Genomic DNA, 56144 nt, shown 5'->3' with positions numbered 1-56144 from the left:
GACCGGGTTGGCATGAGCCAGCCTTATTGAGGCTTGAGCCGTATGCGGGGAAACTCGCACGTACGGTTCTTAGGGGAGGACGCGACGGCAACGTCGCGTCCTTACCCGACTACTTTTCGTCTGAGCAATGCGTCTTCCTCCCTTCGACCCTCCCACGCTCGCCGAACTGCGCGCCTGGTGGCGCACGCGCGACGAGCAAGCCGTTCAACGGCTCATCCTCGAGGTCCAGCGCCAACGGCTCACGCTGCTGGAATTGCGCAACCTGATTGACAGCGGCGTCCAGCAGGCGCGCGCCATCGACCGCACGCTGATCGAGCGCGGCGAACCCTTAATGACGCTACGCATACGGATCGCGCAGGAAGTGCTGCGCGTTGGCGATATCGACGATTCGCGGCAGATCAGCCGCGCCGAACAGGAAAAGCTCGCCGTGCGCACCCAGGGCCAGCTGGAATACGCACGTGAAGGTCGCCTCAGGCGGCAGCGCCGGAATATGTAGCTCGAGCGTGCCGGCGTATTTCCGCGCGCCCGAACGCAACAACGGCGCGCGGCTCCTTTTGAGCGTAGCGCGTTAACGCCTTAACGCGTTTGCGTGGCGACGCGCAAGCCGAGAGAAATGAACAGCACGCCAATGATCCTGTTTTGCCAGCGGCTGAGCCATGTCATGCGCTTGACGAGTTTGCCCAGCGGACGAATGGTCAGCACGATCAACGTTGTATAAAGCGCGCTCATCCCGACGAAAATCAGCCCGAGCGTCGTGAACTGCAGGAATGAGGAGCCGTGCTCAGGGCGAACGAACTGCGGCAGAAACGCGAGGAAAAACAGTGCGGTCTTGGGGTTCAACACTTCGGCGGGAATGGCCTGAAAAAAGGCTTTAGAAGCGGATACCGGCGCAACCGCCGGCAAATGCGTGCTCGCCTGCTTTTCGCGCAAGGCGCGAATGCCCAGATAGACGAGGTATGCGGCGCCGACGAATTTCACGGCATTGAAGGCGAGTGCCGACGTCATCAGCAAGGCCGAGAGGCCGACCGCCGCGCCCAACATGTGGATGAAATCGCCAACAGCGATACCGAGACCGGTGAGTATGCCGGCCTTGCGCCCACCATGCACCGTGCGAGTCAAAACCAGCAGCACAGCCGGGCCGGGAATCAGAAAGAGCCCTAATACAACGGCAACGAACGTTCCCAGCGTGGAAAAATCAAGCATGTCGTCTCCTTGGTAGCACGCCCGATTCAGCAGACAGGCATGCTTTAGCGGACGATTATAGACATTCGCCGATTACCCCTCGGCGATCCGTTACCATGGCGGACACAGGGCCGCATGAGACTCATGCATTTGACCCACATAAGGCCCGCATTTTTTCATCCACCGACGTCTTTGCCTTGCCCACCTATACCTTGCCCGCGCCGCTCTGCGCGGAACTCGAGATTCGCAAAAGCCGTTTCATCGCGCACGCGATACCGGTCGCCGACCGCGACGCCGCGATGGCCGAATTGCGGCGTCTGCGCGACGCGCATCCTGGCGCAACGCATGTGTGCTGGGCGCTGCTGGCAGGTGGCCAGTCAGGCATGTCCGACGACGGCGAGCCGTCCGGCACCGCGGGCCGGCCCATTCTCGAAGTGCTGCGGCACCATGATCTGGACGGCGTGCTGGCGGCCGTCGTGCGGTATTACGGTGGCGTGAAGCTGGGCGCCGGCGGGTTGGTGCGAGCCTATACCGACGCGATTGCCTCGGCCCTACTCGATGCGCCGCGGGTAGAAAGGATTGCTCTGGTTACGCTGACCGTCGAAGTGAGTTACGCCGATGAAGCGAAAGTGCGCAGATGGATCGAGGCCGAAAGTTATGGACTCGTGGACAGCGCCTACGGGATGCTGGTGAAGATGACTGTCCGGCTGCCCGTTAACGCGGTCGACGATGCCCGGCTAGCCCTGGTGGATATGACTCAGGGCAAAGCCGGTTTCTTTTGATTTTGATCGTGTTGCCCGCCCTGCGAGACTGTTTCAATCGTTCGAGAATTCCGGACCGCGATCCTGTTTAGAAGATGCACGGGATCGGCTCGCTGGTACCATGCTGCTCTGTACCGCGATGACTCAACTTAAAAGGCCACTCCCCTGACCTCGACCGCCGCTTTTTCCAGCACAGCGCCCGAGTCGCCGCAACAGAGTCAGTCTCTGCGGCAACCGCTCGGCCCCCTGCGTCCGGCCCTGAGATCCGCTGTGCTCAAAGGTTGCGGCGTCGTCGCACTGCCGTTGATGCTGTCTGCCTGCTCCTGGTCGTGGTTCGGCCTGAATAGCCCACCGCGCGCGGCCGTGCATTCAACCGGCTGGCTCAGCGTCGCCCCTGCCCGCGATTTCGTCTACGTGCCGGCTCGCGACGGCCAGGTTTCGCCAAACCGGATTGAAAATACGGCGATGACGGGCATCGTGCTAAAAAACGATATCAACGAGGCCGTGCGCAATGGCATTGCAAGCAGTTTGCAGATCGCCGGCTTTCATCTCACGGAAGGCAGGAAGGTTCTGAGCGGCAGCATCGAGAAGTTCACGGTAGACGACTCGCGATCGCCGGCATTCTGGACATTGAAAATGCGCTACATCGTGATTGATGCCGCGACCCAGGAAGTTGTGTTTGCAACCACCAAGACGGTCCGGCAGAAGTCGCCTAAATTCACCAGTAACACCATCGCTATTGAAGATACGGTCAGGCTCAGCGTCGATGCCTTGATCAGCGACCCGGGCTTCATTAAATCGGTGAACTGAGCGCACGGATCGAATCGGCACGGTCCGCCGATTCGTTACAATCGGGAAATATCGGGCAATATCGGGAAGAGGCTGAATCTCGCAGAATAGCGTCGTTAGCGCCCGCTGTCTCGCGCGCCCGATTCGTTGCAATCGCGTCCCCTTCTCCTTGCGAGCCGTCATGTCTATTACTGCCTGGCTGTTCTTCCTACCCGCCTGCTTCGCGATCAACCTCGCGCCCGGCCCAAACAATCTTCTATCGATCAACGTCGCCGCGCGTCACGGGTTCATGACGGCCTTCGTCGGCGGCACCGGCCGGCTTGTCGCGTTCGCGCTGATGCTGGTGTTGGCCGCGACCGGCCTCGCCGTCGTGCTGCACGCATCGGAGTGGTTCTTTCTGGCGATCAAACTCGCCGGCGCCGCGTATCTGATCTGGCTCGCCATCCAGTTGTGGCGCAGCGACGCGCCAGCCATCGATACGACCCAGCAGGACGACGCGTCGCTCTGGCGCATCGCGCGGCAGGAGTGTCTTGTGGCGGCAGGCAATCCGAAGGCGATTCTCGTTTTCACCGCATTTTTGCCGCAGTTCGTGGATATCGCCAAGCCGATGTTGCCGCAATTCGCGGTGCTCGGCGCGAGCTTTCTGGTACTCGAATGGGTGGCGATCGCGCTCTATTCCTGGGCCGGCATGCACCTTGGCAAGTGGCTGGTTCGCGCCAAGGTTCGCCGGTGGTTCAATCGCTGCTGCGGGACGTTTCTGGCAGCAATCGGCGTGAGCTTTCTGCTGGTTCGGCGGACATAACACGCCCAATCCAACGTGCAATAGTAAGTACTAAGCTTACCGAACGATCTCGCCGATGACGCTCGGGTTGCGCAGTGCTCTCCAGCACCGCCGAAGACGGCATGCGAGACGGCCCATTGGCAGAACCATAAACGATAGCTAATAGACGACCGCAGAAACTTTAACTATCTGCAATTGTCCTGCCCCCCTATGCTCGAATAATGACCCGCCGCCTCGGCAAGACCGGATGCGGCATCGGGCAAGCGACTTCTCATCGTCACAGGGGCGGCATCATGAAGATCTGCATCTTCGGAGCAGGAGCGATTGGCGGGTTGATGGGCGTGCAGTTGGCCCGTGCCGGCGCGGATGTAAGTTTCGTCGCGCGCGGCGCGCATCTTGCGGCAATGCGCGAACACGGCGCGCGCCTGATCATGGACGGCGAAACCTATAGCGTGCCGGTACGCTGTACGTCCGACCCGCGCGAACTCGGCGTGCAGGACGTCGTAGTCGTCACGCTGAAGGCGCACTCGCTGCCCGGCGTGGTCGACACCATGCAGCCGCTCCTCGGCAAGCACACGGCCATCGTTACCGGCGTCAACGGCATTCCCTATTGGTACTTTTACCAGCACGGCGGAAAATTCGCCGGCACGCGCCTCGCCAGCATCGACCCGGACGGCAGCCAGTGGTCCCGGCTCGGCCCCGAACGCGCGATCGGCTGTGTGCTGTATCCCGCCGCGGAGATCGTCGAACCGGGCGTCATCAAGCACGTGTACGGCAAGAAATTCCCGATCGGCGAGCCGAGCGGTGAACGCACGCCGCGCATCCAGCAGTTGCACGAGATCATGCAGGCAGCGGGATTCGACGCGCCGATCCGCGACAATATCCGCGATGAAATCTGGCTCAAGTTGTGGGGGAATCTGTGCTTCAACCCGATCAGCGCTTTGACCCACGCGACGCTCGATGTCCTCACCAGCGACCCCGGCACACGTGCGGTATCGCGCACGATGATGCTGGAGGCCAAGCGCATTGCGGATCAGTTCGGCGTGCATTTTCGGGTCGATGTGGAAAAACGTATCGACGGTGCGGGCGCGGTCGGCGCACATAAGACCTCGACGCTGGTCGATCTCGAGAATCGCCGCCCGATGGAGATCGATCCGCTATTGACGGTGGTGCAGGAAATGGGCCGTCTCGTCGGCGAGCCCACACCGACTATCGACGTCGTGCTTGCTCTCGTCAAACTGCGCGAACGGATGGCATTGCAGGGCGATTGAGTGCGGGTTTTCGCTTCGAACGAAGTCTCAATCTTCAGGAAAGGATCGAACGCCACGCGTTCGATCCTTTTTTCATGGCTATTGATCTTCTATTGATCGGCTATTGATCCGCTATTGATCAATAGCCAGCCACACCGCCTTCGGCTCGGTGAAGTTTTCAATCGCCACGTCGCCGTGCTCGCGGCCAAAACCGGAATCGCCGGAACCGCCCCACGGCAAGCGCACGTCGGTATAACCGTAGGTATTGATCCACACGGTGCCCGCTCTCAGGTCACGCGCCACCCGATGCACGCGGCCGATATCCGCGCTCCATACGCCCGCCGCGAGGCTATACAGCGTGCCATTGGCGATACGGATCGCGTCGGCTTCGTCGTTGAAGCGAATCACGGATGCCACCGGCCCGAAGATCTCCTCCTGCGAAATACGCATTTCATGCTCGACGTTGGCGAACACCGTCGGCTCGACGAAGAAGCCACGCTCGCCCACTCGCGCGCCGCCAGCCACGAGCGACGCGCCTTCGGCGCGCCCGGTCTCGACATAGCCGAGCACCGTTTTCATCTGCGCCGCGGAGATGAGCGGTCCCATCGACGTTTCGCGCGCCGCCGGATCGCCGACTTTGATCGCCTTTGCACGCGCCGCGAGGCGCTCGACAACTTCGTCGTAGACATCGCGATGAGCCAGAATGCGCGAACCGGCCGAACATACCTGGCCGGTGTTGAAGAAAATACCTGACGCCGCTGCTCGCACCGCATTGTCGAGATTTGCATCCGGGAAAATCAGGTTCGCCGACTTGCCGCCGAGCTCCAGCGTGACGCGTTTGAAGTTGCCGGCCGCGCCCTGCAAAATGCCGCGCCCTACGGAAGGCGAACCCGTGAACGTCACTTTATCGATGCCGGGATGCGCCACCAGCGCATCGCCAACCACCCGTCCCTTCCCGGTGACGATATTCAGGACTCCCGGAGGTAAGCCCGCGTCGAGTGCGAGTTCGCCGATGCGCAACGCGGTCAGCGGCGTAATCTCCGCGGGTTTGACGATCAGCGTGCAGCCGCATGCCAGCGCGGGGGCGATCTTCCACATGCCGATCATCAACGGGAAATTCCACGGCACGATCGCGGCAACCACGCCGACCGGCTCACGCAGCGTGTACGTCAACGCGTCGGGGCGCACCGGCACGACCTGGCCGTTGATCTTGTCGCACCAGCCTGCGTAGTATTCGAGCGTATCGATCGCCGCGGGAATATCCTGGCGCATCACCGCCGAGATCGGCTTGCCCGCGTCGAGGCTTTCGAGCGCGGCGAGTTCGTCCAGATTCGCGCGCATCAGGCCGGCGAGACGCATCAGGATGCGGCCTCGTTCGGCCGCCCGAATCGCGTTCCACACTTTCAACGCGGCACGCGCCGCGAGTACCGCGGTATCGACATCGGCGGCACTGCCTTGTGCAACCAGCGCAATCGGCTCTTCGGTCGCCGGGTTGATGTCGACGGAATATTCACCCGTGCCGGGCGGCAAACGCTTGCCGTCGATCAGCAGATCATGGTGCCTGAGGTCGGTTTCAGTTTCCATCATGAAGCTCCTTGTGTGGAATGTCGCTTGGGCTGACTGGCAGCGGATCGGCGAGCGCAGCGAACTGTGCCCACGCCGCCGCCGCATTGGGTCTGAGGGAACGATTGCGGCGATGCACGAGCAGCGTCGTCAGATTCATCTCGGGAATCAGCGGCCGGCTCACCAGTGGCGCGGCGGGCGCAGGCCAATGTCCACCGACGGGTAGAACGCCGATGCCGATACCCAGTTCGACCATGCGCGACACCGCCGCGACGTGTCCGAGCTCCTGCACAGGCCGTCCCTTCATGCCGTGCGCGCCGAAGGCGAGTTCGAGCGCCGCGCGCATGCCCGCATCGGCGTTCAGCGTAACGAGCGCCCATTCCTGCAACGCGCTCCATGCGACGCCGGCGTGCCGCGCCAACGGATGCGCGGGCGGCATCACCACGTGCAGCGGCGTCGTGAAAACCACTTGCGCGTGCAACTGATCGGCATGTAGCGGCTCCGCCACCGAGACCACGCCGAAATCCACTTCGCCCTGCTCGACGCTCGCGAGCACGTTGCTTTGCGCCTGATCCTTGACGGACACGATCAGCTCGGGAAACGCCGATGCGCAACGGGCAAGCCCCTGCGCTACCCAACTCGACGACAGCACGGGATTGCTCGCCAGCACAACCACGCCGGTGTGTCCGTCGTAAGCGGCACGCTCCTCGCGCAGCGTCAGTTCGATTTCGTCGAGCAGGCGGCCGATCCGGCGCTCGAGACTGGCGCCCGCATGAGTCAGTTCTACCTGGCGTGTGGTGCGGTCGAATAATTTCAATTCGACCGCGTCTTCGAGTTCGCGCACACAACGGCTCACCGCCGACTGCGTCAGATCGAACTCGCGCGCCGCGCGCGTAAAGCTCCGTTCACGCGCAACGGCGACGAACACCTTGAGTTGCTGCAGCGAGACATTCATAACGTCACTGCAGGGCGCGGGCAGCTCACTCTATTCCCCTGACTGTTCGGGCCATTGACTCAGCCGCGAGGACTGGCTGCCGGCAACGGCCAGCACGCCCTGGGGCTCGTTGTGCGATTCGATCCAGCGCGAACGCATGGGCGCAAGAATGAACTTCGCCGAGATGCCCGCGGCGATCGTAACGATGGCGGATACGATAAAGACGAGACTCCAGCCGCCTGTGGCCGACAACACCGAAGCAATCGGCACCAGCAGCGACGCCGTGCCTTTTGCTGTGTACAGCGTGCCCGCATTTGCCGCTGCGTATTTGCTGCCAAAGGTGTCGGCACAAATCGCCGGAAAGATCGAGAAAATTTCGCCCCAGAACAGGAAGATCAACGCGGCGAACGTCATGAACGCATACGGGTTGCTGCCGTATTGCATGAGGCCGAGCAACGCGAGGCCTTCGCCGATGAAAATCACGAACATCGTGTTTTCACGGCCGAGTTTGTCGGAGATGAAACCGCACAGCGGACGGGTAAAGCCGTTGCAAATGTTGTCGATAGAAAGCGTGGCGGTCAGCAGCGGTAGAGTCATGCCGAAGATCGTCATCGGGATGCGTGCGAGTCCCCAGTCTTTCGCGATCGGACCGATTTGCGCTGTCGCCATCAGGCCGCCCGCCGCCACCGCGACAAACGACACGTAGATCACCCAGAACACCGGCGTCTTGATCATCTGGCCCGGCGTGTAATCGACCTTGGTGACCGCGAATTTCTTCTTCGGTGCGGGTTGCAGGCGCAAATTCGGTTTCTTCAACAGCAACGCGAGTGCGAGGATGCAAACACCCTGCAGGATGCCGAAGAAAAAGAAGGTATGTTCATAGCCCGAGCGCGTGATCATGCTGGCAATCGGAATCACGGTGACAGCCGCACCGGCGCCAAAACCTGCTGCCGTCAGGCCGGCCGCGAGACCTCGGCGATCCGGAAACCACTTCAACGCGTTGCCGACGCACGTACCGTACACGCCACCCGCGCCGATCCCGGCAATGACCGCCGACACATACAGCATCGGCAAGGTCGTCGCATACGAATTCATGACCCACGCGAGACCCGCGCATACCGCGCCGCCGGCGACCACCGGGCGCGGACCGAACTTGTCGACCAGCCAACCCTCTACCGGCACGAGCCATGTTTCGGTGAGAATGAAGATGGCGAAGGCGAGTTGAATGGACGCTTCACCCCAGTGATGCCGCGCATTCATCGGCGTCACGAACAGCGTCCATGCGTACTGCAGATTGGCCACCAATGCCATGCACATCATGCCGATGACGAGCTGCCACCAGCGGTTCGCCCAGAAAAAGCGAGCCGTGGTTTGCTGATTGTTGTCGTCCATGAGCCTTGTCTCCGCTATTTATATGGTGCGACCCAACTTCGCGCCGCACTGTATACGTCTCACCTTATGGTTATGACCCGAATAGCCTCGCCATTCGGCAATATTTAATATATTCGTCTTTAATTCGCATTATTTAAAAACTGTCCTGCTTGAATCATCGCTTTACAGGCCAATTCTCTATTCCGATCAATTAAGCATCGGCGCGGCCTGAAACGCTTCGCTGCCACCCGCGCCACGCCTTGAATCCAGGCGTTAACCCGAGTATTGCGCCAACAATTCCGCCTCTTATAAGACCCATGCTAGGGTCATTGCTGAATTACTAATAATTAAAGTTTGTTATTATGTTGATTCACATTTGCTTATACATTGGCCATGACGATGCGCAATGCCACGCTGCGGCAATTGAAGGTCTTTGAAACGGTGGCGCGCCACCTGAGCTTCTCGCGCGCCGCGGAAGAATTGCACCTCACGCAGCCCGCCGTCTCGACCCAGGTGCGGCAACTCGAGGAGCATGCAGGGCTGCCGCTGTTCGAGCAGCTCGGCAAGAAAATCTATCTGACGCCGGCCGGCACCGAGATGCTTCACTACAGCCGCGCGATCATTCAGCAGTTCCACGAAGTCGACGAAGCAATGGGACAGCTCAAGGGCGTCTCCGGCGGCAAGCTGAACGTCGCGGTGATCAGTGCCGGCGACTACTTCTTTCCGCGCCTGCTGGCTGAATTCACGCGGCGCTATTCGGGTGTCGTGCTTAATCTCGCGGTGCACAATCGCGCGGAACTGTTGCACCAACTCGCGACCAACCAGACCGATCTCGCGGTCATGGTGCGCCCGCCGCATGAAACCGACGCGACCAACGAGCCGTTCGCGCCGCACCCTTACGTGATCGTGGCGGCGCCCACGCATCCGCTCGCGCACAAGCGCAACATCAAGATGGGCCAGTTGGCGAACGAGGCCTTTATCGTGCGCGAACGTGGTTCGGACACATGGAATTCGATGGAGGAAGGCTTTGCCGGCCGTCTCTCCAATCTCAAGATCGCCATGGAGATCAAGAGCACCGAGACGATCAAGCAGGCCGTGATCGCCGGCATGGGCATCGCATTTCTCTCGGCGCATACGATCAGTCTCGAGTTGCAGCTCGGCCATCTGGTCGTACTCGACGTCGAAAGCTTTCCAGTCATGCTCAACTGGTACGTCGTGCATCGGAAGAACAAGCGCCTGCCGCCGGTCGCCGTCGCCTTCAAACGCTTTCTGATGGAAGAAGGCGCGAGTCTCATCGAGAAGATCACTCGCGTGAAGGAGTTGAGCGTCTATAAGCAGTAGTTTATGGATAGCCATTGAAACTTTAACTATTGCACGTTGATCAGTATCCCTATGCTGCAGGTGAGTTCCCTTACTTGTCAGCCTAGGAGGCCGATCATGAATCACGCTTCGGTTGAGTCTCATGCCGGCACGCGTACTGCACGCGCTACGGTGCAAAGTCCCGACGACGCCCATTTGAGCGCGTACAACGCTGCCTTCAGCGATCTCGGCCTGCGGTTCCGCTGGGATCAGGCCACCCTCGACGTGCTGAAGGAATTCAACAGTGAAGCCGCGCGCATTACGGCCTACATCGAGCGATTTCACGCGCATCTTCACAAGGCCTACGACGCCGAGTTTCTTGCCCAGATGATTCTGAGCACGAAGGCCAGGTATTACAGCGAGTTCGCGGCAACAGGCGAGTAAGGGCGTCGGCGAGGCGGTTCGGCCAATCGCGCTGCTTGCCGCTCGACGCGCCTGCGTGTTCATCTTTGACGGAATATCGCGCGCTGAGTGAAACGTAGGCGGACAGTTCCGCGCTTTTGTGCGCCCATGTTTCCGGTGTCATGCCAACCGCGACGGTGCCGGTATGCCGCCGCGCGCACCATGTCCGGCGCTATCTCGCGCAGGGCCCAGGTTTGCTCTTCATCACCGTGCCATTCGATACGAGCCAATAATCCGTGCCGCTCGAGCGCAAATCCGTGGCAACGCCCGCCGAACGCATGAGTGTGTGACTCGCGCTCGTTCGAGTACCCGCGATTCGCCATCAGGTGCGTGCCTAGCGCAGCGGCTAGCACGCTCATCGCCAGCAGCGCAGCGAGTCCAAACGGCTGCGCCTGTTCAGTGACGAAACCGTAGCCAAGCCATCCACACAACAGCAGCGCCGACACGTTGACGATGCCGTGGCCCGGACGCGCCGCCGCGCTGCTCAGGTCCAACACGCCGCGCAACCTGAAGAATGCGATGGCGGATGTAGCGAAGACCAACGTACCGATGAAGACCGCGGCATAGAGTTCGATACGCTCGACATTTGCCTGCGCCGGTGCCGAAAAAGAGCAGGCGAACCCGCCCAACATGACAGCGAGCCCCGTGGCGCTGCCAAGCAACGCAACGAGCCCAGGCCGTCGCGTCATATCGCTACCTCGCAGGCAACGGCCAGCGTATTGCTCAGCGTGCCGATCCCGTCGACCGTGATCGTTACCGTCGCGCCGTCCTTGATCGATCCGACGCCGACCGACGTGCCGCATGCGATCACATCGCCCGGCTCGAGCGTGAGGTCCTGCGAAATCAGACGCACCTGCTCGGCAGGCGAAAACACCATATCGGCGAGCGGATAGTTCTGCCGCTCCACATCGTCGAGCGTCGTCACGAGACGTGCTGCACGCCAGTCGAAACCGGAAACAATCGAGGGTCCGATACAGCAGAACGTATCGAAGCCCTTTGCCCGGCACCATTGCGGGAAGTGAGGATTCTCGTTCAGCAGGTCGGCCGCGGTCACGTCATTGACCAGCGTATAGCCGAAGATCGAATCCGCGGCCTCTTCGGCACTTGCATCGCGGCAGCGCCGCCCGATCACAATGCCGAGCTCACCTTCGTAGACGATCTTGCCCGCGTAACTGAGCGGCCGCTGGATCGCATGACCCGAACCGATCACCGATTCCGCCGGCTTCAGCAGAAATAGTGGATGGGCCGGCACAGGCTTGTCGAGCTTCGCCGCTAACGCGTGATAGTTATTCCACAACGCGACCACCTTGCCGGGCGCACAAGGCGCGAGCGGCGTGAGTGCACGGGTCGACAACACAGCGCCGGTCGGCACCGGTTGATCGAGACTTTTGTACTCGTGCAGATAGCCGCCTTCCACCCGGCCGAACACGACGCTACCGTCGTTCGACATGAAACGCATCCACGTATCCATATGTCGCTCCTTGAACGTTCAAATCGCGCCGGCGGTGCGCAATGCGCTGATCTGTTCGGGCGAGTAGCCGAGTTCGGTCATCACCTCGTCGGTATGTTCGCCCAGCAGCGGCGAGCGCTTGACTTCGGTCGGGCTGTCCGACAGTTTGATAGGATTGCCAACCGTCAAATACTTGCCGCGGGTCGGATGATCCACTTCGACAATCGTGCCGGTTTTGCGCAACGACGGCTCTTCGGCGATTTCCTTCATCGACAGGATCGGCCCGCAAGGAATGTCGTATTTATTGAGGATCTGCATGGCCTCGAACTTGGTCTTGGTCATGGTCCAGCGCTCGATCTCGGCAAAGATGTCCTTCAGATGCGGCAAGCGCGCGGCAGGTGTCGCGTAATTCGGATCGGTGGCCCATTCTTCCTTGCCGATCACGTTGCAGATCTTCGCCCACACCGGCGCCTGCGTGATGAAGTAGATATACGCATTCGGATCCGTCTCCCAGCCCTTGCACTTCAGAATCCAGCCTGGCTGACCGCCGCCCGAAGCATTCCCCGCGCGCGGCACCGCTTCACCGAACGTTCCGTTCGGATATTGCGGATACTCTTTCATCGTGCCAGTGCGGTCGAGCCGCTGCTGGTCGCGCAGTTTCACGCGGCACAGGTTGAGCACGCCGTCCTGCATCGCGGCGAGCACCTTCTGACCGCGCCCGGTTTGCGTGCGCTGATACAGCGCCGTGACAATGCCGAGTGCCAGATGCAAACCCGTGCCGCTGTCGCCGATCTGCGCGCCGCTCACCACCGGCGGACCATCGTCGAAACCAGTGGTCGAGGCCGCACCGCCCGCGCATTGCGCGACGTTCTCGTAGACCTTGCAGTCCTCGTAGGGACCCGGGCCGAAACCCTTCACCGAAGCCACGACCATGCGCGGATTCAATTCCTGGATCCGCTCCCACGTGAAGCCCATCCGGTCGAGTGCGCCCGGCGCGAAATTCTCCACCAGCACGTCGCACTTCTGGATCAGCGCCTCGAGCACCAGTTTGCCTTCCGGGTTCTTGGTATCGATCGTGACGGAGCGCTTGTTGTGATTGAGCATCGTGAAGTACAAGCTGTCCACTTCGGGGATGTCCCGTAGCTGCTCACGCGTGATGTCGCCGGCACCGGCCCGCTCCACCTTGATCACGTCCGCGCCGAACCACGCGAGCAACTGCGTGCAGGTCGGCCCCGATTGCACATGCGTGAAATCGAGAATGCGCACGCCGTCGAGTGCTTTACTCATGTCATGTCTCCTGATCAGTCAGTTTTGTGCAGCGGTTATTGACCGACGCGCCCGCTTCGATAACGTCCACTCGCGTGGATGCCTGGGTAGCCTCGATACATACGGTATGTGATATATCACATTCAATCAAGATCGATTTCAAGATACGGCTGTTCCGGGGTTTTCGTGTTGAATGCTTGCCTGGCCTACATTGCAGCGAAATAACACCACGCACGTGCTCTTGATCCGAGGGAAAACACTGAGTCGCTGTGCATTTCCGCCTCTTTGATATATCACATACCATATTTCACGGAGCGTCAAGCAGGGCTTAACCCGTACTGCAAGTTGACGGCGTCCAAACGGGGAGACGATGAACACGGACAGGGACAGAAGACGCCGGCTAAACGCGGCATTGGGGAGACGATTCTGGTGGCGCGGCGTGGCGGCGCCATGTGCTGGCTGACCTCCCCTGCCGCATGCAGGTCAGAGAAACAAAAAGGCCTGCGGTGATGTCCTCACCGCAGGCCTCTTCGATCCATAGCGCCAATCCGGCGCCTAACCCGCCGTCAATCCAGAAAATCGCAATTCGCCTCGACAAACGCCGCCAGGTCGAGCGAATGCTGACGCGTCAGCCGCTCAGCCAGTTCGGTATCGCGCTGCTCCAACGCCTCGATAATGCGCAGGTGGTCGACAATCGAACGCGACGCGCGGTCGCTTTGCGAAATGGTCATGCGGCGAATCGCCCGCACGTGGATAAAGATGTTCTTGATCGTGTCGAGAATGATCTGCGACTTCGACAACTCAACGATCGCCTGATGAAACGCGATGTTGGCGTCCGAATACTCGGCGATGTGCTCCGCCGGCGTGGCGTCGCGGAAATGGTCAAACATGTGGCGCAGGCGGGCGATTTCCTCGTCCGTGGCGTGCAGCGTGGCAAGACGCGCCGCCATGCTTTCGAGCGCGGCCCACATCTGGATCATTTCGACGATTTCACGCTTGCTCTTGCGCACGATGTAAATGCCGCGCCGCGGCACCATGCGCAGAAAACCTTCCTGCTCCAGCAGCGTCATCGCCTCCCGCACCGGCGTGCGGCTCACGCCCAGCGATTCGCTCAGTACGCGCTCGTCCAGGCGGATTTCTTCACGGGTCCGATAGATATCCGCGTCGGCAATGGCCTGGCGAAGCATGGCGTAGGCCTGATCGCGCAAGCTCGCGCTCACGCTGATCGGCTGCAACGACAGCGTCAGGGGTGTGGCCACTGCTTCAGTTTGAAGTTCTGACGACATGCATCGCCTCTGGTTGAACATGCGCACGATACGGCGCCGCCGCAGCCATTCCGCCGTCTTGCTCGCCCAGGCCGACGAACCGGCCGTGTTGCGCTGCAAACTGCGCAACCGGTTGCGAGATCCAGCGGGTCAACAGGATGGTGGCGGCTGAGCCTAAACCCACAACAGCAACGGCAAGCAGCGCGAGAGGAACAAATTCCATTTGCAACTCCGAATGATTGAGTGAACAGATGACTCAATCATATGCTGCAACGCCGCAAAAATCAATATTCCGTATGTAGTATATCAGTCGATGTTGTTTTTAGGATTGCATGCTCAAGGTAGCACGAGCAGCCTGCGGACGGTTCCTCTGCTCGCTCAAACCGATGAAGCTCGGTGTAAACGCGCAAAACGCGCGCTATGCGCGCGGCGGCGTTCGATGATCGCGCAATTTCACCTGAATGCGGATTGTGGGAACGGCGTCCCATCATTAACCTTCGGGAATCCTGTCATGGACCCGCAGCGGCCACTGCCCGCATCTGCCCCGCCGCTGCCGCGCGCCTCCAGACAGTACCCCGAGAATTTGAAGGAGACATCGTGATGAGTACCACCGTCCCAAATGCGCCGAAAACGACCTTGGCCGACAACCGCACGGCGCGCAGCCGGGCACGTAAAGCGGCGCTTGGCAGCTTCGTCGGCGCCGTGGTCGACTGGTACGACTTTCTGCTGTACGGCATTGTCGCCGCGCTCGTCTTCAACGCCGAATTCTTCCCGAAGGTCAGCCCGGCGATGGGCACGCTCGCCGCCTTCGCGACGTTCGGCGTCGGCTTTCTGTTCCGGCCGCTCGGCGGTTTCGTGTTCGGCCACTACGGCGACCGGCTCGGACGCAAGCGCATGCTGGTCCTCACGGTGATGATGATGGGCCTCTCCACTGCGGCGATCGGCCTGCTGCCGGCCTTCTCCAGCATCGGCTGGTGGGCGCCGGTGCTGCTCGTGACGTTGCGCGCGATCCAGGGCTTCGCGGTCGGCGGCGAATGGGGTGGTGCGGCGCTGATGGCGGTGGAAAGCGCGCCGGAGAAGAAAAAGGCGTTCTACAGCAGTGGCGTGCAGGTCGGCTATGGGGTGGGTCTCGTGCTCTCGACCGGGCTGGTCGCGATCATCAGCCGCTCGATGGACAACGCGTCGTTCCTGAGTTGGGGCTGGCGTCTGCCCTTCCTGTTCAGTGTGGTGCTGGTGCTGATTGCGCTGTGGATCCGCTCGAGCATGGAAGAATCGAAGGAGTTCGTCGAGAAGGTCGGCGAGCACGGCGAACGCAGCGTACGGTTGCCGATCGTCGAGGCATTGCTGAAGCACCCCAAGGCGTTCCTGCTGATCATCGCGCTGCGGCTTGCCGAGCTGTTCACGATGTATATCGTGACGGCGTTCGCCCTGAACTACTCGACGGCCAATCTGCACATGCCGCGCGAGTTCTTCCTCTCGATCGGCCTGCTGGTGGGCGCGGTGAGCTGCGTGACAATTCCCTGCTTTGCCTGGCTTGCGGACCGTTTCGGCCGTCGGCGCGTGTATATCATCGGTGCGCTGATCGGTATGTTCAGCGCAGTGCCGTTCTTTCTCGCGCTCGAAGCCCGCTCGACGGTGTGGATCGTGATCTTCGCCGTCATGCTCGCCAACGTTGCCCACGACATGGTCGTGAGCGTGCAGCAACCGATGTTCACCGAACTGTTCGGCACCGAGTACCGCTATAGCGGCGCGGGCGTCGGTTATCAGGTGGCGAGCGTGGTCGGCGGCGGCTTCACGCCGTTTATCGCGGTGGCGCTGGTCAGCTTTGCCGGCGGCTCCTGGCATCCGGTGGCGGCGTATCTGGCGATCGGCTGCCTGATCTCGGTGCTGGTGGCAGCGAAGATGAAGACCGGGCGCACGGTCGCCTGATTTTCGCTGAGGATTGTTGCGACGGGCCGGCTTGGCGAAGGTGCCAATGCCGGCCCGTTTGTTTTCGGGCGATGGATTTCCCGTTGGTCGTTCTGTCATTCAAGCCGCGTTCGTCAGCCTGCTACTGCTCGTGCTGGCCCGCGGCGTTCCCGGCGTTCTCATTTCCCGCCGCCCCAACTCCCGCGCTCCTCTCAACGCGCGCCTTTTTGCCGATTCCGGCGTCCAACGTTCCCAGAATTCGGTAGTCCATTCCGGGTCTTCATGTCGCGCTGCCGCATTTCTAAAAATTACGGCCCCATTTCATACGGATAATGACTTATGTATTTACATCTCATATTGCAAAGACCCAATTCGCATCCTATCGTTCGGCGAAGCCGCTTCCACATCGAATCGGCGCACTTTATATGCAATTGAAATACATATATTGACGGCGCGTGGACGTGCAATTTTTACGCCGCGACACTAAAGCATTGTGTATGAAACGCCGATAACAAAGCATTCGTCACCGGAGACCGACCATGAGTAGCATCACCGAGCCGAGCGGGAATTCAGGCTCTGCCCCATTCTTTTCCAAACAGGCCACCATTGCGAAACCGGGGTTCTCGCGCTGGATGGTTCCGCCCGCGGCCCTCGCGGTTCACCTCTGTATCGGCCAGGCGTACGCCTTCTCCGTATTCAACGGTCCGCTGACCAAGGTCATCGGCATTACGCAATCCACCGCTGACGACTGGTCGCTGACCTCGCTCGGCTGGATCTTTTCGCTGGCGATCGTGTTCCTGGGTTTGTCGGCGGCATTTGCCGGCAAGTGGCTCGAACATGTCGGCCCGCGCCGCACGATGTTCACCGCCGCGTGCTGCTTCGGCGGCGGTTTCCTCGTCTCCGCGCTCGGCGTGCATCTGCATCAGATCGCGCTGCTCTATCTCGGCTATGGCGTGATCGGCGGGATCGGACTCGGCCTCGGTTACGTGTCGCCGGTGTCGACGTTGATCCGCTGGTTCCCGGACCGTCGCGGCATGGCAACCGGCATGGCGATCATGGGCTTCGGCGGCGGCGCGATGATTGCCGCACCTTTGTCGGTGGCGTTGATGAACCACTTCCGCAGCGCCACCAGCATCGGCGTGGCCGAGACCTTCGTCGTGCTCGGCATTGCGTACTTCATCTCGATGTCGATCGGCGCGCTCGCGATTCGCGTACCGCCGGCAGACTGGAAGCCGGCCGGCTGGACGCCGCCCGCGACCAATCAGAAGAAAATGATTTCGCGTAACCACGTGCATATCGATCAGGCGTTGAAGACACCGCAGTTCTATCTGATCTGGCTGGTGCTGTTTCTGAACGTGACGGCCGGCATCGGCATTCTCGGCCAGGCTTCGGTGATGATTCAGGAGAGCTTCAAGGACACCGTGACGGCTGCCGCGGCCGCCGGTTTCGTCGGCCTGCTGTCGCTGTTCAATATGGGCGGCCGCTTCGTGTGGGCCTCGGCTTCGGATTGGATCGGCCGCAAGAACACCTACTTCATCTTCTTCGCGCTCGGTGCCGTGCTGTACTACCTCGTGCCCGGCTTCGCGGCTTCCGGCCAGATCGCCCTGTTCGTGCTCGCGTACTGCGTGATTCTGTCGATGTACGGCGGTGGCTTCTCGACGGTGCCCGCGTATCTCGCGGACATGTTCGGCACGGCGTTCGTCGGCGGCATTCACGGCCGCCTGCTGACCGCCTGGGCCGCGGCTGGCGTTGCGGGTCCCGTGCTGGTGAATTACATCCGCGCGTATGAAGTGGCGCACGGCGTGGCAAAGGCGGATGCCTACACGATGACGATCCACATTATGGTTGTGCTGCTGGTGATCGGCTTCGTCTGCAACCTGCTGGTCAAGCGTGTCGACGACAAGCACCACATGACTGACGCACAACTCGCTAAAGGCGCCTAAGGAGACTCGCATGTCGACCATTCAAGCCGTTCATCCGACCAACAAGGTCAAGCTCGCTGTCTTCTGGCTGTATGTGACGCTACCGCTGGCATGGGGCGTAATCAATACGCTCGCGCAAGCGATGAAGCTGTTCAAGTAAGTGTTGAACGACACCCCGCACGATCGAACGTGCAGGGTGTCAGACAAGCGGGAGAACACGTGCGCGCAAGCCGCGCGTGTTCTCCTTGCCGTCTTTTCCTAGCCTCCCTCTCCGGCTACCACTGGTACGCCGCACCGGCGCCGACTGTCGTCGTGGCAGAACTGATGCCCGCACCGAGCTTCACCTTGATGCTCTGAGTGACACGGGCCGACAGACCCACTGCCACCGCCTGATAGCCCTTATAGCCGGCCGTTCCGACACCGATCGCGAGATTCTTGTTCGCATCGACCTCGGGAATCATCGTCAACGCAATAGCCGACGCTGTGCCCGAATACGCATTGCGCGCCATCTCGTTCATGCCGCCCTGGAATTGCTGCATGTTCACGGCGTCGCCAGGCGCCTGTCCCGCTGCTACGTTGGTGATGCGGCGCTCGTTACCGCTCGAACCGACCGACACCGTGTTCGACAGATCGGCAACCGAGCCTTCGCCGATCGCCACCGAGTTCGGCGCACTCGCTGTTGCGCCGCCGCCGATCGCCACCGTACCGTTGCCGATCGCCTGCGCCGCATTGCCTGAGCTGTTGACGGCGACGTATGAACTGCCGGTGACCTGGCTGTTCTTCACGGATTGAGTGAGGTTGCCAATCTGCTGATTGGTATCCCAGAGTTGCGCACCGGTGACCGCATCGGAACTGGTGGCCGATATGTCGCCCGCCTGCAGGTTGGTGAGCGTGACCTTCGGCGCATTGGCTGCCGTGCCGCCGAGCGTGACCTTGTTGTGCGCGGAACTGTCGTACTGGACAGCGTTCGCCACGGTGCCGCTCATGGTGCCGATCGTGGTTTGCAAGCCCGCGATGTCGCTGGTGTTCTGCGTCACGCGACCATCCAGATTGGTAATCGCGCTGCCGACGTTGTTCACGACCGTGCCGCCTACGCTGTACGACGGCGCCGTCACAGAACCGTCCTGGTTGACCGTCGAGCCGCCACCGAGCGCCACCGCGGTGCTTGCCGCATGCGAATAGAGTTGCGAACCGTTGATCGCATCCGTGCTCGCGGCGTTGACCGCGCCGGATGCTACGCCGGTGATCACTCGATTGCCCGCCGTGCCGGCTACGTTGATCAGACTGCCGTCCGTGGTCGCGCCGATGTTGATGATGCGCGACACCGGATCTTGCGTGACGATGCCGATGCCGCCGATCTCCATGCTCTGCTGCAACGTGGTAAGCCCGCTGTCGAGCGAGCCGAGCGCATCGCCGACTGTGGTTTGCGTGGCCCCCTGCACATGGTAAGTGGGACTGGTTACCGTGCCGTCGGCGTTGATCTGCGCGCCGCCGCCGAGCGCCGACACCACCGGCTTGAGCTGGCCGAGATTGACAGCGGACGTATCCGTCGTGCCCGCCGCGATCCCAGTCAGTTCGCGCGCGCCGCCGGTGCCGGTGAAATCGACGCTGGCGCCGTCGGTGTCTTTGGCGACGGTGAGATTGCGCGTTACCTGATCTTGCTGGACAAGGCCGATCTCGCCATTCGTGATCTGATTCGTGATGTTGGTCACGTCTCCTTCGATGGTGGTGGTGCGCCGATCGAGGTTGGTGATCTGGGTCGTGTTATTCGTGACGCGCTGATCGAGGTTCGTGATGCCGGTCGTATTGGCGGCGATATCGCTGGTGTTCTGCGCCACCGCCTGGTTGGTCGCGAACAGTTGCGAGCCGTTCACGGCGTCCGAGCTGTCTGCGGCGAGCGCCGCAGCGCGCACGTTGGTGAGCTGAACGGCGGTGCCGGCGTTGCCCAATGTCACCGTGTCGTGCGAGGTCGAATCGTACTGAACCGAGTCGGCGGTCGCGGCTTCGCCGGTAACCGCCAAAGCGTACAGCGCCGAGCCGACGTCGTTATAAGTCGCACCACCTATCCTGTATGCCGGTCTCGTGATCGCCCCGTCTGAGGCAACGGACGCACCGCCACCGATCGCGGCTATCGCGCCTTTCAGTTGCGAGACATTCACGACGTCATTGTTCTGGGTACCGGCGGCGACATTGATGATCCGGCGCTGCAAGCTGCCGCTGCCCACGGAGACCACATTAGCCTGATCAGCGGTGGAATCAGCCCCCAACGCCACGGAACCCGCGGCGCTGACGCTCGCGCCGGAACCGAACGCAATCGCTTTTGCTGCCTCCTTCCCTATAAACGCGCCGCTACCGGCGGCGATCGAGTCTTCCGCATTAGTCTGGACGTTCGTACCAATGGCCAAGGCATTGGCATTCTGTGCCTTCGCGAGATAGCCAATCGCTACGCCGTTCTCGGCGATACTATTGGTAGTCGCGCCGGCCCCGACCACCGTTGAATTCAATGCCAGCGCCGCCGCCCCTGAGCCTACCGCTGTGGCGGCATTCCGCGATGCTCCCGAGCCCGCGCCGACCGCCAGCGAACCGTCGCCCAACGCTGTCGCGCCAACGCCGACCGCCATTGCGTTCTCTCCATACAAGGCGGTTGTCGTCAGGCCGGGCGTGATGACCGGACTGACGGCAATGTACTGCGTGACCGGCACCTCGTCGGCTTGAACCTCAGCGCCAGCACCCAATAGTCCGGAACGGGTCACCGTGGCGGCAAGTGGCCGCTGGAGCGCCGTCAGCAAACCCGAATCGGACCCGGCAGTCGCGTTCATGATCGCATTGAGAGATTTATCCGAGGTGTTGCTGTTTAGCGCGGAAACGAGGTGCAACGTTCCATCCACCGCAACGCAATCGCCGTTGCTTGTCCCGCACTCCGCCGCTTCAGCCGGCAGCGAAACCGCCAACACACCCAACAACCCCGCGCCGGCAGCCACCAGCGCACTGCATGCCGACGCACCCTTAGCGCCACGGCTCTTCGCCACCTCCGACGCAGCAACATACGTACGGGTCGTTCTATTCCAAACAGTCTTATAGGTCTTGTTCAACATTCCTCCCAATCATTTTTATCGACATTCAGACACCAGGATTTTTCTTAAGACATCCTAAAGAATTAACCTAAAAACAGAAAAACTTAAGAATGCCCTCCACGTTCACTGACCAAACGCGCCGCCTCTAGTTTGTCGCCGGATCAGGAAGCATCGGATATACCTAAGTAACGCAAACGCCAAAAAACTTAGGAATGCGCCGCACTATCTGACTGACAAACGCGAGTCCCCTAGTTTGCCGTCCGCTTACACGATGGCGAATACGACAACTCCTAAAAGCAATGTTTTAGCTTGAATAAGGAAAAACGACATACCGCGTTTAGGACGAAAAGTGCCAAACGTCCTAGATAAACCAGGATATTTTTAGGCGGCGTTAAGACACGCTCTTAACGTTTCTTAAGCCAGGAGGAGGAGTATTGAACCAAGGACGTGACGTGACGTGACGTGACGTGACGTGACGTGACGTGACGTGACATGACGCAGCGCCGTGCGAGCCACGGGCATTGAACGAGACAAGTCAGCAAGCGGTCTGATGCCGCTCGCCGAGGTAGACACAACTATTTGCCGAGGCGCCGCCCATTCGCTTCGATCGCGGGCCGGCACGACGCCATCAGTTCATCGAAGAACTTCAGATCTTCTCGAACAGCACGTCTTGCGCGCCTTCCCACAGCACCTTGGTGCCGAGTTCGCGCAGCTTTTCCTTGCCTTCGACGATGGTCAGGAAGTGATTACCCGCCAGCTGGCCCATCTTGCTCGCGAAGCAGCACGAACCGTACGCAAGAATGATCTCGGTCTCGCTGTAGCCACCCGGGTAAAACAGGATGTCGCCAACCGACGGATGGCTCGTGTGATTCTCGAAGCCGACCGTCACACCATCGTTTTCAAGTTTGAAGTCGCCAAGCGGAACCCAGCAGCCCTCGCCGCTCCAGCGCACGTGGATGATCTTCTGACGGTACGGCAGGAGTTTCAGAAAGGCGGCCACCGTTTGCGGCGCGTCAGGATGAGTTTCGGCGGTAAAGACGTGGCCGCAGGAGGTGATTCGGAGTCGGGTCATCGCTAGGTATCCGGTGTGACGGGTTGAATGGAAAGGTCGGTCAGACGCCGGCTGGGGCGAGGCTGCAGGCGCATCATTCTGTCGGCCGATGCAATGCTTCGACAGATACAGTTGCGGTACATCTGGTCAGGCCAGTTGAACCAGTGGCGGCGACCACTGCACAACGTGCAGGGCGCCGCCAGCTCATGGCGCCCCGGCGCGAATCGCTGCCACCCATCGCAACCCAGCAGGCACAACGGTTGCAGGCGGCTTCACGCGTACCACATATTGAACCCGAAGGGTCCAGGACTGGACGGAACAGCATCAAGGCACGCCCATGCCAGATCCATCTCCAGCAACGCCACGAAAGTTCGTAGTTTGCAAGCCGCGCAATGCGCAGCAAACTGCGAAAAGTGCGTGATTGCCGTTTTGGCGATTCATTGACCCTTGCCCTCGATGATCCACCGCAGCGGGTCACGCTGCGCTGTGCCATGCGGCGACCGGACATCCCCGTGCAGCACAGCAACAGCAGCACAACGTATCACGACAGGCGAGCCGCCCGCGTGCCGTCAATCGTCGGCCTGCTGCTCGGGTGTCGGACGCCGACGAGCCGCTCACACGATCCCGCCCGCGCAACCCGACTCTCAGCCGCGCAGCCGGTAGGCAAGCGGCGTCACGCCGTAGCCACGCTTGAACTGCACGGAGAAATGACTGGCGTTCTCGAAACCAACCGCGATCGCGATTTGCAGCACCGGCTGATCGGTGGCCCGCAACAGCCTCGCAGCCTCCTCGAGCCGCAAGCGCGTAACAAACTGATGAGGTGTTTCACCGGTCTCGCGGCGAAACACACGAGCAAAATGAAAGCTGCTTAACCCGGCCTGCGCGGCCAGTTCGCCAATGGCCAGATCGGCGGCAAGATTGGCGCGAATGTAATCGGTTACACGGCGGATGCGGCGCGGCACCAGGCGCTCCGGCTGCGGCGGCAGGCCGGCCTCGGCGTGAGCGTCGCGCGAGTAATGTTGCAACAGATGAGCGGCGAGCGCGTGAGCCAGCGCGTCGACATACAGCCGCGAGTCGGCAGGGTCGCCCGCGGCGCGATGCAAGGCGCCGAGCATCGCGGCGATCAGTGGATCATGAAACTGCATCGCGTCGCCAAGCGACAGTTCGCGTGAGCCGCCCAGCTCCATCTGGTCGGCTACGCTGTCGATCAGGCTGCGCTCCAGGTGCAAATGGACGGTCGACAGCGGCTCATCGCTGATCGAACGCCAGCGCCACGCGATCGGCACGGGCGGCACGAACCAGACGTCGCCCACGCGCAGGTCGGCGCTTTCCCAGCGTCCGTTCAGGTTGCGCTCGAGGTGCTCGGCGCCGCTGCCGAGCGTCATCAGCGTGACGTCCTGCAGGCCAGGTGCCTCCAGCAGTTCCTGCTCGTCCGGTTCGAGGTACGAGCGCAGCACCAGGTGCCGCCACGGGCGATCCACGCTCGACACCAGTTTCTGGCCCGCCATATAGCGGTCGTACGCAAGCGTCGTTGTCAGCCTTGGAATTTTTGCCATCACGTCTCTTCCTGGGAGGTCCCGTATGCACATGAGCAAACCCTGCCACACCCGTATCGCCGGTTTGGTCGACTAGAGGTCAGCGCAAGATCTCAAAAATGATAGCAAGGAACCGGCTACCGTAATATTTGGAAATAGTTAATCATCCAGGTTGTCGTCTTTCACGCGTTTCGAACGCTGGAGCTACCGTTTCATGGAACACGAATGCGATACGCTGCCGCATTGGCTGACCGGCTCGCCGCAAGGCGAAGCCAGCCACGTGTCGGCGGCTTACAACTCAGCGGTTACCGCACAACCGGTTTACCCGGCCGGCACGCGGCAACCCGAGAAATCAGCCCACGCGGCTGAAGCATCCAGGGCATCCGCCCGCCCCGCATCAGGCGTGGCGCCCGCAGGTTTCCTCACGCTCTTCACCGAGGAGGAGATTGGCACGCCTTCGCCCGCCGCGCGGCGAGCCGCACCGATAATCAGTCCGCTGGTGCGATTTGGCAGCGCGCAGGACCGCATCGAATTCGTGCGGCGGCGCATCAGGCAACTCGGCTTCGACTCGTTCAGCTATTCGGCCACGCGCACCACCGCGCATCACAAAACGATGTTCGTGCTGACCAGCTACGAGTCGCAGACATGGCTCACGCGCTATTTCCGCGAGCGTTATTTCGAGCTCGATCCGCGCGTTGCGCTGGCGTCGCCGACTGGTATGCCGTTCCTCTGGAATACCGCCGACATGCGAGCGGACCAGCCGCGCGCGCAGATGCGCAGCGAGCGGCTCGGTGGGCTGATCGACTTGCTGGAGGCCACCGGCCGTAAAAGCGGGATCCTCACGCAGATGCCGCTGCCCGAGCCGGAACTGAGCGCGAGCCTGTGCTTCAACTCGGAGATCGGCAACCCGCGCTGGATGACGGAGTCGATCGTGGCCGAAACGCTGATGTTCGCGCACACGATCCACGAATTCATCTGGACGCACGCGAAAAGCGTGATCGGAATCGCGCCCGCGCAGCAGCAACGCGTCCCGCTGAGCGATTTGCAGCATGCGGTGCTGAAAGCAGTCGTGCAAGGGCAGCGCGACAAGGAAATTGCCTACTTCCTCGGGCTGTCGCCGCATAACGTCGACTACCACTTGCGGCGCCTGCGGCAGTTGTTCAACGTGCGCAATCGCGTGCAGCTGATCAATGTGGCGCAGGGGTATGTGACGTAGCAAAGGTAGGAAAGAGCGCTGCGGCCGGCACGCTTGTCGAACCGGCCGCAGCGTTTGAACCTTGGCGCCGCACTAATGCCACCCAATGCGCGGCGTCAACCCTCAACGCTGCGCATGGTGCGCAGGCAATCCGCCGCGAGTTGCTGGTAAAGCCGGGTTCCGGACGATTTCGCCGCGATCTCTTCTTCGCTCAGGGTACGCACCACGCGCCCCGGCACCCCGGCCACCAGTACGCCCGCGGGCACCCGCCAGTCTTTCTTGACGAACGCGCAAGCGGCCACGATGCTCGCCACGCCGAGCACGACGCCGTCCATCACGACGGCATGCATGCCGACCATCGTGTTCGGTTCCAGGGTCGCGCCGTGAATGATCGCGCTGTGCCCGACATGACTGTCGACACCAAGCCGGCACGCGTTCGCCACGCCGGTGTGCAATACGCAACTATCCTGCACGTTGCTGCCGCGCTCCACCACCACCGAGCCGAAATCCCCGCGCAGGCTCGCATGCGGCCCGATGTAACAGCAGGCGCCCACCGTCACGTCGCCGATCAGCACAGCGCTCGGATGAACGTACGCTGACGGATCGACGCGCGGCCGCTTGCCGTTGAACTAGTAGAGCGCCATCGCCCCGCCGTCCCGGTTCAGCTCGCGTCCGCGAGCACGTGATAGTCGTCCGCGCCCCAGTACGCACGCATGCGCAGAATCTTGCCGGCAGCGTCGAAGTCCATGACGTCGGTCACGTCGATGTGCGCGGGCCGGCCGTCCTGCCCCGTGATATGCACGCGAAAGCTGATCGACGCGCTGTTGCCGTGCGAGCCGCGCGGCGGCGCCATCAGTTCGAGCCGGGCGCCCACCGTCGTCGCATACGTATAGAACGTTTCGATCTCGCTTTTGCCTTCTTTCAAGGGCGTGCCGACCGGGTCCTCCACGCTCGCGTTATCGGCGAACAATGCGACGACGCGTGAAGCGTCGGCCGCGTTGAACGCCTCGATATAGTCGACGAGGCGGGCCTTCATGTTTTCGCTGGTATTCATCTGCTCTCCTAACGTGCGGTGTAGCCGCCGTCGATCACCAGCTCCGTGCCGGTCACATAACGGCCGGCCGGCGACACCAGATACAGAATGCCTGCTGCGATATCCTGCGGATCGCCGATTTTCGCGAGCGGCACGAGCGTTTTCATATGCTCGAAAATCTGCTCCGGATCACCGAGCTTGGCGAATGCCTCTTCCAGCAGCGGCGTGCGGATAAAACCGGGGTGCACGGAATTCGCGCGGATGTTCTGCGTGGCGTACAGCATCGCCTCGGTCTTCGCCATCAATCGCACCGCGCCCTTCGATGCGTGATACGCCGGCACGTCCGGCCCACCGACCAGCCCGTACATCGAAGACAGATTCACGATCGAACCGCCTCCCGCCGCCAACATGTGCGGAATCGCATACTTGGTGCAGAGAAACACGCCTGTCACATTCACATCGATGACTTTCTGCCATTGCTGCAGCGTCATTTCGTGCGTGGGCAGATTCGCGCCTTCGATACCGGCGTTGTTCACCAGGGCGTCGAGCCGTCCAAAGCGCGTGGCGATTTCGCCGAACACGCGCTGCACGTTGTCCTCCTGCGTGACGTCCATCTTCCAGAACGCCGCGCGGCCGCCCGACTCGTTGATCTCGGCGACCAGTTGCTCGCCCGGCTCCGTCAGTACGTCGAGCACCGCGATCGCCGAACCGGCCGCCGCCAGCGTGCGGGCCGTCTGCGCACCGATGCCGCGCGCGCCGCCTGTGATGGCGGTCACCTTGCCGCTCATGTCGAACAGTTGATGGGGAAATGTCATAGCGTCTCCGTCATGTTGTAGTTGGGGTTTCTGCGGCGCCAGGCTCTTAGCCGGTCACACGGGGCGCACGAGTCACACGAGTCACACGAGTCACACCGATCATGCCAATCACGCCCGCGAGGCCGCATCCAAAGCATGCCTCAAGCGGCGCGCCGTTCCGCGAGAAATTCCAGACATTCGCGATTGAAATACCGCCGATGCTCGACCATGACCCAGTGTCCGCAGCGATTCATCAGAACAAAGCGCGCATCGGCGCAATGTTCGAGAAAACGCATCGCGCCGCTGGCCGGATTGAAGCGGTCGTCCGTGCCCCAGAATCCCAGCACCGGACATTTGAGTTCACCGAGCCGTTCTGTCAGGTTGGGCACGCGCATGGTCGACAGCACTTCCGGCGGCTGCTGTTCGCACACGGCGAGACGCTCATCGACCAGCGCATCCGTGACGAGGCTGCGATCGAACACCAGCAGTTCGAGCAATTGCCGCATCGTCAGGCGGTTCATCTGGCGGTTCGTGAAGAGCGACACCATCTTCTGGATGCCCTCCATCCTGAAGTAGGTCTCGCGCTCCTCGACACCGCCCGGGGCCATCATGATCAGGCTGTCCACGTCGTCGGGATAGTCGAGCGCGTATTGCAACGCGATCGCGCCGCCGAGCGAATTGCCGAGCAGGGTCGCCCGGCCGATGCCGTTCGCGGTGAGTTGCGCACGCAACGCGTCGACGAAGAAGTCGAGCGTGTAGTTCACGTCCGCGGGCTTCGACGATGCGCCGTAGCCCGGCAGATCGACCACGATCGCGCGATGACCGGCGGCGGCGAACTGCGGGTAGTTGTGCTTGAAGTTGCTGAAGCCGCTCGCGCCGGGCCCGCTGCCGTGAATGAACACAACGGGCGCGCCGCTGCCGGCTTCGAAGTGATGCAGGGTCAGGCCGCCAGGGACTTCCGTGAAAATCCCCTTGGGTGCATGCAGAGCGGCAGGCGCGTTGCCGGACCTGGCGTGCGCATCGGCGTGTTGGGACTCGGTGGGTGTTGCATTCATGCGCGCTTGTCTCCGGTGTCGGCAGGAGTTAGCGCTTCAGCGCTTACTCCTGCCCCATGCAAATTGCGAGTCGGCAGGAGTTAGCGCTTCAGCGCTTACTCCTGCCCCATGCAAGTTGGTCACTGCCTCGCGCCGCGCTCTTCGGCGCGGCAGATTGTGCGAGGGTCGCCAGCGAAAACATCATCCCTTCGAATCCACCGCGGAACATCGTCTTTTCAGACTACGAGGCAGCGCCGCATTTCTCCTACCATCGGCCCCACATGAACGAACGGAGAAAACGGCAATGAACGGGTTCGATTTCAGCGGCAAGGTGGTGCTGGTGACCGGCGGCACCAAAGGGATCGGTGCGGCCATCGCACAAGCGTTCGGCGACGCGGGCGCAACGGTGTACGTCTGCGGCCGCACGCCGCCCGCGAGCGCAGCGGCGGACTCGCAGACAAATCCGCAAGAGGGTCTGAAGGCGGTTTTTCCTGAGAACGCCCCACGTTTCATCGCCGCGGACGTACGCGACATCGACACAATCGACGCCATGCTCGCGCGGATCGAACGCGAAACCGGCCGGCTTGACGTGCTCGTCAACAACGCGGGCGGTGCGCCCTTCGCGCTCGCCGCGCAGGCCTCGCCGCGCTTCACCGAAGCCGTCATCCGCCTGAACCTGCTGGCGCCGCTCCAACTCGCGCAACGTGCGAATGCGCTGATGCAACAGCAGGCGGAAGGCGGCGTTCTGCTGTTCATCGGCAGCGTGAGCGGTTTGCGGGCGTCACCGGGAACAGCGGCCTATGGGGCGGCAAAAGCCGGCCTGCTGAATGCGGTGCGCTCGCTCGCCGTGGAATGGGCTCCCAAGGTTCGCGTGTGCGCAGTGAGCCCGAGTCTCGTCGAAACCGAAGCCGCCACCAGCGGCCATATGGGGTCCTCATCGGCGGACGGCGCGGCCGCGCTCGACAACATCACCGCGACGATTCCCGCCGGCCGGCTCGCGAAACCCGGCGACATTGCGTCCGCGTGCCTGTTCCTCGCCTCGCCGCACGCCGCTTATGCATCGGGCAGCAATCTGATTCTCGAAGGCGGCGGCGAAGTGCCCGCCTTCCTCGCGGCCACCGACATGCACAAGGCGTTCGCCACCAAGCCGTAGACGCATTCACACACGCACGCCTCGCATCCCTGGGGCAAGCGACTAGTCCGTTTTGACGATTCTCGCGCCGCACGTGCCCCCTAACCTCTGATCACAACAAATTTCAGAAGTGACCACAGAGGAGACGGAATGCAGATCAACGGAACACAAGAGCGCGCACCGGCGATGCGCGCGGTGTGCGCGGCATGCAGACTCGCCGTGCTGGCAGCGGCGTCGGCAGCAACGATGACGACGTTCGCCACATCGGCTTACGCGGGCGACACGGTCAATCTCGGCGCGGACACCACGCTCGATTACACCTTCACGCTCGGCTACGGCCTTGGAATGCGCACGCGCGCGCCGAGCGGCAATCTGCTGACGCCCGAAAACATCAACGGCGACGACGGCGACCGCAACTTCGCGAAGAACAAGCTGATCGAGAATCAGGTCAGCCTGCTCGGCGAAGTGAACCTCAAGCACGACGACTGGGGTGTCTTCGTGCGAGCCAACGTGTTCTACGATCAGGCATACCAGCACCCGAACAACAACGACGCGCCCTTCACCGTCAACCATAGCGGCGCGTATAACCAGTTCACCAGCGACGCGAGCTACTTTGCCGGCGGATATCCGCAGTTGCTCGCAGCCTATGCGTACGACACGATTCATCTGGGCGGCACGAGTCTGAACGTCAAGGTGGGCGAGCAAGTGGTCGCGTGGGGCGAAAGCGTGTTCTTTCCGAACATCTCGGGCGCCCAGGGGCCGGCCAATGCGACCGCGAGCTATGTGGCCGGAGCGGAGGTCAAGGACATCCTGCTGCCCGTGCCGCAGATTTCGACGCAGTGGCAAATCGCGCCTAACTTCAGCCTGCTCGGCTATTACCAGTTTGCGTTCCAGCCTAACCGACTCGTGCCGCCCGGCGCCTTCTGGAGCTACTCGGACGTCGTCGGCCCCGGCGCGCAATACATCATCGGGCCGGGCGGCATCCAGATTCCGCGTGGCAACGACATCCGGCCGAACGGCGACGACCAGTGGGGTGTGGGCGCACGCTGGCGCGTGTTCGGCGACACCGAAATCGGTGCGTACTACCTGCACTACAACGACATGAACCCGAGTGTCGTCACGACGTTCTTCCCGACGCTCCAGTACCAGCAAAAGTACTTCGACCACATCAAACTCTCCGGCCTGAGCTTCTCGACCGATCTGAACGGCGTGAACGTCGCTGGTGAAACGTCGTACCGTCAAGGCGCCGCGGTGCTCGTGAACACACCCGCGGGTGCACAGTCCACGCGCGGCGACGTATGGCAATCGAATCTCTCCGCAATCTATTCGATCGGACCGACCTTCCTTGCCGCATCGCAAACGCTGGTAGGTGAAGTCTCGTATGTGCACGCCGGCAACCTCACGCCGATCATGGGCTCGACGACGCTCAGCAACACGCGCAATTCCGCCGCCTTCGAGGTGGCATGGACCCTCAGCTACAAGAACGTCTTCAACGGCTGGGACGTCGACGTGCCGATCACCTATGCCGACGACTTCACCGGCAAATCCGCACTATCCGGTGCGCTGGGTTCATTGACCGGCGTGGGCGACCACCGCGTGACGGTCGGTGTGAACTTCACGCGCCTGAGCAACCTGAAGCTCGGGATTGTCTACGCGAAATTCCTCGGCACGCCGGACCCGAACAATCGCCCGCTCGCCGATCGCGATTATGTGCTCGCGACAGCGACCTACTCGTTCTGATGCCGCACGCCGAGCTTGATGAGCGCCCTGTGTTTCAGGCGCTTTGCAGCAAGCATCACCCTTTGAATCAGCCGTATTTTTACTGCAAGAGGATTTGGTCATGAGTCGAATTTTCAATCCCACACTGCGTGTCGGCGTTTTCGCGGCAGGCGCGGTGCTCGCAGCCGCACTGGGCGCCCCATCGTTCGCCAAAACCAGCCCCGAAGATATCGCCAAACTCGAAGGTCCGCTCACGCCGATGGGTGCCGAACGCGCGGGCAACGCCGACGGCACGATTCCCGCGTGGAGCGGCAAATGGTTCGGCACGCCGTCGGGCGTCGACTACAAGCCGGGCCAGCGCTTTCCCGATCCGTATGCGAACGAGAAACCGCTCTTCGTGATCACCGCGCAGAACATGCAGCAGTACGAAGCGCGTCTCACCGACGGCGAGAAAGCGCTGCTCAAGAAGTATCCGGATACCTTCAAGATTCCGGTCTATCCGAGCCACCGCGATTTCAGCTATGGCGACGCCGTGTACAAGGACATCCGTCTGTACGCGCCGACCACCACGATGACGAAAGACCAGAACGGCCTCAAGGATTTCCCGCCGGTCACGCCGTTCCCGGTGCCGAAACACGGTGTCGAGGCGATGTGGAATCTGCGTTTCGCATCGGCGATCGAAGGCGAAACCGCGACCTACGATCAGGCCGTGGTCTACCCCGACGGCAATATTGCATGGGGTAAGGTGCAGTACGCGATTTACGGGCCGCGCAGCGCCGACCACTTCGATCCGAAGAACGCGCTGAACGCAAAGAGCTTCTTCCGTCAGACCACCATGCTGCCCTTGTCCGATCGCGGCACGATCATCACCGGCTTTGAGATGTGGGACCAGGAAGGCTCCGATACACGCCGCACGTGGTCCTATAACCCGGGCACACGGCGCGTGCGTCAGGCGCCTGAGTTCGGCTTCGATCAACCCGAAGGCCCGGGCGGCTTTCGCACCGTCGACGACGATCGCCTCTTCAACGGTTCAGGCGAACGTTACGACTGGAAGATCCTCGGCAAGCGCGAAGTGTATGTGCCGTACGACAACTACAAACTGATGGACCCGTCGATCAAATACACCGATATTCTGACCAAGGGCCATGAGAACACGCAGTACATGCGCTTCGAACTGCATCGCGTGTGGGTGTTGCAGGCGACGCTCAAATCCGGTTATCGCCATCAATATGCGAAACGAGTGCTGTATCTCGACGAAGACACCTGGAACGCAGTTACCGCCGATAACTACGACGCCCGCGGCACGCTGTGGCGCACCAACCTCGCCCCGACGCTCTATGCGTTCGACGCCAAAACGTTCTACTCGACCTCCGTGTTCTATCACGATCTGATCTCGGGCGCCTACTACGCGGACCGTCTGTCGAATCAGGAACCGATGCCCGTGCTCACGCGCGGCTCGCAACTGACCGAAGCGTACTTCTCACCCGACGCGATTCGCGGCGCGGGTAATTGATCTCGTTGCACCTCGTTTGAGGCCACGACCGGGGACGGATTCAGGTCCGCCCCGGCGCTTTTCCCTTTCTATTGGCGCTCGCCATGACTTCGACACTTCACGCCACACTCGGCGACGAGCTTTACCACGCATGGCGCGAGCGCGCGCCGATCGCACCGTTCTCGGCACGCGCCGGCGGGTTGTCGCTCGCCGACGCTTACCGCGTGCAGCAGCATTTCGTCGCACGCCGCATCGAAGCGGGTGAAACCATTGTCGGCAAGAAAATCGGCGTAACGAGCCAGGCCGTGCAGGACATGCTCGACGTGCGCCAGCCGGATTTCGGCGTGCTCCTGTCCGGTATGCACTACGTCGCAGGCGAGGACATCCCGATCGCGAAGCTGATCGCACCGCGCGCGGAAGGCGAAATTGCGTTCTATCTGAAAGACGATTTGCGCGGCCCGGGCATCACGCGAGACGCGGTGCTGGCCGCAACCGAAGCCGTCGGCGCCTGCTTCGAGATCGTCGATTCGCGCGTCCGCGACTGGGCGATCCGCATCGGCGACACGGTGGCCGATAACGCCTCTTGTGGCGTCTACGTGCTCGGCGATGAGCGCGTCTCACCGCACGCGCTCGATCTCGCCGCTTGCCGCATGACGCTCGATAAGAACGGCGCGCGTGTAGCGGAGGGAATCGGCGCTGCCGCGCTGGGTCACCCGGCCGATGCGGTGGCATGGCTTGCGAACACGCTAGGCGAACTCGGCATGCCATTGCTCGCCGGAGAAGTCGTGCTGTCGGGTTCGCTGGCGGCATTGATACCTGTCGCTTGCGGCGACCAGCTGCACATGCGGATTGAAGGCATCGGCAGTTGCGCTGTGCGCTTCATCTGACCGTTTGAGTGTCTTTTCCTTGAGGATCCATTGAATGAGCAAGATCAAATGCGCGTTGATCGGGCCCGGCAACATCGGCACCGATCTGCTGTACAAACTGCGCCGCAGCGCGGTGCTCGAACCCGTGTGGATGGTGGGCGTCGACCCTGACTCCGACGGCCTCGCGCGGGCCCGCGAAATGGGACTGAAAACGACTGCCGACGGTATTGACGGCTTGCTGCCCCATCTGGCCGCCGACGATATCCGCATCGCCTTCGACGCCACTTCCGCATACGTGCACCGCGAGCACTCTGACAAACTGACCGCGCGCGGCGTGCGCGTGATCGACCTGACACCCGCTGCGATCGGCCCGTTCTGCGTGCCGCCGGTCAACCTCGCTGCGCAGATCGACCAGCAGGCCATGAACGTCAACATGGTCACGTGCGGTGGCCAGGCGACCATTCCGATGGTGTATGCGGTTTCGCGCGTGCAGCGCGTGGTGTACGGCGAAATTGTCGCGACCGTGTCGTCGCGTTCGGTCGGCCCCGGTACGCGTAAGAACATCGACGAGTTCACCCGCACCACTTCGCTCGCGATCGAGCAGATCGGCGGCGCTGCGGTGGGCAAGGCGATCATCGTGATCAATCCGGCCGAGCCGCCGCTGATCATGCGCGACACGATCCATTGCCTGACGGAAACCGATCCGGACGTCGAAGCGATTACGGCTTCCGTGCACGCGATGATCGAGGAAGTACGCCAATACGTGCCGGGCTATACGTTGAAAAACGGCCCCGTGTTCGACGGCCGCCGTGTGTCCGTATTCATGGAAGTCGAAGGCCTCGGCGACTATCTGCCGAAATACGCGGGCAATCTCGACATCATGACTGCCGCTGCCGCGCGAACCGCCGAAGTATTTGCCCAACAGATGCTCGCTGCATCGCCCGCCACTGCATAAGGAGTCCGACATGTCACTAGCAGGCACCCGCATCACCGTACACGACATGACGTTGCGCGACGGCATGCATCCCAAGCGCCATCAGATTTCACTCGACCAGATGCGTTCGATCGCACGCGGGCTCGACGCCGCTGGCGTGCCGCTCATCGAAGTCACGCACGGCGACGGCCTGGGTGGCGCATCGGTCAATTACGGCTTTCCCGCGCATACCGACGAGGCCTATCTCAGCGCCGTGATCGGCGAGCTGAAACAGGCCAGGGTGTCCGCCCTGCTGCTGCCGGGTATCGGGACGGTTGAACATTTGCGCATGGCGCACGAACTCGGCGTGCACACGATCCGGGTCGCGACGCACTGTACGGAAGCTGACGTGTCCGAGCAGCACATTGGTCTTGCGCGCAAGCTGGAGATGGACACGGTTGGCTTTCTGATGATGGCGCATATGTCGCCGCCCGAGCAGCTCGTCAAACAGGCAAAGCTGATGGAATCGTATGGGGCGAACTGCATCTATATCACCGACTCCGCCGGTTACATGTTGCCTGACGATGTGACTGCGCGTATTGGCCTGGTTCGTTCCGCGTTGAAGCCTGAAACGGAGTTGGGTTTTCACGGGCATCACAATCTTGCGATGGGGGTGGCGAATTCGATTGCAGCTGTGGCCGCTGGGGCCAATCGTATCGATGCCGCTGCTGCTGGGCTCGGGGCTGGCGCTGGCAATACGCCGATGGAAGTTCTTATCGCTGTGTGCGAGCGGATGGGGATTGAGACGGGTGTTGACGTTTTCAGTATCTCGGACGTGGCCGAGGATCTTGTGGTGCCGATCATGGACGCGCCGATCCGGATTGATCGCGATGCGTTGACGCTTGGATATGCGGGTGTTTATTCGTCGTTCTTGTTGTTTGCCAAGCGGGCTGAAGCGAAGTATCGGGTTCCGGCGCGGGATATTCTTGTCGAAATGGGGAGGAAGCGCCTGGTCGGCGGGCAGGAGGATATGATTGAAGATACGGCGTTGACGCTTGCGCGGGAGCGGGGGGTTTTGGTGTTGTAGGTTTTTTGCCTGCTCGGCGGTTTGTTTGTGGTTTTATGGTGTTGGCCTTTCCTTGCTGTACTTTTATGGTGTTGGCCTTTCCTTGATTTCTTATTGGTTTATTAGCGTTGCCCCTGTGCGGGGCAGCACCTACTTTTCTTTGCCTGCCGCAAAGAAAAGTAGGCAAAAGAAAGCGGCTCACACCGCCAGCTCTTAACCGGGTCCCCTGGCTTGGAGGAGGTAGTGGTGCATCTGGAATCGGTGCCCTCGCACATTCAGCGTAAGTGACAAGGCCGTCATACTTCCGGCGGCGCTGCGCGCGCCGACGCGGTAATTCGTAAAGCCGTTCGCCGTGTTTCCGCCGTCGCGTTCCGTTCGGCTCCCGGCTCACCGTTGCACCGCGACCGCGGTCACTTCATGCGAAGTGGGGTTCGCCCATGAGTGCGGAGGCGCTTCGCCGAGGCGAAGCCGATGGCCCCTGGTGCGTGAAGCGAAGCCTATGGTTTCCCTGGCAGGCCGATCCGCGACGCACGCAGTGCGGAGTGGGAGCTGATGAATCCTTTGTCACTAACGTGGAGTGTGCGAGGGCACAGATTCCAGATGCACCACTACCTCCTCCAAGCCAGGGGACCCGCTTAAGAGCTGGCGGTGTGAGCCGCTTTCTTTTGCCTACTTTTCTTTGCGGCAGGCAAAGAAAAGTAGGTGCCCCCCCGCACAGGGGGAACACTAATAAACCAATAAGAACACAAGGAAAGGCCAACACCATAAAAACACAAACAAAGCGCCGCACAGGCAAAAAACCATCACTAACCAAAACCATCAAACCCCAAACCATGAACCACAACCAGAAGATCCCCACAGCACTAGCTGCCCTACTATCGACGATAGCCATAACAGCAACAGCCCAACCCGCCCAGCAAGCCACCCCCACCCCCTACATCCAGATGGAAAAAATCCAGAACACCCGCGACCTCGCGGGCCTAACAACCCTGGATGGCCGCCAGATCCAGCCCGGCCGCCTCTACCGGAGCGGCAACCCGGCCTTCGCCACACCAGCCGACGTCGCCAAACTCAAGGCAATGCACCTGGACGTCATCCTCGACTTCCGCGCCGAAAGCGAAAAGAAACCCGCCGAACAGACCTTCGCCACTCAATTCCCCTGGCAAGCCGATCCCGTACTCGCCGGAAACCTCTCCCCCGAAGCAATCATCCCATTGCTCAAGCGCTCCACACCGGCGCAAATGCATCAATTCATGATCTCGCTTTACAAGCAATTCCCCAGCGACTACCAACCGCAATTCAGCCGGTTTCTAAAACTCGCAGAAGAAAACAAAACCATCCTCTATCACTGCACCGCCGGTAAAGACCGCACAGGATTCGCCACCGTCCTGCTGCTGTCCGCGCTAGGCGTCGATCGCGCTACCGCAATTGCCAATTACCTGGAATCGAACCGCTATAACGCGGCAGGCAACGCCCAAGCAACCGCGCAGTTGCAAAAGATCGGCGTCGCGCCCGATGTGCTGGCCCCGCTCCTGGCCGTCGATCCCGGCTACATCGGCGCGGCAATGGAGGTCATCGATCAGCAATACGGCGGTATGCAGCACTACCTCGTGGACGTGCTTCACGTGAATACGGAAAAGATCCGCCAGAACTATCTGGAGGCCGCGCCCTCCGTCGCAACGAATCCCTAATGCAAAAAACCCCACGCTCCGAAGAACGTGGGGTTGATCGGCAGTCTGAAGGCGGCGCATGCACCGCCCTTGCCACGGTTCATCACGCCTCGAATACATGTCGCAAAGGCGGCGGCGCACCGCCTTCGCGCACCTTGATCTCCACCACCTTTCTCGCCGTACTCGAAGGCCGTACATCCGCCGCATCGAGATAAAACTGCGAATACCAGTCGCGCATCTGATACAACGGACCATCGCCCTCGCACAACAACGGATTGTCGATCCGCGTCTTGGTGTCCCAGATCGCCACGTCTTCATAAAACGCGGCCTGCGCCTGCTTCGAATACGCGCGCGCAATCTCCATGTTCTGTTCGTCGGACAAACCGGGAACCTTTTTCACCATCACGCCATAACGCAACTCGAAACTGTTCATGTCGATCGGCACATGGCAGTTCAGCAGAATCGAATGAATCGGATGGCCGCCGCTTTGCCCTGTCATCTCGGTGATGTGATACGCCGGGCCAAAGTAAGTGGACAGCGCGATCAACTCGTCGTCACCGAGACGTTCGCTGCGGCCCACCAGCAATTGCGTCGCTTTGTGTCCTTCGAACAGGTTCGCGAAGTAATCGACCGGCGCGCCGTGCACCGTGGAAAAGTGCGCCATGTCCGAAATGTTGTCGACCAGCTCGCGGCAATTGGTGCCGATCACCATCAGGTCCACGACCCAATCGGACCATTCGTCGGAAGAACATGCATCGATGCGGGGAATCGCGACGTCCTCGCCCGGCGGATGACCTTCAGGATCGTGCCAGATGAACAGGAGCTGATTCTGTTCACACGTCTGCCATGCGCCGATTTTTGCCTTCGGCGGAATCCGCTTGCAGTACGGAATCGACTGGCAGTTGCCCTCGCCGTCCCACTGCCAGCCGTGAAACGGACACACCAGCGTGTCGCCGTCCACGCGGCCAGTGCTCAGATCGCCACCCATATGCGGACAAAAGCCGTCGACCACGTTCACGCGCCCCTGCGAATCCATGAACGCGGCAAGACGTTGGCCAAAGATGTTCAGCGTGTGCGGCTTGCCGTCCTTAAAGTCACTGGCAAGACCAAGACAATGCCAGCCGCGTGCATATCGCTGCACCAGCGGCTGCGCTTCAATTCTGTAGGGACGTGCGGACATCTCGTATCTCCTCCATTGGAAAAGACGGCGCTCCTGTATAGCCGCCGTCATTAGTGTTCTTGCGGAGCGCACGCACACTTTCGCGCTCACGCCTGACGATAAGCGCGACGCACTCCGCCTTCATCGTCCCGACGGACTAGGGACTTCAGCTACCAGTCAGCGCGCGGGATTACCATGCTCGAGCGCCGCGGGCTCGACTTCGCCAGGAGCCGACGCAGCACCGCGCACAGACGCCCCCGGCGCCGCCGGCAGATCCAGCGCATCCGCCGCATTCGGCACGTCCGCCCCGCCAAGCCGCGCGCCCGCATGCCGCTCTGCCCGCTCCACCCCGAGCCATGCCGCCAGCGCAGGCAACAGAAACACCGCGCCGAACAGATTGACAAGGAACATGAAGGCAAGCAGCACGCCCATATCCACCTGGAACTTGAGCGCCGAAAACGCCCACGTCCCCACGCCGATGAACATGGTCACCGCCGTGAACAAGGCCGCGGTGCCGCGCTGACGCATCGCCGCCGCGAACGCATCGGGCAAGGTGGCGCCCCCGCGCACTTCATGCTGCAACCGTTCGTACAGGTAGATGCCGTAGTCGACGCCCACCCCCACGCCCAGCGTAATCACCGGCAAGGTGGCGACCTTCAGGCCGATGCCGAGCCACGCCATCACCGCATTGCACAAAATCGACACCACCGTCAGTGGCACGACGATGCACAACACCGCGCGCCACGACCGGAACGTCACGAAGCACAGCAACGCGATCGCGCCAAAAATCGACAGCAGCATCGCTACCTCGGCATCGCCAACCGCTTCGTTGGTCGCCGCCATCACGCCGACGTTGCCGCCCGCGAGCCGGAAAGCAATATTCGGCGTGTGGTCCGCCGCAGCCAGCCGCTTGATCTCGTCGACGATATGCGCAATCGTCTTGCCCTCATGATCAGTGGTGTAGATCAATACCTGAATCGCCTGGCAGTTCTCAGTGTTCATTCCGTTGTCCGGATCGAACGCACTCGTGCCTTGCGTGAGGCCATCGCTCGAACGCGGCAGGGCACCCCAGCGCGGATTGCCTTCGTTGAAGGCGGCAATCGAAATCTTCGCGAGCGAAGGCACACTCACCACCGACTGCACGCCCGCCACGCCGCGCATCTCCATCTCGAAGCGCTCGATCGCGCTCATCACCGGATAGTGCAGACAGGCGTCGTCGAAACCGGTCGTCTCGACAATCACCGCGAGCGCATCGACGCCGATGTTGTACTCGCTCGTGATTCGCGCGTTGTCGAGGTTGTAGCGCGAGGTGCTGCGCAATTCGGGCGCACCGGCGCCGATGTCGCCGATCTGCAAATTGCGTGACTCCTTTGCGCCGAACGCCAGCAACAGCAGCGCGATCGCGAACACGCCGAGCGCCGGCACGGGCCGTGCGAATATCGCGAAACGCGTCCATAGGCGGCTGCCGCCTCGCGCCGCACGGTTCTGCGCACGCGCCAGGGTGCCCGCTTCCAGCCGGGTGTACGACAACAGGATCGGTAGAAACACTTTGTTGGTGACGATCATCAACAGCACGCCGAGGCACGCCGTAACGCCTAACTCACGCACGATCTCGATCTGGATCCGCATGATCACCATGAAACCGAGCGCATTCGTCAACAAGGCAACCGTGCCCGGCACGAACAGCTTACGAAACGCGTCGCGTGCCGCATCGGTCGAGGACATGCCCGTAACCAGCGCCTGTTTCCAGGCATTCGTCATCTGCACGGCATGCGAGACGCCGATCGAGAAGATCAGGAACGGGACGAGAATCGACATCGGATCGATGCCGAGGCCGAGGATCGGCAACGCACCGAGCAGCCACACCACCGGCAGCAACGCCACGAACAGCGCAAGCACCGTGGTCTTCGCCGAGCGCGTGTACACGAACAGCAACGCCGCCGTAATCAGGAACGCGAGCGCGAAGAAGCCGATCACCCCGCTGATGCCCGCCTCGACGTCGCCCACCAGTTTCGCAAAACCGATGATGTCGACTTCGACATCCTGATTCGAATAGCGCGCGCGAATCTGTTCGAGTTGCCGCGCCACCGCGCCGTAATCCAGATGCTTGCCAGTGACGGGATCGGTCTCGCGTAGGTCCGCGCGAATCAGCGCGGAATGCAGGTCGTTGCCGACCAGTCTGCCGATCTGCCCGGAGCGCGCCACGTTGCGGCGTACTTTGGCGAGGTCGTCGGGATTCGCACTGCTGAACTGGCCGGGCACGACCACGTCGCCACGAAAGCCCGCTTCGGTGACCTCCGTATAACGCACATTCGGCGTGAACAGCGAGAACACACGCGAGCGGTTCACGCCGGGAATGAAGAACACGTCATCGGTCGCGTGACGCAGGTCGTCCATGAACGCCTGGTTGTAGATGTCGCCGTGACCCTTCCAGCGCAGACTCACGAGGATCGTGTTGGCACCCGGAAAGGCGCTCGCATAGCGGTTGAACACCTGCATATACGGGTGCTGCATCGGGATCATCTTGTTGAACCCGGGATCGAGCCGCAGGCGCGTCGCGGAGCACCCCAGCGCGACGGTCACCGCGAGGCACAACGTCAGCAGGATGCGCCGGTGCCGCATGATGGCGTCGGCGCAGCGCTCGACAAAACGCGAAAGGCGGGACGAAGAAGGATGGGACGATGCGTTCATGATGCGTCTCACGGCAAGGCAACGGGGAGCGCGGCGGGCGCGGCGAATCGGCAGCCGGCGAGCGCGCTATGGAATGTCGGCGAACGAAACCGCGCGTTCAGGAGGGTGACGCGCCGGGCGATGCGTGCTGAGATTGGACTGCGGGTGACACTGGCAGCAACGCCACGCCCGCTTCTCCGCCCAGCGCAAGCTCGCCATGCCCGGCGTCGACCACGGCCGCGAGGCTCTGCACGCCCCCCACCTTGCGGACCGTGAAGCTCTGTCCGTTATCGCGCGAGGTGACGATCGCGCCGCCCTGGCCGACCAGCACCAGCTCGCCGTCGGCGAGTTGCACCGCGCCGAAGTAGGAGGTGCCGATGCGGCTATCGATATGTGTCCACGTGTCGCCCTGATCGGTGCTGCGCAGGACGTTGCCGCGCATGCCGTACGCGAGCCAGTCGCCATCGGCGAGCTTCAGCACACCGAAGAGCGATCCCTGGTACGGCACCGGGCGCTTCTCCCAGGTCGCACCGTTATCTGTCGAACGCAACAGTGTGCCGGTCTCGCCGGCGATCATCAGACGGCCGCTCGAATCGCCTGCAATCGCGTTCAAGTGGCGATCGTCGGCGGGTGTTTTCTGTTGGGTCCAGGTGGCGCCCGCGTCGTGCGAAACGAATAGCTGGCCGAAGCTGCCGGTTACGAACACGAGACCTTGCGCATTGCCCCACACGGACAGCAACGGATCCGAATGCTTACGCTCGAAGCGCACTTCACTCCAATGCGCGCCGCCATCGACGGTGCGCACGATCCAGCCGTCGTGCCCCACCGCGATGCCGATACGCGGTGAGATGAAGAACACCTGGGTGAGTGCGGACGCTTCGTCGGATGTCATCGCGGCTCGCCGCCAGGATGCGCCCGCGTCGTCGCTCAAGAGGATCACGCCGCGTTCGCCCACTGCGACGAGGCGCGTGCCGGCTTTGGCCAGCCCATTGATCTGCAGGCGATCGGCCTGAATCGTGGTCGCCGCGAAAGCCGGCACCGGGCGAGGCGAAAACGCAAACAGCGCCGCGCCCAGCACGGCCGCCGAGAGCAGCAAACCAGGTAGTGTCGATTTCATTTTTTGTCTCCTGTCGACCAGAGTTGACGCTTTAGCGCCTTACTCTGGTCCCATGCAGAGCTGTCGACCAGATGTCGATCGGAGTTGGCACGTTAGCGCTTACTCCGATCCCATGCAAAGCTGTTGGCGCTTTAGCGCCTTACTCTGGTCCCATGCAAAGCTCCGACCGCGGTCTACGCCGCTGTTTCGAAGAGTGCCGCGGCGCCCATTCCGCCGCCGACGCACATTGTCACCACGACATAGCGCACGCCGCGCCGCCGCGCTTCGAGCAGACCGTGCATCGTCATACGGGTGCCGGACATTCCAAACGGATGGCCGACCGAAATCGCGCCGCCGTTGACATTCAGGCGATCGGCAGGAATATGCAGTTGATCGCGGCAGTAAATGACCTGGCACGCGAACGCCTCGTTCATTTCCCACAGGCCGATGTCGTTCACCGTCAGCCGATGACGTGCCAGCAGTTTCGGCACCGCGAGCGCCGGACCGATGCCCATTTCGTCGGCTTCGCAGCCCGTCACCGCCATGCCGCGATAGATGCCGAGCGGCCTCAAGCCGCGTTGCTGCGCTTCTGCTGCGCTCATCACGACTACCGCCGCCGCGCCGTCGGACAATTGCGACGCATTGCCGGCCGTGATGAACTCGCCCTGCGCGACCGCTTCGCCGCCGCTCCAGACCGGTTTCAGCGCGGCCAGACTGGCCGCGCTGGTATCGGCGCGATTGCATTCGTCGCGCGTGGCGCGCACGCTTTCGTGGCCGACCGGTTTGCCTTCCTTGTCAAACAATGCGCGTTGCGCATCGAACGGCACGATCTCCTCGTCGAAGCGGCCCGCCGCCTGCGCTGCGGCCGTGCGCTGCTGACTCGTCAGCGCATATTCGTCCTGCGCCTCACGCGAAATGTCGTAACGGCGCGAGACGATTTCCGCCGTTTCGATCATCGCCATGTACGCGGCCGGTTGATGCGCAAGCACCGCGTCCGAACGCGCCCGGTAGGCATTCTTGTGCTTGTTCTGCGTCAGCGTGATCGACTCCACGCCGCCCGCCACCACGATCCGCGCGTCGCCGCACAGGATGTTCTGCGCGGCTGTCGCGATCGTCATCAAACCCGATGAGCACATCCGGTCCATCGCCATGCCCGGCACCGAAGCCGGCAACCCCGCCGCCGCCGCGGAGAGCCGGCCGATGTTGTAGCCCTGAGTGCCCTGTTGCGCGGCGCAGCCCATCAACACGTCGTCGATATCGGCGGGGTCGAGTTGCGCGCGCTCGACCGCGGCACGCACCACGTGGCCGCCAAGTGCGGGCGCTTCGGTGTCGTTGAACACGCCGCGATACGCTTTGCCGATCGGTGTGCGTGCAACCGAGACGATGACCGCTTCGTTCATGAGATATTCCTCTACGGGTTCTACAGCTTTCTTCGGGGTGCTACAGGTAGTAGCGGCTGATCGTGTCGGCCACGCAACCGGGTTTAGTCTCGCCGTCAATTTCCACGGTCACGCGAATCCAGGCCTGCACGCCGCCCTCGATCGCTTCGGCGCGCAGCAACTGGCCGACGCCGCGGATACGCGCGCCGGCTCGCACCGGTGCGGGAAAGCGGATCTTGTCGCAGCCGTAATTGACGCCGAGCCGCGCACCGTCGATACGCACAATTTGCGGCAGAAAGAAATTGACGAGCGAAAGCGTCAGGAAGCCATGCGCGATGCACCCGCCGAACGGACCGACCCGCGCGCGTTCCGCATCCACATGCACCCATTGATGATCGAGCGTGGCGTCCGCGAACAGCGCGATGCGCGCCTGCTCAACCTGCATCCACGCACTTTCGCCGAGCCGTTCGCCGATCGCGGCGACCAGCTCGTCGGGATGAGCGAACACGCGAGCGGGCTGCGGGTTGCCGCACACTTCAGCCAGCGCGTCAGTCCGCGCTTCATTCATAACGCTGTCCATCACGCGTGCTGACTGCTGACCGACAGCACTTCGCCGGTCATATACGACGCGTAGTCGCTTGCCAGAAAGACCATCACGTTCGCTACCTCCCACACTTCGGCGGCGCGTCCGAATGCTTCACGCGACGCCAGTTGATCGAGCAGATCGGCCGAAGCCGACTTCTTCAGAAAATCGTGCAGCGCAATACTCGGCGCCACGGCGTTGATGCGCACGCCGTACGGCGCGGCTTCGAGCGCGGAGCAGCGCGTGAGCGCCATCACGCCGGCCTTCGCCGCCGCGTAATGCGCCTGTTCCGCCTGCGCACGCCAGCCGAGCACCGACGCGTTATTCACGATCACGCCACGGCCACGCTGCTGCATATGGGGCAACATCGCCCGCGTCATGCGGAAGGTGCCGGTGAGGCTAATGTCGATCACCCGCGACCATTCGGCATCGTCCATTTCGACGATGCGACGCGCGCCGCCGAGCCCGGCGTTGTTGATCAGTACATCGACGCCTTGCATCTTGTCTTCCGCGTCCGCCACCAGCGCGCGTACCTCCTCTTCCACCGAAACGTTGCATAAGCGCCCGTAGATCGCCTGCAAACCCGTCTCGGCGCGCAAGGTTTCGACTGCTTGCGCGAGACGCTTCTCGTGGATGTCAGAGATGAACAGCGCCCGGCAGCCTTCTTCCGCGCTGCGTTTGGCGGCGGCGAAGCCGATGCCCGCACCGGCAGCCGCCGTAATCAGCACGGATTTGCCGGCCAAAAGTTGATGGCCCGGCACATAGGCAGGCGCGGTCCGCACCGTTTGGGATTCGTTCATAGCGTTCCTCGGGGTTCTCTCGGCATGCCGAGCCCGCGCTCGGCCATGATGTTCAATTGGATTTCGTTGGTGCCCGCGTAGATCGTGTCGGCGCGCGAGAACAGGAACACACCCTGCAGACGGGTGCGTTTTGCGTCGGCGCTGTCGATCAGATTGGCGTCGGGACCGAGCACGTCCATCGCCAGTTGGCCGAGTTCACGATGCCAGTTCGACCAGTAGTACTTGTAGATCAGCGCTTCACGGCCCAACGCGCCTCCGCCGTTCTCGCCGCCGTCAGCACCGGCCAGCATGCGCAGCGCGTTGTAACGCATCACGCGCAAACCCGCCCACGCCCTCGCGATCCGTTGACGGATCAGCGGGTCGTTCGCAACGCCCGCTTCATGCGCCGCGTCGACCACCCATTCGAGTTCGCGAGTGAATTGCATCTGCTGACCGAGCGTGGACATACCGCGCTCGAAGCCGAGCAGCGTCATCGCAATGCGCCAGCCGTCGCCGGGTGCGCCGACCAGATCTTCAGTGGCGGCAAGCGCACCGTCGAAAAACACTTCGTTGAATTCCGCGCCGCCGTTCAGTTGTTTGATCGGACGAATCTCAATGCCGGGTTGATCGAGCGGCATCAACAGGAACGACAGTCCGCGGTTGCCCCGCGATTCCGGTTCGGTGCGTGCGATCACGAAGATCCAGTCGGAATCGTGCGCAAGTGAGGTCCAGACTTTCTGGCCATGCACGCGCCAATTGCCGTTTCCTTCGCGGACCGCACGCGTGCGGACGTTCGCGAGATCCGATCCCGCGCCCGGTTCCGAATAGCCCTGGCACCAGAACTGCGTACCGTTCAGGATGCCAGGCAGAAAGCGCTTGCGCTGGTCTTCGGTGCCGCATGCGATCAGGGTCGGCCCAAGCAAACCCTCGCCGATATGACCCATGCGCCCGGGACCACCGGCGCGGGCGTATTCCTCGTGGAAGATCACCTGGTCGGCGACGGACATCGCACGGCCCCCGTGTTCATTCGGCCAACCGAGGCCCGTCCAGCCGCCGCTTGCCAGTTCACGTTCCCATTTCTTGCGCAGCGCCGGATAGGCCTCTTCGTCGCCGGGACCGCCGCGGTATTGCAGGCAGGCATACTCGTCGCTTAGATGCGTGCTCATCCAGTCGGCGACTTCCACACGCAAGCGTTGCTGTTGCGTTTCGCTGTTCATCAGAGGACTCCCGCGAGGACGGCTTGTGCGTGGGCTTGTGCGTGGGCTTGTGCGTGGGCTTGTGCGTGGGCTTGTGCGTGGTCGGCGTGGGCAAGCGGCAGCGATTCGCTCGAAGCCTCGCCACCGTCGATCACCTGCTCCGCGATAAACGACAGCATCTGCGCGGTCGTGCCGAATTGCGCGCTGCAAGCCTGCGCGCGTTTGAAATACAGTTGCGGGTCGTATTCCCATGTGAAGCCGACGCCGCCGTGCAGTTGGATCGCCTCCTGAGCGCAAAAGCGGAAAGCGTCGTTGGCGGTGGCTTTTGCTGTGGCGATGTCGGCCAGCACATCCAGCGGCAAAGAAGCACCCGCCTGATTGGGCACGTCACTGCGCGTCTCATCCCACGCCTGCGCCGCGCCGAGCACAGCCGAACGGGCTGCTTCGATCTCGACCATCATCTGCGCGCATCGATGTTTGATCGCCTGAAACGACGCGATCGCGCGGCCGAATTGCACGCGCTCCGTCGTGTATGCAAGCGTGAGATCGAGGCATTGCTGGGCGCCGCCGAGTTGTTCGGCGGCCAGCGCCAATGCTGCAAACCATGCGGTGGTGGACAGCGCGCGTTGCGCCTCGCTGCCCCGCGCCAGCATCGCGTCACGCGGTACGTCGACCGCATTCAGTTCGATACGCGCCAGCGGACGCGTCGCATCCAGTGTGATAAGCGGCGTACGGATGAGGCCCGCAAGATCGGCGCAGTTCAGTTCGAACAGCGCGAGAGTTTGCGCTTCGTTTGCTATCAAAGCGGGGACCAGTACCAAATCAGCGCTCGCCCCATCGGCAACTTGCGCCAACGTTCCGGACAAACGGTAACCGTGAGCCGTCTCTTCTGCATAGACCGTCACCGTACGTGCGTCAAAGCCGGGCGCAGCGTAAGCCGAAGCCGCGTGTGCATCGAAGCCGGCCGCCGCGTACGCCGAAGCCGTGCGCCTATCTACGCCCGCAGCAGCGGCAGAAGAAACCGCTCTCGCATCGAAGCCCGCCGTTGCTTGCAATGCGAGCGTCGCGCTCACCTCACCGCTCGCAATCCGCGAGAGCCATGCGCGAGCCACCTCTGATTCGCACTGCGCCAGCGCCGTCGCCGCGAGACACACCGTGCTGAAATAAGGCACGCAGGCAAGACGCCGCCCCATCTGCTCCATCAGCAATACGAGTTCAGTCGCACCCAGCCCCGCGCCGCCCGCCGCTTCCGGCACGGTCAGCGCGCACCAGCCGAGCTCGCTGGCGAGCGTCTGCCACAGCGCGTCGTCGCGGCCCGCGCTGTGTTCGATCGCCTGCCGCACCGCCGCCGATGCGCTGCGCTCCGCCAGCACGTCAGCCGCCGAATCGCGAATCATGGTTTGTTCTTCGGAGAGAGCGAGGTTCATCGTGTCAGCTTCCGTACACTTGCTGCGCCGGCTCACGCTCCGCCACCAACGCCGCCACCGCGCCGCCCACCGCGTTGACTTGCCAGCGTGCACCAATGTCGATGCGCGGCCCCGTGCGCCAGCCTTCGGCCACTGCGATCATGCCGCCCGCCGCTTCGAACACCTGCCCCGTCACGTCGCGCGATTGCGCGCTGCCGAGCCAGACGACCAGCGGCGCGACGTTGGCCGGATCGAAGTAATCGAAGCCATTGGCGGGCCTTTTCATCATCTCGGCGAACACGCCTTCGGTCATCGAGGTGCGCGCCGCCGGCGCCAACGCGTTCACCCGCACGCCATAGCGCTGCAATTCCGCGGCCTGCATCAACGTCAAGGCCGCGATGGCCGCTTTAGCCGCGCCGTAGTTCGCCTGGCCGATCGACCCTTGCAGACCCGCCCCCGAACTGGTGTTGACGATGCGCGCATCCACCTCGCGCCCCGCCTTCGACGCATCGCGCCACTCGCGTGCCAGCAGTTGTGAAAGGCAGAAATGTCCACGCAGATGCACCCGCATCACATCGTCCCAATCGGCTTCGGTCATGCTGGTGAACATCCGGTCGCGGCAGATGCCCGCGTTGTTCACCAACACATGAATCTCGCCGAAGGCCTCGTGCGCAGCGTCGATGATGCGTTGCGCGGTATCGATGCGCGTGATGTCGTCGGCATTCGCCAGTGCCCGGCCGCCGGCACCCACGATCTCGTCGCAGACGGCCTGTGCGGCCTCCTGACGAATATCGTTGACCACCACAGCCGCGCCCTCGGCGGCGAACGCCAGCGCGTATTCGCGGCCCAACCCTCCACCCGCGCCGGTAATGATCACGGTGCGCTCGTTGCAGATTCCCATGCTTGATCCTCGTAGACAGTGATGCGCTCAGTGACGTATTTACAGGCGCTCGATGATCGTGACGTTGGCAAGGCCACCGCCCTCGCACATCGTTTGCAGGCCGTAGCGGCCCCGCGTGCGCTCAAGCTCGTGCAGCAGGCTCGTCATCAGGCGTGCGCCGGTTGCGCCGAGCGGATGGCCGAGCGCGATCGCACCGCCGTTCGGATTGGTCTTCTCGTGCGGATAGCGCGTCTCGGCGAGCCACGCGAGCGCCACCGAGGCGAACGCTTCGTTCAGTTCCACCACGTCGATGTCGTCCAGCGCGAGGCCTGACTTCTTCAATGCGTGACGTGTCGCGGGAATCGGCGCGGTGAGCATCCACAGCGGATCGTCGCCGAGCACGCTCAGGTGATGAATACGCGCGCGCGGCGTGAGGCCGTAACGCTTGAGCGCCTCTTCGGAGACGATCAGCAGCGCGGCCGCCGCATCGCAGGTCTGGCTCGAAACAGCTGCCGTCAGCGCACCGCCGGGCATCAGCGGTTCGAGCGAGGCCATCTTCGCGAGCGTCGTGTCCTTGCGCGGCGTCTCGTCGTGAACAACACCGGCCAACGGCACGATTTCGCGCGAAAAATAACCGCCTTCGATCGCTGCCAGCGCGCGCCGGTGACTTTCCAGCGCGTACTGTTCCATTGTTTCGCGCGACAGGTTCCAGTGATCCGCGATCCGTTGCGCCGCATGGAACTGCGAGACCGGCGCGTCGCCGAACCGCGCGCGCCAACCGATGCTGCCCGAGAACGGATCGGTGAAACCCAGCGGTTCGGCCGCCGTCATCGCCGACGAAATCGGGATCTGCGTCATGGTCTGCACGCCACCCGCCACTACCACATCCTGCGTGCCGCTCATCACGGCCTGCGCGGCAAAGTGCACCGCCTGCTGCGAGGATCCGCATTGCCGGTCCACCGTGACGCCGGGCACCGTCAGTGGCAAGCCCGCGGCGAGCCAGCAGGTGCGCGCGATATTGCCCGCCAGCGGACCGATCGTATCGACGCAGCCGAACACCACGTCGTCGTACTCATCGGCGGGAATGCCGTTACGGGCGACCAGTTCTTTCAACACGAAGCCGCCGAGATCCGCGGCATGCACCTGTGCGAGACCGCCTTTGCGGCGGCCGGTCGGCGTGCGCAACGCATCGACGATATAAGCCTGTTTCATCATGATTCCAGTTCGAAAGTACGGGCCGGTCCGATCGGCGCACAGGACTCGATCAACGCGTCGGCCACACGGTTCTTGTGAAACGTCGTGTCACCCCAACTACCCGAGAGCGCCCAGATGCGTTTCATGAAGATCTGCAAATCGAGCTCCCAGGTGTAGCCCATCGCGCCGTGCACCTGCATCGCGTGGCGTGCGGCGAGCTGCGCCGCGGCGGTGGCGGCAAGCTTCGCGTGGGAGACATAGAGCGCGCGCTGCGGATCGTTGTCGGCGATCGCGCAGGCGGCCCGGTACACCACCGGCCGCGCGAACTCATAACGGATCGCGACGTCGGCGAGCAGATGCTTGAGCGCCTGATACGAACCGATCGGCTTGCCGAACTGCTTGCGTTGCGCGCTGTAATCGATCGCGACGTCGAGCACGCGCTGCGTGAGGCCGAGCAATTGCGCGGCGACGGCGAACGCGCCCTGGTCAAGTGCGCGCGCGAGTAACGGTTGCGCCTCGGCGGCCGTTGCCACTCGTGTGCTTGCGCTTGCCTGCCAGTCGAGTTCGAACAAGCGACGTGACGGATCGACGCTTTCCACCGCATTCAATCGGCAAGCGCCGGGCGTGAGCCAATGTAACTCGCCATCCCGCTCACATAACAACACCTTCGCAACGTGCGCGTCGCTAACATACGGATTCACCGGATGCCCAATCGCCACGCGCGCCGACCCCGACGCGATATCGCGCAACAGCGCGTCGCGTCGCACACTGGCGGGCAAGCCTTCCAGCATGCCGACGGCTACGAGCGCCGTATCGAGTAACGGCTCGGGTCCGCCGAAATAGCCATAGGTCTGCGCGAGCAGCGCCCACTCCACATCACCGAGCCCCAAGCCATCGTGACTTTCCGGCACCGACACGGCCGTCAATCCTTGCGAGGCGAACATATCCCACATGCGCTCCGAGCGGCCCGTGGGCGTGTTCCACAACTCGCGGATCAGCTCCGGTGTCATCTCCGTCATCAGAAAGCGCTTGACGCTGCCCGCCAATGCTTCCTGATCTTCGTTGAATACGAAATCCATAGTTCCTCGCTCAATCCTTTAAGCGTCTGAATGCGGGCTGCAGCGGGTTGCATGCTGCTTGCAGCACCGGCATCACGAACGCGGCATTCCCAGCATCCGTTCCGCGACGATGTTGCGCTGGATCTCGTTGGTGCCCGCATAGATCGGCCCGGCCTGCGCGAACAGGAAACCGTCGAGCCAGGTGCCGAGCGCCGCGTGTTGCTCATGCGTTTGCGGCACGACCTCGGCGCGTGCGCCAAGAATGTCGAGCGCGGTTTGATGCATGCGCAGATCGAGTTCGGACCAGAACACCTTGTTGGTGCTCGACTCCGCGCCGATGTGGCCGCCCTTCTGCAAACGGCTCGCGGTCGCGTAGGTGGAAAGCGCGTAGGCCTGCGCATCCATCCACGCGCCGATCACCCGGTCACGCAAGGTCGGATCGCGGTCGGCTTCCGCGCGATGCGCCAGATAGAGCGCGCGCAACGCTTCGGCGGTGCGTTGAAAACGTGCGGGCGAGCGCAGCATCAGGCCGCGTTCGAATCCGGCGGTTGCCATGGCAACCTGCCAGCCCATGCCTTCACCGGCGAGACGGTTGTCGACCGGCACGCGCACGTCGTCGAAGAAAATCTCGGCGAAGCCGGTCTGTCCGTTCAACTGACGGATCGGCCGCACGGTGATGCCGGGTGTCGAGAGCGGCACCATCAGGAAAGTCAGGCCGTGATGGCGCGTGGATTGCGGATCGCTGCGAAACAGGCCGAACAGCCAGTCGGCCCACACCGCGCGGGTCGACCAGATCTTCTGGCCGTTCAGAATGTATTCGCCGCCCGTGCCACCGTCGGTGCGGATCGCGCTCGCGCGGATCGCCGCCATGTCGGAGCCGGCGTTGGGCTCGGACCAGCCTTGCGCCCATACGTGTTCGCCCGCCGCCATGGCCGGCAAAAAACGGGCCTTCTGTTCGTCCGTGCCGAAGTCCATCAAGGTCGGGCCAAGCAGGAAGATGCCGTTCTGATTCACGCGCATCGGTGCATCGGCGCGCCAGTATTCTTCTTCGAAAATCAGCCACTCGATCAGATCGCAGCCGCGCCCGCCCAGTTCGCGCGGCCACGTCACCATGCTCCAGCGGCCGGAATGCAGTGTGCGCTCCCATTCCCGATGCGCGGCGAAGCCTGCTTCGGTGTCGAAACTCGGCAGCGGTTCGCGCGGCACGTGGAGCGCGAGCCAGCTGCGAATTTCCGCGCGAAACGCGCGTTGCGCCGGCGTGTAGTCGAGCTTCATGCGCGTGCTCCGGCTTGACGTTCGGCATCCTGGGCGCCATCGAACTGCGCGTCGCGTTTTTCGACGAAGGCCGAGCGTGCTTCCGCCGAATCGTTCGTCATATACGCCTGCAAGGTGAAGCCCTGCTCCCAGCGGTATTTGTCTTCGAGGTCGCCGTCTTCGACACCGTTCAGCGCTTCTTTCGCGAGTTGCAGCATCGCGGGGCTCTTCGCGGCGATCTTGCGGGCGATCTCGAACGCCGCTTCACGCAGCTGTTCGCGCGGCACCACCCGCTCGAGCGCACCGAGCCGGTAGGCTTCAGCGGCGTCGACCATGTCGCCCGTGAAATACATGGCGCGCACTTTCTGCACACCGAACATACGTTGCAGATGCGCGCCACCGCCCATTGCGCCACGGTCGATCTCCGGCACGCCGAAGCGCGCGCAGTCGGAGGCGACGATCACATCCGCCGCGCCGCAAATGCCGATGCCGCCACCCAGCACGAAGCCATGCACCGCGACGATCACCGGCTTCGGATTGCGGTGCACCGCGCGAAAGGTCGCGTAATTGCCGGCGTTGACGGCGACGATCCGCTCGGGATGCGCCGCCAGTTCCTTGATATCGACGCCCGCGCAAAAGCCGCGGCCCGCGCCACGCAACACGATCACGTGGACGCTGTCGTCCCGGCCCAGCGCGTCGATTGCGTCGGCCAGCGCCTGCCAGCCACGCGCGTCGAGCGCATTGACCGGCGGCTGGTCGATCACCAGTTCGCCGATGCCGCCTTCGCGTTCGATCCTGAACGGCAGCGCGCGGACGCTATTGATGGGTTCTGTCATGTCTCCGTCCCTGGTGAATGATGTGGGTTTGCTTTATGAGGTCATGCGCTGCGTCATGCCTCGCGTCGCGTGTCGGGTCACGCCTGACGTCATGCAGCGGTGCATACGTTGGAGCGTGCGTGGCGTCACGGTTTGAGTCACGCGTGAACCGGCGCGCCGCGCATGGCCGCAAGCGCATCGAGCCGCGCCACGGCTTCGTCAACAATGCGTGCGATCAAGGTCTCGCACGGCTCGATCGCGCCGATCACCGCGGCAACCTGGCCGCTCGGCAACACGCCCTCGTCCGGCTTGCCGTCGACGATGGCGCGCTGGATCAGAAACGGTGCGTTCGCCGCCATCAATGTCTGACTCGCGGTGTAGCTGTGATCGCGCAGCGCCTTCAGACCGAGCGACGCCATTTGTGCGAAAGTCATGCCGCTCTGGCGGCGCCACGCCTCAGCTGTGCGCAACGCGAAAAGCGTGCGGCGCAACGGGCCGAATGCTTCGAGCCGCAGCAGGTAAGGGTTGTCGATCATTCGCTGCGGCAAACCGTCGAGCGCCGCGGACACACGGATTTGCGACGGGTCGTTGACCGCCACGTAGCGCTCGAGCGTCGAGCGCGGCACGGGCGACTCTTCCGCCATCAGAAAACGCGTGCCCATGGCAATGCCTGCCGCGCCGTAGCCGAGCGCCGCCGCCAGACCGCGTCCGTCGAAGAAACCGCCGGCGGCGATCACCGGCACGTTCACGGCATCCAGCACACGTGGCAGCAGCAGCGTGGTCGGCATCGACCCGGTATGGCCACCGCCCTCCGCGCCTTGCACCGTGACCGCGTCGGCGCCCAGTTCGACTGCTTTCGCCGCATGTTTCGGCGCGCCCACGGTGGGAATGCACATCACGCCCGCGTCCTTGAAGCGGCGAATCGTCTTCGCGTCCGGGCCGCGGCCGTAGCTCACTGCACGCAGCCGGTGCTTGATCGCCAGATCGACCACCTGTGCCGCGTTCGGCTGGAACATATGGAAGTTGATGCCGAACGGCTTGTCCGTCAGTTCCTTCACGCGCAGGATTTCCGCTTCCACGCGTTCGGCCTCGAGCGTCGCGCCGGCCAGAAAGCCGAAGCCGCCCGCATTACAGGTTGCGGCGACGAGCTTTGCGTCGGCGACCCAACCCATGGCTGTTTGCACGATCGGATAGCGGCAGCCGAGCAGATCGCACAAGGGCGTGTGCAGCGTCGCGCTCATGCGGCTTCTCCGTCGGCCTTTGTGTTCCCTTGCGTGGCGTCATGTGTGGCCGCTGCGGGCCGTTGCGATTCGGCCATCTTGCGGGCGTCGTACCCGCCCAGCTTGTCGCCACTCACCAGCTCGTTGTGCGCATGGGCGAAGTGATGCCAGGCAAATGCCGCATCCATCGCCGCGCGCTTGCCTTGCAATTCTTCGACGTGATTCACGGCCTGCTTCGTCAGCGTCAAGCCGAGGCGCGGCATGCGCGCGATCTTCGCGGCGATCTCCGTCGTGGCGTCCTGCAAACGCTCGCGCGGCACGACGCGATTGACCATGCCCATCTGATACGCGCGCGCCGCGTCCATCCGTTCGCCGAGAAACAGAAACTCCTTGGCGATGCGCGGATTCAGTTCATACGCATGCGCGAAATACTCGACGCCTGGAATGCCCATACGCACCACCGGATCGGAAAAGAACGCGTCGTCCGAGGCGACGATCAAATCGCACACCCACGCCAGCATCAAGCCGCCCGCCACGCACGCGCCCTGCACCATTGCGATGGTCGGCTTGGGCAGATCGCGCCAGCGGCGGCACATGCCGAGATAGACTTCCTGTTCGCGGGCGTAGAGAAACTCGCCGCCTTCCTTGCCGACATGGTCGTACCAGAGCGAGGTGCGCTCGAACGACTGGTCGATGTCGCGGCCCGGCGTGCCGATATCGTGGCCCGCGGAAAAATGTTTACCCGCGCCGGCAAGAACAATGACCTTCACCGCATCATCGTTCGACGCGCGCTTGAACGCGGCGTCGAGCGCATACGTCATTTTCGAGTTCTGCGCGTTGTGATACTCGGGGCGGTTCATCGTGAGCGTGGCAATGCCGTCGCTCACGCGATAATCGACGACGCTTTCGTGGGTGGCTTGCATGGTGTCCCTCACACGCGGCGCGGCGCGGGGTTATTGCGCACGACACTCGCACGCAGGTTATGCGGATCGAGCGCGCGCACGATCCGCAGATCGTCGGCGCCTGGCGGCGGCGTCACATGCAGGTCGGGATGCGCGCGCAACTCGAATCCGGTCGCGTCCTGCACTTCGTCGAAGCTCACACCAGGATGGAGCGAGCGCACCTGAACCGCATGATTCGCGCCGCCAAAGTCCATCACGCACAGATCGGTAATCACACTGCGCAGATCGGTGAACGCGCGCATGCCGGGAATTTCGCGCGCCGGGTTGTAGCCCACGCTGCACACCATGTCGACTTCGCCGGCAACGAACGCACGTTTGCTATGGCCGGAGACGAAAAACGAATTCGCGTGATTAATACTGTTGCCCGGAAAACCGCGTGCGCCGAGCAATTGCGTTTTCGGGCGCGCGTAGTCGTCGCCGAGCCAGGAGATGTTGGCCTGGCCGAAGCGGTCGATCTGCGTGGGCATCACCAGCGCGTGACGCTTGCCATGCCACACGCAATCGAACACGCGTTCGTAGGTCATCAGGCCGGACGCCTGCACGCGATAACCCGCTTCGCGCGGTCCGAGCGGCACCGGGCTTTCGACGAGATAGGCTTCGCCATCGGTGAGCATCAGACCCGCGTTGTAGGCGAGGCGCGCAAGACCCGCGGCCAAACGTGGGCCCGTACCGATGCCGGTGGCCAGCACTTCGCCGTCATCGCGCCAGACGCGCGCCGCCGCGGCAATCATCAATTCGGCGAGGGAATAGTCGAGAGAGTCGCTCATGTGCGCTCCATTACAGAATCGGCAACGGCAACGCCGCTACATGGGACCGGCCGCCTGCGCGTTGCAGATAGCCCGGTTCGTCGGCGCCTACTACGTCACTCAGGTAAGCCGCTGTTTGTTGCGGGTCTTCCGCGCTCGCGCAATACGCCTTCAGATGCGGCAGATCCCAGCCATAGGCAGGCGCGCACGATGTGGGATGCGCGCCGCACGGCGCGTGCACCACGCCGCTTACAAGCGATCGCTCGAAGGTGTTGCGGCGCGCGAGATCGAGATCATCGCTCGCCAGCGTTTCGACCAGCGTTTCGCTGCTGACAAAGCACTTCTTCGCGGCGCGCGCAAACCATGCGTCGAAGAAAGGATCCGGACCGTCGATGCGCGTATTGCCCATCCGGTCAGCGGCATTCACATGCAGCAACGCGGCGTCGAGTTCGAGCGCCGGCATCGCCAGCAGCGTCTCGCCGCCATAGGGCGATTGCACGGTGCGCAGATGCGGCGCGTGTTTCAGCAGATCGGTGCCCAGCCCGACACGGGTCGGCAAAAACGGCAGACGTGCCGCCGCTGCGCGCAGGCCGAGTTGCAGCAGGCCTTCGTCGAGTTCCCATACGTCGAGTGCGCCCTGTTCGCGCGCCCGGCGGAAATGCGGTTCGAGCGGAATCACGTCGAGCGAGACAAAGCCGAACACGAGCTTGCGGACTTTGCCTGCCGCGCACAGCAGCCCAACGTCAGGGCCGCCATACGCGACCACGGTGAGGTCCTTCAGATTCGAGCGGACGATCTCGCGCACGAGTGCCATCGGTTTGCGGCGGGGACCCCAGCCGCCGATGCCGATCGTCATGCCGTCGGCGAGTTGCGCGACGGCATCGCGCGCGCTGAGTGCTTTGTCGAGTTGTTTCATGCGTTATTCCTGCGGGTTTGCTGCGTGTTTTCTGCGACGTCGCTGCGGGATTGC

51 protein-coding genes are annotated in these 56144 nt (G+C 62.4%); 18 read left to right on the top strand and 33 right to left on the bottom strand.

What is annotated here, in order from left to right; all coding sequences use genetic code 11:
• Positions 1-127 precede the first annotated feature (127 nt).
• The gene (locus tag KHO23_RS11515) at positions 128-496 is read left to right on the top strand and encodes a hypothetical protein (RefSeq protein ID WP_211611146.1); all 369 of its coding nucleotides are present in this window, start codon (positions 128-130) and stop codon (positions 494-496) included.
• Positions 497-576: 80 nt separating this feature from the next.
• Here KHO23_RS11515 and KHO23_RS11510 read toward each other — a convergent pair whose 3' ends face one another.
• Positions 577-1203: a LysE family translocator gene (locus tag KHO23_RS11510; protein ID WP_211611145.1), complete on the bottom strand. Its 627-nt coding sequence runs from the start codon at positions 1201-1203 to the stop codon at positions 577-579.
• Between the two features lie 176 nt (positions 1204-1379).
• On the opposite strand from KHO23_RS11510, the gene KHO23_RS11505 reads away from it, so the two are divergent.
• The 4 genes from KHO23_RS11505 to KHO23_RS11490 all read left to right on the top strand — a co-directional run bounded on the left by KHO23_RS11505 (position 1380) and on the right by KHO23_RS11490 (position 4784).
• Positions 1380-1964, top strand: coding sequence for an IMPACT family protein (locus KHO23_RS11505; RefSeq protein ID WP_211611144.1), 585 nt, complete (start codon positions 1380-1382; stop codon positions 1962-1964).
• A gap of 249 nt (positions 1965-2213) precedes the next feature.
• Positions 2214-2753 carry a hypothetical protein gene (locus KHO23_RS11500; protein WP_211611143.1) on the top strand — a complete coding sequence of 180 codons (540 nt, stop codon included), beginning with the start codon at positions 2214-2216 and terminating at the stop codon, positions 2751-2753.
• Positions 2754-2913: 160 nt separating this feature from the next.
• Positions 2914-3534 carry a LysE family translocator gene (locus KHO23_RS11495; protein ID WP_211611142.1) on the top strand — a complete coding sequence of 207 codons (621 nt, stop codon included), beginning with the start codon at positions 2914-2916 and terminating at the stop codon, positions 3532-3534.
• 272 nt (positions 3535-3806) lie between these two features.
• Positions 3807-4784: a 2-dehydropantoate 2-reductase gene (locus KHO23_RS11490; RefSeq protein WP_211611141.1), complete on the top strand. Its 978-nt coding sequence runs from the start codon at positions 3807-3809 to the stop codon at positions 4782-4784.
• Between the two features lie 111 nt (positions 4785-4895).
• Here the strand turns inward: KHO23_RS11490 and KHO23_RS11485 are convergent, their stop codons facing one another.
• Genes KHO23_RS11485 through oxlT form a run of 3 tightly spaced genes read right to left on the bottom strand, consistent with a single transcriptional unit; the run spans position 4896 to position 8652 of the window.
• A complete protein-coding gene (locus tag KHO23_RS11485) occupies positions 4896-6347 on the bottom strand; it encodes an aldehyde dehydrogenase family protein (RefSeq protein WP_211611199.1) in 1452 nt (483 codons plus the stop codon).
• Positions 6337-7281: a LysR family transcriptional regulator gene (locus tag KHO23_RS11480; RefSeq protein WP_211611139.1), complete on the bottom strand. Its 945-nt coding sequence runs from the start codon at positions 7279-7281 to the stop codon at positions 6337-6339. The genes KHO23_RS11485 and KHO23_RS11480 overlap by 11 nt, the downstream gene beginning before the upstream one ends.
• 30 nt (positions 7282-7311) lie before the next feature.
• A complete protein-coding gene (gene oxlT / locus KHO23_RS11475) occupies positions 7312-8652 on the bottom strand; it encodes an oxalate/formate MFS antiporter (RefSeq protein ID WP_211611137.1) in 1341 nt (446 codons plus the stop codon).
• A gap of 372 nt (positions 8653-9024) precedes the next feature.
• Between oxlT and KHO23_RS11470 the strand changes: the two genes are divergently transcribed.
• Together KHO23_RS11470 and KHO23_RS11465 are read left to right on the top strand one after the other, a co-directional pair.
• Positions 9025-9972: a LysR family transcriptional regulator gene (locus tag KHO23_RS11470; protein ID WP_211611136.1), complete on the top strand. Its 948-nt coding sequence runs from the start codon at positions 9025-9027 to the stop codon at positions 9970-9972.
• Between the two features lie 96 nt (positions 9973-10068).
• The gene (locus KHO23_RS11465; protein ID WP_211611135.1) at positions 10069-10374 is read left to right on the top strand and encodes a hypothetical protein; all 306 of its coding nucleotides are present in this window, start codon (positions 10069-10071) and stop codon (positions 10372-10374) included.
• 59 nt (positions 10375-10433) lie between these two features.
• Here KHO23_RS11465 and KHO23_RS11460 read toward each other — a convergent pair whose 3' ends face one another.
• The 5 genes from KHO23_RS11460 to KHO23_RS11440 all read right to left on the bottom strand — a co-directional run bounded on the left by KHO23_RS11460 (position 10434) and on the right by KHO23_RS11440 (position 14596).
• Positions 10434-11081, bottom strand: coding sequence for an NAD(P)(+) transhydrogenase (Re/Si-specific) subunit beta (locus tag KHO23_RS11460; protein WP_236066799.1), 648 nt, complete (start codon positions 11079-11081; stop codon positions 10434-10436).
• On the bottom strand, positions 11078-11863 hold the full coding sequence (locus tag KHO23_RS11455; RefSeq protein WP_211611131.1) for a fumarylacetoacetate hydrolase family protein: 786 nt from the start codon (positions 11861-11863) through the stop codon (positions 11078-11080). The genes KHO23_RS11460 and KHO23_RS11455 overlap by 4 nt, the downstream gene beginning before the upstream one ends.
• 18 nt (positions 11864-11881) lie before the next feature.
• Positions 11882-13129: a formyl-CoA transferase gene (gene frc, locus KHO23_RS11450; protein ID WP_211611130.1), complete on the bottom strand. Its 1248-nt coding sequence runs from the start codon at positions 13127-13129 to the stop codon at positions 11882-11884.
• Between the two features lie 545 nt (positions 13130-13674).
• Positions 13675-14394 (bottom strand): GntR family transcriptional regulator, encoded by a 720-nt coding sequence (locus KHO23_RS11445; protein ID WP_211611127.1) that lies wholly within the window; start codon positions 14392-14394, stop codon positions 13675-13677.
• Positions 14372-14596 (bottom strand): hypothetical protein, encoded by a 225-nt coding sequence (locus KHO23_RS11440; RefSeq protein WP_211611126.1) that lies wholly within the window; start codon positions 14594-14596, stop codon positions 14372-14374. Before KHO23_RS11440 ends, KHO23_RS11445 begins: the two co-directional genes overlap by 23 nt.
• 377 nt (positions 14597-14973) lie before the next feature.
• Between KHO23_RS11440 and shiA the strand changes: the two genes are divergently transcribed.
• The 3 genes from shiA to KHO23_RS11425 all read left to right on the top strand — a co-directional run bounded on the left by shiA (position 14974) and on the right by KHO23_RS11425 (position 18363).
• Positions 14974-16302 (top strand): shikimate transporter, encoded by a 1329-nt coding sequence (shiA, locus tag KHO23_RS11435; RefSeq protein WP_211611125.1) that lies wholly within the window; start codon positions 14974-14976, stop codon positions 16300-16302.
• Between the two features lie 518 nt (positions 16303-16820).
• Positions 16821-18224, top strand: coding sequence for an L-lactate MFS transporter (locus KHO23_RS11430; protein WP_211611124.1), 1404 nt, complete (start codon positions 16821-16823; stop codon positions 18222-18224).
• Between the two features lie 10 nt (positions 18225-18234).
• Entirely contained in the window at positions 18235-18363 is a 129-nt protein-coding gene (locus KHO23_RS11425; protein ID WP_211611123.1) for an MFS transporter small subunit, read from the top strand.
• Positions 18364-18478: 115 nt separating this feature from the next.
• Here KHO23_RS11425 and KHO23_RS11420 read toward each other — a convergent pair whose 3' ends face one another.
• From KHO23_RS11420 to KHO23_RS11410, 3 genes are all read right to left on the bottom strand, one after another.
• Positions 18479-21298, bottom strand: a complete 2820-nt coding sequence (locus KHO23_RS11420; RefSeq protein ID WP_211611122.1) for a YadA-like family protein — start codon at positions 21296-21298, stop codon at positions 18479-18481.
• 625 nt (positions 21299-21923) lie between these two features.
• Positions 21924-22349, bottom strand: coding sequence for a DUF3830 family protein (locus tag KHO23_RS11415; protein WP_211611116.1), 426 nt, complete (start codon positions 22347-22349; stop codon positions 21924-21926).
• Positions 22350-22972: 623 nt separating this feature from the next.
• Positions 22973-23884, bottom strand: a complete 912-nt coding sequence (locus KHO23_RS11410; protein WP_211611115.1) for an AraC family transcriptional regulator — start codon at positions 23882-23884, stop codon at positions 22973-22975.
• 193 nt (positions 23885-24077) lie between these two features.
• Between KHO23_RS11410 and KHO23_RS11405 the strand changes: the two genes are divergently transcribed.
• Positions 24078-25079 carry a helix-turn-helix transcriptional regulator gene (locus KHO23_RS11405; RefSeq protein ID WP_211611113.1) on the top strand — a complete coding sequence of 334 codons (1002 nt, stop codon included), beginning with the start codon at positions 24078-24080 and terminating at the stop codon, positions 25077-25079.
• Between the two features lie 95 nt (positions 25080-25174).
• On the opposite strand, the gene KHO23_RS11400 is transcribed toward KHO23_RS11405, so the two are convergent.
• The 4 genes from KHO23_RS11400 to KHO23_RS11385 form a co-directional block, all read right to left on the bottom strand.
• Positions 25175-25633, bottom strand: coding sequence for an LbetaH domain-containing protein (locus tag KHO23_RS11400; RefSeq protein ID WP_236066798.1), 459 nt, complete (start codon positions 25631-25633; stop codon positions 25175-25177).
• A gap of 86 nt (positions 25634-25719) precedes the next feature.
• A complete protein-coding gene (locus KHO23_RS11395) occupies positions 25720-26112 on the bottom strand; it encodes a nuclear transport factor 2 family protein (RefSeq protein WP_211611111.1) in 393 nt (130 codons plus the stop codon).
• Between the two features lie 8 nt (positions 26113-26120).
• Complete coding sequence (locus KHO23_RS11390) at positions 26121-26906, bottom strand: SDR family NAD(P)-dependent oxidoreductase (protein ID WP_211611109.1); 786 nt, start codon at positions 26904-26906, stop codon at positions 26121-26123.
• Between the two features lie 140 nt (positions 26907-27046).
• Positions 27047-27940, bottom strand: a complete 894-nt coding sequence (locus KHO23_RS11385; RefSeq protein WP_211611107.1) for an alpha/beta fold hydrolase — start codon at positions 27938-27940, stop codon at positions 27047-27049.
• Positions 27941-28223: 283 nt separating this feature from the next.
• On the opposite strand from KHO23_RS11385, the gene KHO23_RS11380 reads away from it, so the two are divergent.
• The 7 genes from KHO23_RS11380 to KHO23_RS11350 all read left to right on the top strand — a co-directional run bounded on the left by KHO23_RS11380 (position 28224) and on the right by KHO23_RS11350 (position 36798).
• The gene (locus KHO23_RS11380; protein ID WP_211611106.1) at positions 28224-29072 is read left to right on the top strand and encodes an SDR family oxidoreductase; all 849 of its coding nucleotides are present in this window, start codon (positions 28224-28226) and stop codon (positions 29070-29072) included.
• A gap of 129 nt (positions 29073-29201) precedes the next feature.
• Positions 29202-30791 carry a DUF1302 domain-containing protein gene (locus KHO23_RS11375; RefSeq protein WP_211611105.1) on the top strand — a complete coding sequence of 530 codons (1590 nt, stop codon included), beginning with the start codon at positions 29202-29204 and terminating at the stop codon, positions 30789-30791.
• Positions 30792-30891: 100 nt separating this feature from the next.
• The gene (locus tag KHO23_RS11370; RefSeq protein WP_211611104.1) at positions 30892-32283 is read left to right on the top strand and encodes a DUF1329 domain-containing protein; all 1392 of its coding nucleotides are present in this window, start codon (positions 30892-30894) and stop codon (positions 32281-32283) included.
• Between the two features lie 83 nt (positions 32284-32366).
• Entirely contained in the window at positions 32367-33149 is a 783-nt protein-coding gene (gene dmpE, locus KHO23_RS11365) for a 2-oxopent-4-enoate hydratase (protein WP_211611103.1), read from the top strand.
• A 34-nt stretch (positions 33150-33183) separates the two neighbouring features.
• Entirely contained in the window at positions 33184-34083 is a 900-nt protein-coding gene (locus tag KHO23_RS11360; RefSeq protein WP_211611102.1) for an acetaldehyde dehydrogenase (acetylating), read from the top strand.
• Between the two features lie 10 nt (positions 34084-34093).
• The gene (gene dmpG, locus KHO23_RS11355) at positions 34094-35128 is read left to right on the top strand and encodes a 4-hydroxy-2-oxovalerate aldolase (protein ID WP_211611101.1); all 1035 of its coding nucleotides are present in this window, start codon (positions 34094-34096) and stop codon (positions 35126-35128) included.
• A gap of 812 nt (positions 35129-35940) precedes the next feature.
• Positions 35941-36798, top strand: a complete 858-nt coding sequence (locus KHO23_RS11350; protein WP_236066797.1) for a tyrosine-protein phosphatase — start codon at positions 35941-35943, stop codon at positions 36796-36798.
• An 82-nt stretch (positions 36799-36880) separates the two neighbouring features.
• Here KHO23_RS11350 and KHO23_RS11345 read toward each other — a convergent pair whose 3' ends face one another.
• From KHO23_RS11345 to KHO23_RS11265, 17 genes are all read right to left on the bottom strand, one after another.
• Positions 36881-37957 (bottom strand): Rieske 2Fe-2S domain-containing protein, encoded by a 1077-nt coding sequence (locus KHO23_RS11345; RefSeq protein WP_211611100.1) that lies wholly within the window; start codon positions 37955-37957, stop codon positions 36881-36883.
• Positions 37958-38113: 156 nt separating this feature from the next.
• Positions 38114-40627, bottom strand: a complete 2514-nt coding sequence (locus KHO23_RS11340; RefSeq protein WP_211611099.1) for an efflux RND transporter permease subunit — start codon at positions 40625-40627, stop codon at positions 38114-38116.
• Between the two features lie 97 nt (positions 40628-40724).
• Positions 40725-41723 carry a WD40/YVTN/BNR-like repeat-containing protein gene (locus tag KHO23_RS11335; protein ID WP_211611098.1) on the bottom strand — a complete coding sequence of 333 codons (999 nt, stop codon included), beginning with the start codon at positions 41721-41723 and terminating at the stop codon, positions 40725-40727.
• A gap of 173 nt (positions 41724-41896) precedes the next feature.
• Entirely contained in the window at positions 41897-43102 is a 1206-nt protein-coding gene (locus KHO23_RS11330; RefSeq protein ID WP_211611097.1) for an acetyl-CoA C-acyltransferase, read from the bottom strand.
• Between the two features lie 40 nt (positions 43103-43142).
• Positions 43143-43649 carry a MaoC family dehydratase gene (locus KHO23_RS11325; protein WP_211611096.1) on the bottom strand — a complete coding sequence of 169 codons (507 nt, stop codon included), beginning with the start codon at positions 43647-43649 and terminating at the stop codon, positions 43143-43145.
• Positions 43650-43660: 11 nt separating this feature from the next.
• Complete coding sequence (locus KHO23_RS11320) at positions 43661-44464, bottom strand: SDR family oxidoreductase (protein ID WP_211611095.1); 804 nt, start codon at positions 44462-44464, stop codon at positions 43661-43663.
• Positions 44461-45660, bottom strand: coding sequence for an acyl-CoA dehydrogenase family protein (locus tag KHO23_RS11315; RefSeq protein WP_211611094.1), 1200 nt, complete (start codon positions 45658-45660; stop codon positions 44461-44463). The genes KHO23_RS11320 and KHO23_RS11315 overlap by 4 nt, the downstream gene beginning before the upstream one ends.
• Positions 45660-47066, bottom strand: a complete 1407-nt coding sequence (locus KHO23_RS11310; protein ID WP_211611093.1) for an acyl-CoA dehydrogenase family protein — start codon at positions 47064-47066, stop codon at positions 45660-45662. The genes KHO23_RS11315 and KHO23_RS11310 overlap by 1 nt, the downstream gene beginning before the upstream one ends.
• A gap of 4 nt (positions 47067-47070) precedes the next feature.
• Entirely contained in the window at positions 47071-47946 is an 876-nt protein-coding gene (locus tag KHO23_RS11305) for an SDR family oxidoreductase (RefSeq protein WP_211611092.1), read from the bottom strand.
• A gap of 39 nt (positions 47947-47985) precedes the next feature.
• Positions 47986-49137, bottom strand: coding sequence for an acetyl-CoA C-acetyltransferase (locus KHO23_RS11300; RefSeq protein WP_211611195.1), 1152 nt, complete (start codon positions 49135-49137; stop codon positions 47986-47988).
• Positions 49137-50198, bottom strand: a complete 1062-nt coding sequence (locus tag KHO23_RS11295; protein ID WP_211611091.1) for an acyl-CoA dehydrogenase family protein — start codon at positions 50196-50198, stop codon at positions 49137-49139. Before KHO23_RS11295 ends, KHO23_RS11300 begins: the two co-directional genes overlap by 1 nt.
• Before the next feature lie 72 nt (positions 50199-50270).
• Positions 50271-51452, bottom strand: coding sequence for an acyl-CoA dehydrogenase family protein (locus tag KHO23_RS11290; RefSeq protein ID WP_211611090.1), 1182 nt, complete (start codon positions 51450-51452; stop codon positions 50271-50273).
• Positions 51449-52267 carry an enoyl-CoA hydratase family protein gene (locus tag KHO23_RS11285; RefSeq protein ID WP_211611089.1) on the bottom strand — a complete coding sequence of 273 codons (819 nt, stop codon included), beginning with the start codon at positions 52265-52267 and terminating at the stop codon, positions 51449-51451. Before KHO23_RS11285 ends, KHO23_RS11290 begins: the two co-directional genes overlap by 4 nt.
• A gap of 137 nt (positions 52268-52404) precedes the next feature.
• Positions 52405-53487: an NAD(P)H-dependent flavin oxidoreductase gene (locus KHO23_RS11280; protein ID WP_211611088.1), complete on the bottom strand. Its 1083-nt coding sequence runs from the start codon at positions 53485-53487 to the stop codon at positions 52405-52407.
• Entirely contained in the window at positions 53484-54389 is a 906-nt protein-coding gene (locus KHO23_RS11275; RefSeq protein ID WP_236066796.1) for an enoyl-CoA hydratase, read from the bottom strand. Before KHO23_RS11275 ends, KHO23_RS11280 begins: the two co-directional genes overlap by 4 nt.
• Before the next feature lie 8 nt (positions 54390-54397).
• Positions 54398-55195, bottom strand: coding sequence for a CoA-transferase subunit beta (locus KHO23_RS11270; protein ID WP_211611087.1), 798 nt, complete (start codon positions 55193-55195; stop codon positions 54398-54400).
• Between the two features lie 10 nt (positions 55196-55205).
• Positions 55206-56090, bottom strand: a complete 885-nt coding sequence (locus KHO23_RS11265) for a CoA transferase subunit A (RefSeq protein ID WP_211611086.1) — start codon at positions 56088-56090, stop codon at positions 55206-55208.
• Positions 56091-56144: the final 54 nt, after the last annotated feature.

Source organism: Paraburkholderia haematera (genome assembly GCF_905220975.1).
Lineage (GTDB): Bacteria > Pseudomonadota > Gammaproteobacteria > Burkholderiales > Burkholderiaceae > Paraburkholderia > Paraburkholderia haematera.
The sequence above is the reverse complement of the archived record's forward strand: the minus strand, read 5'-3'. Positions and strand labels throughout refer to the sequence as shown.

Excerpts from the sequence above, each read along its gene's own strand:
- KHO23_RS11470 (WP_211611136.1), top strand. The coding sequence starts at position 9,025 with ATGACGATGCGCAATGCCACGCTGCGGCAATTGAAGGTCTTTGAAACG.
- KHO23_RS11295 (WP_211611091.1), bottom strand. The coding sequence starts at position 50,198 with ATGGATTTCGTATTCAACGAAGATCAGGAAGCATTGGCGGGCAGCGTC.
- KHO23_RS11315 (WP_211611094.1), bottom strand. The coding sequence starts at position 45,660 with ATGAACAGCGAAACGCAACAGCAACGCTTGCGTGTGGAAGTCGCCGAC.
- KHO23_RS11325 (WP_211611096.1), bottom strand. The coding sequence starts at position 43,649 with ATGAATGAAGCGCGGACTGACGCGCTGGCTGAAGTGTGCGGCAACCCG.
- KHO23_RS11490 (WP_211611141.1), top strand. The coding sequence starts at position 3,807 with ATGAAGATCTGCATCTTCGGAGCAGGAGCGATTGGCGGGTTGATGGGC.
- dmpE (WP_211611103.1), top strand. The coding sequence starts at position 32,367 with ATGACTTCGACACTTCACGCCACACTCGGCGACGAGCTTTACCACGCA.
- KHO23_RS11440 (WP_211611126.1), bottom strand. The coding sequence starts at position 14,596 with ATGGAATTTGTTCCTCTCGCGCTGCTTGCCGTTGCTGTTGTGGGTTTA.
- KHO23_RS11385 (WP_211611107.1), bottom strand. The coding sequence starts at position 27,940 with ATGAATGCAACACCCACCGAGTCCCAACACGCCGATGCGCACGCCAGG.
- KHO23_RS11335 (WP_211611098.1), bottom strand. The coding sequence starts at position 41,723 with ATGAAATCGACACTACCTGGTTTGCTGCTCTCGGCGGCCGTGCTGGGC.
- KHO23_RS11415 (WP_211611116.1), bottom strand. The coding sequence starts at position 22,349 with ATGACCCGACTCCGAATCACCTCCTGCGGCCACGTCTTTACCGCCGAA.
- KHO23_RS11270 (WP_211611087.1), bottom strand. The coding sequence starts at position 55,195 with ATGAGCGACTCTCTCGACTATTCCCTCGCCGAATTGATGATTGCCGCG.
- frc (WP_211611130.1), bottom strand. The coding sequence starts at position 13,129 with ATGAGTAAAGCACTCGACGGCGTGCGCATTCTCGATTTCACGCATGTG.
- KHO23_RS11305 (WP_211611092.1), bottom strand. The coding sequence starts at position 47,946 with ATGGGAATCTGCAACGAGCGCACCGTGATCATTACCGGCGCGGGTGGA.
- shiA (WP_211611125.1), top strand. The coding sequence starts at position 14,974 with ATGAGTACCACCGTCCCAAATGCGCCGAAAACGACCTTGGCCGACAAC.
- KHO23_RS11395 (WP_211611111.1), bottom strand. The coding sequence starts at position 26,112 with ATGAATACCAGCGAAAACATGAAGGCCCGCCTCGTCGACTATATCGAG.
- KHO23_RS11495 (WP_211611142.1), top strand. The coding sequence starts at position 2,914 with ATGTCTATTACTGCCTGGCTGTTCTTCCTACCCGCCTGCTTCGCGATC.
- KHO23_RS11455 (WP_211611131.1), bottom strand. The coding sequence starts at position 11,863 with ATGGATACGTGGATGCGTTTCATGTCGAACGACGGTAGCGTCGTGTTC.
- KHO23_RS11480 (WP_211611139.1), bottom strand. The coding sequence starts at position 7,281 with ATGAATGTCTCGCTGCAGCAACTCAAGGTGTTCGTCGCCGTTGCGCGT.
- KHO23_RS11345 (WP_211611100.1), bottom strand. The coding sequence starts at position 37,957 with ATGTCCGCACGTCCCTACAGAATTGAAGCGCAGCCGCTGGTGCAGCGA.
- KHO23_RS11265 (WP_211611086.1), bottom strand. The coding sequence starts at position 56,090 with ATGAAACAACTCGACAAAGCACTCAGCGCGCGCGATGCCGTCGCGCAA.
- oxlT (WP_211611137.1), bottom strand. The coding sequence starts at position 8,652 with ATGGACGACAACAATCAGCAAACCACGGCTCGCTTTTTCTGGGCGAAC.
- KHO23_RS11330 (WP_211611097.1), bottom strand. The coding sequence starts at position 43,102 with ATGAACGAAGCGGTCATCGTCTCGGTTGCACGCACACCGATCGGCAAA.
- KHO23_RS11340 (WP_211611099.1), bottom strand. The coding sequence starts at position 40,627 with ATGAACGCATCGTCCCATCCTTCTTCGTCCCGCCTTTCGCGTTTTGTC.
- KHO23_RS11290 (WP_211611090.1), bottom strand. The coding sequence starts at position 51,452 with ATGAAGCTCGACTACACGCCGGCGCAACGCGCGTTTCGCGCGGAAATT.
- KHO23_RS11370 (WP_211611104.1), top strand. The coding sequence starts at position 30,892 with ATGAGTCGAATTTTCAATCCCACACTGCGTGTCGGCGTTTTCGCGGCA.
- KHO23_RS11285 (WP_211611089.1), bottom strand. The coding sequence starts at position 52,267 with ATGACAGAACCCATCAATAGCGTCCGCGCGCTGCCGTTCAGGATCGAA.
- KHO23_RS11360 (WP_211611102.1), top strand. The coding sequence starts at position 33,184 with ATGAGCAAGATCAAATGCGCGTTGATCGGGCCCGGCAACATCGGCACC.
- KHO23_RS11465 (WP_211611135.1), top strand. The coding sequence starts at position 10,069 with ATGAATCACGCTTCGGTTGAGTCTCATGCCGGCACGCGTACTGCACGC.
- KHO23_RS11410 (WP_211611115.1), bottom strand. The coding sequence starts at position 23,884 with ATGGCAAAAATTCCAAGGCTGACAACGACGCTTGCGTACGACCGCTAT.
- KHO23_RS11350 (WP_236066797.1), top strand. The coding sequence starts at position 35,941 with ATGAACCACAACCAGAAGATCCCCACAGCACTAGCTGCCCTACTATCG.
- KHO23_RS11430 (WP_211611124.1), top strand. The coding sequence starts at position 16,821 with ATGAGTAGCATCACCGAGCCGAGCGGGAATTCAGGCTCTGCCCCATTC.
- KHO23_RS11425 (WP_211611123.1), top strand. The coding sequence starts at position 18,235 with ATGTCGACCATTCAAGCCGTTCATCCGACCAACAAGGTCAAGCTCGCT.
- KHO23_RS11380 (WP_211611106.1), top strand. The coding sequence starts at position 28,224 with ATGAACGGGTTCGATTTCAGCGGCAAGGTGGTGCTGGTGACCGGCGGC.
- KHO23_RS11510 (WP_211611145.1), bottom strand. The coding sequence starts at position 1,203 with ATGCTTGATTTTTCCACGCTGGGAACGTTCGTTGCCGTTGTATTAGGG.
- dmpG (WP_211611101.1), top strand. The coding sequence starts at position 34,094 with ATGTCACTAGCAGGCACCCGCATCACCGTACACGACATGACGTTGCGC.
- KHO23_RS11300 (WP_211611195.1), bottom strand. The coding sequence starts at position 49,137 with ATGAAACAGGCTTATATCGTCGATGCGTTGCGCACGCCGACCGGCCGC.
- KHO23_RS11275 (WP_236066796.1), bottom strand. The coding sequence starts at position 54,389 with ATGCAAGCCACCCACGAAAGCGTCGTCGATTATCGCGTGAGCGACGGC.
- KHO23_RS11310 (WP_211611093.1), bottom strand. The coding sequence starts at position 47,066 with ATGAACCTCGCTCTCTCCGAAGAACAAACCATGATTCGCGATTCGGCG.
- KHO23_RS11420 (WP_211611122.1), bottom strand. The coding sequence starts at position 21,298 with ATGTTGAACAAGACCTATAAGACTGTTTGGAATAGAACGACCCGTACG.
- KHO23_RS11390 (WP_211611109.1), bottom strand. The coding sequence starts at position 26,906 with ATGACATTTCCCCATCAACTGTTCGACATGAGCGGCAAGGTGACCGCC.
- KHO23_RS11515 (WP_211611146.1), top strand. The coding sequence starts at position 128 with ATGCGTCTTCCTCCCTTCGACCCTCCCACGCTCGCCGAACTGCGCGCC.
- KHO23_RS11375 (WP_211611105.1), top strand. The coding sequence starts at position 29,202 with ATGCAGATCAACGGAACACAAGAGCGCGCACCGGCGATGCGCGCGGTG.
- KHO23_RS11280 (WP_211611088.1), bottom strand. The coding sequence starts at position 53,487 with ATGAGCGCGACGCTGCACACGCCCTTGTGCGATCTGCTCGGCTGCCGC.
- KHO23_RS11445 (WP_211611127.1), bottom strand. The coding sequence starts at position 14,394 with ATGTCGTCAGAACTTCAAACTGAAGCAGTGGCCACACCCCTGACGCTG.
- KHO23_RS11460 (WP_236066799.1), bottom strand. The coding sequence starts at position 11,081 with ATGACGCGACGGCCTGGGCTCGTTGCGTTGCTTGGCAGCGCCACGGGG.
- KHO23_RS11485 (WP_211611199.1), bottom strand. The coding sequence starts at position 6,347 with ATGGAAACTGAAACCGACCTCAGGCACCATGATCTGCTGATCGACGGC.
- KHO23_RS11405 (WP_211611113.1), top strand. The coding sequence starts at position 24,078 with ATGGAACACGAATGCGATACGCTGCCGCATTGGCTGACCGGCTCGCCG.
- KHO23_RS11320 (WP_211611095.1), bottom strand. The coding sequence starts at position 44,464 with ATGAACGAATCCCAAACGGTGCGGACCGCGCCTGCCTATGTGCCGGGC.